General features: G+C 44.0%; 57 protein-coding genes and 1 pseudogene. 20 read left to right on the top strand and 38 right to left on the bottom strand.

Annotated features, from left to right (window positions below):
* The 6 genes and pseudogenes from PLL47_RS05440 to PLL47_RS05415 all read left to right on the top strand — a co-directional run.
* A pseudogene (locus tag PLL47_RS05440) lies at nt 1-645 on the top strand (oligosaccharyl transferase, archaeosortase A system-associated); the annotation flags it as partial.
* Between the two features lie 362 nt (nt 646-1007).
* Nucleotides 1008-3530: an oligosaccharyl transferase, archaeosortase A system-associated gene (locus PLL47_RS05435; RefSeq protein ID WP_324445187.1), complete on the top strand. Its 2523-nt coding sequence runs from the start codon at nt 1008-1010 to the stop codon at nt 3528-3530.
* 182 nt (nt 3531-3712) lie between these two features.
* Complete coding sequence (hacB, locus tag PLL47_RS05430; protein ID WP_324445186.1) at nt 3713-4210, top strand: homoaconitase small subunit; 498 nt, start codon at nt 3713-3715, stop codon at nt 4208-4210.
* A 112-nt stretch (nt 4211-4322) separates the two neighbouring features.
* Complete coding sequence (locus PLL47_RS05425) at nt 4323-5174, top strand: DUF7714 family protein (protein WP_324445185.1); 852 nt, start codon at nt 4323-4325, stop codon at nt 5172-5174.
* Nucleotides 5175-5277: 103 nt separating this feature from the next.
* Nucleotides 5278-5838, top strand: a complete 561-nt coding sequence (locus PLL47_RS05420; protein ID WP_324445184.1) for a manganese efflux pump MntP — start codon at nt 5278-5280, stop codon at nt 5836-5838.
* A gap of 65 nt (nt 5839-5903) precedes the next feature.
* A complete protein-coding gene (locus PLL47_RS05415) occupies nt 5904-6896 on the top strand; it encodes an isocitrate/isopropylmalate dehydrogenase family protein (protein WP_324445183.1) in 993 nt (330 codons plus the stop codon).
* A gap of 51 nt (nt 6897-6947) precedes the next feature.
* On the opposite strand, the gene PLL47_RS05410 is transcribed toward PLL47_RS05415, so the two are convergent.
* Nucleotides 6948-7130 carry a hypothetical protein gene (locus PLL47_RS05410; protein WP_324445182.1) on the bottom strand — a complete coding sequence of 61 codons (183 nt, stop codon included), beginning with the start codon at nt 7128-7130 and terminating at the stop codon, nt 6948-6950.
* A gap of 129 nt (nt 7131-7259) precedes the next feature.
* Between PLL47_RS05410 and budA the strand changes: the two genes are divergently transcribed.
* The gene (budA, locus tag PLL47_RS05405; RefSeq protein WP_324445181.1) at nt 7260-8108 is read left to right on the top strand and encodes an acetolactate decarboxylase; all 849 of its coding nucleotides are present in this window, start codon (nt 7260-7262) and stop codon (nt 8106-8108) included.
* A gap of 16 nt (nt 8109-8124) precedes the next feature.
* On the opposite strand, the gene PLL47_RS05400 is transcribed toward budA, so the two are convergent.
* The 17 genes from PLL47_RS05400 to cfbD form a co-directional block, all read right to left on the bottom strand.
* The gene (locus PLL47_RS05400) at nt 8125-8286 is read right to left on the bottom strand and encodes a hypothetical protein (RefSeq protein ID WP_324445180.1); all 162 of its coding nucleotides are present in this window, start codon (nt 8284-8286) and stop codon (nt 8125-8127) included.
* A 215-nt stretch (nt 8287-8501) separates the two neighbouring features.
* Nucleotides 8502-8645, bottom strand: a complete 144-nt coding sequence (locus PLL47_RS05395) for a hypothetical protein (protein ID WP_324445179.1) — start codon at nt 8643-8645, stop codon at nt 8502-8504.
* Between the two features lie 272 nt (nt 8646-8917).
* Entirely contained in the window at nt 8918-10126 is a 1209-nt protein-coding gene (locus tag PLL47_RS05390; RefSeq protein WP_324445178.1) for an FprA family A-type flavoprotein, read from the bottom strand.
* A 20-nt stretch (nt 10127-10146) separates the two neighbouring features.
* Nucleotides 10147-10653, bottom strand: coding sequence for a ferritin family protein (locus tag PLL47_RS05385; RefSeq protein ID WP_324445177.1), 507 nt, complete (start codon nt 10651-10653; stop codon nt 10147-10149).
* 50 nt (nt 10654-10703) lie between these two features.
* The gene (afpA, locus tag PLL47_RS05380) at nt 10704-11339 is read right to left on the bottom strand and encodes an archaeoflavoprotein AfpA (protein ID WP_324445176.1); all 636 of its coding nucleotides are present in this window, start codon (nt 11337-11339) and stop codon (nt 10704-10706) included.
* 150 nt (nt 11340-11489) lie between these two features.
* Entirely contained in the window at nt 11490-12179 is a 690-nt protein-coding gene (locus tag PLL47_RS05375) for a flavodoxin family protein (RefSeq protein ID WP_324445175.1), read from the bottom strand.
* A 429-nt stretch (nt 12180-12608) separates the two neighbouring features.
* Nucleotides 12609-12830 carry a DUF2180 family protein gene (locus PLL47_RS05370; RefSeq protein WP_324445174.1) on the bottom strand — a complete coding sequence of 74 codons (222 nt, stop codon included), beginning with the start codon at nt 12828-12830 and terminating at the stop codon, nt 12609-12611.
* An 11-nt stretch (nt 12831-12841) separates the two neighbouring features.
* A complete protein-coding gene (locus PLL47_RS05365) occupies nt 12842-13072 on the bottom strand; it encodes a DUF2180 family protein (protein WP_324445173.1) in 231 nt (76 codons plus the stop codon).
* 106 nt (nt 13073-13178) lie between these two features.
* Nucleotides 13179-13424, bottom strand: coding sequence for a desulfoferrodoxin FeS4 iron-binding domain-containing protein (locus PLL47_RS05360; protein WP_324445172.1), 246 nt, complete (start codon nt 13422-13424; stop codon nt 13179-13181).
* Between the two features lie 145 nt (nt 13425-13569).
* Nucleotides 13570-13935, bottom strand: a complete 366-nt coding sequence (locus tag PLL47_RS05355; RefSeq protein ID WP_324445171.1) for a cupin domain-containing protein — start codon at nt 13933-13935, stop codon at nt 13570-13572.
* A 79-nt stretch (nt 13936-14014) separates the two neighbouring features.
* Nucleotides 14015-14689: a PHP domain-containing protein gene (locus PLL47_RS05350; protein WP_324445170.1), complete on the bottom strand. Its 675-nt coding sequence runs from the start codon at nt 14687-14689 to the stop codon at nt 14015-14017.
* Between the two features lie 371 nt (nt 14690-15060).
* Nucleotides 15061-16341 (bottom strand): GTPase HflX, encoded by a 1281-nt coding sequence (gene hflX, locus PLL47_RS05345; RefSeq protein ID WP_324445191.1) that lies wholly within the window; start codon nt 16339-16341, stop codon nt 15061-15063.
* Nucleotides 16342-16343: 2 nt separating this feature from the next.
* Complete coding sequence (locus tag PLL47_RS05340) at nt 16344-16739, bottom strand: DUF2209 domain-containing protein (protein WP_324445169.1); 396 nt, start codon at nt 16737-16739, stop codon at nt 16344-16346.
* A gap of 230 nt (nt 16740-16969) precedes the next feature.
* The gene (gene endA / locus PLL47_RS05335) at nt 16970-18022 is read right to left on the bottom strand and encodes a tRNA-intron lyase (protein WP_324445168.1); all 1053 of its coding nucleotides are present in this window, start codon (nt 18020-18022) and stop codon (nt 16970-16972) included.
* A 240-nt stretch (nt 18023-18262) separates the two neighbouring features.
* Complete coding sequence (gene cfbB / locus PLL47_RS05330) at nt 18263-19759, bottom strand: Ni-sirohydrochlorin a,c-diamide synthase (RefSeq protein ID WP_324445167.1); 1497 nt, start codon at nt 19757-19759, stop codon at nt 18263-18265.
* 139 nt (nt 19760-19898) lie between these two features.
* Nucleotides 19899-20696 (bottom strand): Ni-sirohydrochlorin a,c-diamide reductive cyclase ATP-dependent reductase subunit, encoded by a 798-nt coding sequence (gene cfbC, locus PLL47_RS05325; RefSeq protein ID WP_324445166.1) that lies wholly within the window; start codon nt 20694-20696, stop codon nt 19899-19901.
* 107 nt (nt 20697-20803) lie between these two features.
* Nucleotides 20804-21916 (bottom strand): Ni-sirohydrochlorin a,c-diamide reductive cyclase catalytic subunit, encoded by a 1113-nt coding sequence (gene cfbD / locus PLL47_RS05320; protein ID WP_324445165.1) that lies wholly within the window; start codon nt 21914-21916, stop codon nt 20804-20806.
* Here cfbD and PLL47_RS05315 point away from each other — a divergent pair.
* On the top strand, nt 21915-22037 hold the full coding sequence (locus tag PLL47_RS05315; RefSeq protein ID WP_324445164.1) for a hypothetical protein: 123 nt from the start codon (nt 21915-21917) through the stop codon (nt 22035-22037). The genes cfbD and PLL47_RS05315 overlap by 2 nt on opposite strands.
* Before the next feature lie 181 nt (nt 22038-22218).
* Here the strand turns inward: PLL47_RS05315 and cfbE are convergent, their stop codons facing one another.
* From cfbE to PLL47_RS05290, 5 genes are all read right to left on the bottom strand, one after another.
* Nucleotides 22219-23679, bottom strand: coding sequence for a coenzyme F430 synthase (gene cfbE, locus PLL47_RS05310; RefSeq protein ID WP_324445163.1), 1461 nt, complete (start codon nt 23677-23679; stop codon nt 22219-22221).
* A 30-nt stretch (nt 23680-23709) separates the two neighbouring features.
* Nucleotides 23710-24141, bottom strand: a complete 432-nt coding sequence (gene cfbA / locus PLL47_RS05305) for a sirohydrochlorin nickelochelatase (protein ID WP_324445190.1) — start codon at nt 24139-24141, stop codon at nt 23710-23712.
* A 1486-nt stretch (nt 24142-25627) separates the two neighbouring features.
* Complete coding sequence (locus tag PLL47_RS14955) at nt 25628-25795, bottom strand: SDR family oxidoreductase (RefSeq protein ID WP_502883676.1); 168 nt, start codon at nt 25793-25795, stop codon at nt 25628-25630.
* A 281-nt stretch (nt 25796-26076) separates the two neighbouring features.
* Entirely contained in the window at nt 26077-28683 is a 2607-nt protein-coding gene (locus PLL47_RS05295) for an MA0829/MM1976 family S-layer protein (protein ID WP_502883675.1), read from the bottom strand.
* 353 nt (nt 28684-29036) lie between these two features.
* Nucleotides 29037-29756, bottom strand: a complete 720-nt coding sequence (locus tag PLL47_RS05290) for a queuosine precursor transporter (RefSeq protein ID WP_324445160.1) — start codon at nt 29754-29756, stop codon at nt 29037-29039.
* Nucleotides 29757-30213: 457 nt separating this feature from the next.
* On the opposite strand from PLL47_RS05290, the gene cca reads away from it, so the two are divergent.
* The gene (gene cca, locus PLL47_RS05285) at nt 30214-31578 is read left to right on the top strand and encodes a CCA tRNA nucleotidyltransferase (RefSeq protein ID WP_324445159.1); all 1365 of its coding nucleotides are present in this window, start codon (nt 30214-30216) and stop codon (nt 31576-31578) included.
* Between the two features lie 15 nt (nt 31579-31593).
* Here cca and PLL47_RS05280 read toward each other — a convergent pair whose 3' ends face one another.
* The 7 genes from PLL47_RS05280 to PLL47_RS05250 all read right to left on the bottom strand — a co-directional run bounded on the left by PLL47_RS05280 (nt 31594) and on the right by PLL47_RS05250 (nt 39093).
* The gene (locus PLL47_RS05280) at nt 31594-32442 is read right to left on the bottom strand and encodes a DNA-3-methyladenine glycosylase family protein (RefSeq protein WP_324445158.1); all 849 of its coding nucleotides are present in this window, start codon (nt 32440-32442) and stop codon (nt 31594-31596) included.
* Complete coding sequence (locus tag PLL47_RS05275; RefSeq protein WP_324445157.1) at nt 32429-33892, bottom strand: ADP-dependent glucokinase/phosphofructokinase; 1464 nt, start codon at nt 33890-33892, stop codon at nt 32429-32431. Before PLL47_RS05275 ends, PLL47_RS05280 begins: the two co-directional genes overlap by 14 nt.
* Nucleotides 33893-33940: 48 nt before the next feature.
* The gene (pfkC, locus tag PLL47_RS05270; protein WP_324445156.1) at nt 33941-35416 is read right to left on the bottom strand and encodes an ADP-specific phosphofructokinase; all 1476 of its coding nucleotides are present in this window, start codon (nt 35414-35416) and stop codon (nt 33941-33943) included.
* A gap of 323 nt (nt 35417-35739) precedes the next feature.
* On the bottom strand, nt 35740-36927 hold the full coding sequence (gene argJ / locus PLL47_RS05265; protein ID WP_324445155.1) for a bifunctional ornithine acetyltransferase/N-acetylglutamate synthase: 1188 nt from the start codon (nt 36925-36927) through the stop codon (nt 35740-35742).
* A 17-nt stretch (nt 36928-36944) separates the two neighbouring features.
* Nucleotides 36945-37409, bottom strand: a complete 465-nt coding sequence (locus PLL47_RS05260; protein WP_324445154.1) for a CBS domain-containing protein — start codon at nt 37407-37409, stop codon at nt 36945-36947.
* 69 nt (nt 37410-37478) lie between these two features.
* Entirely contained in the window at nt 37479-38492 is a 1014-nt protein-coding gene (gene argC, locus PLL47_RS05255) for an N-acetyl-gamma-glutamyl-phosphate reductase (RefSeq protein WP_324445189.1), read from the bottom strand.
* 112 nt (nt 38493-38604) lie between these two features.
* Complete coding sequence (locus PLL47_RS05250) at nt 38605-39093, bottom strand: archaellin/type IV pilin N-terminal domain-containing protein (protein ID WP_324445153.1); 489 nt, start codon at nt 39091-39093, stop codon at nt 38605-38607.
* Between the two features lie 232 nt (nt 39094-39325).
* On the opposite strand from PLL47_RS05250, the gene PLL47_RS05245 reads away from it, so the two are divergent.
* The 4 genes from PLL47_RS05245 to PLL47_RS05230 all read left to right on the top strand — a co-directional run bounded on the left by PLL47_RS05245 (nt 39326) and on the right by PLL47_RS05230 (nt 41407).
* Nucleotides 39326-39748, top strand: coding sequence for a nucleoside 2-deoxyribosyltransferase (locus PLL47_RS05245; RefSeq protein ID WP_324445152.1), 423 nt, complete (start codon nt 39326-39328; stop codon nt 39746-39748).
* A gap of 281 nt (nt 39749-40029) precedes the next feature.
* On the top strand, nt 40030-40200 hold the full coding sequence (locus PLL47_RS05240; protein ID WP_324445151.1) for a hypothetical protein: 171 nt from the start codon (nt 40030-40032) through the stop codon (nt 40198-40200).
* Nucleotides 40201-40490: 290 nt separating this feature from the next.
* Nucleotides 40491-41054 carry a GNAT family N-acetyltransferase gene (locus PLL47_RS05235; protein ID WP_324445150.1) on the top strand — a complete coding sequence of 188 codons (564 nt, stop codon included), beginning with the start codon at nt 40491-40493 and terminating at the stop codon, nt 41052-41054.
* A gap of 152 nt (nt 41055-41206) precedes the next feature.
* Nucleotides 41207-41407, top strand: a complete 201-nt coding sequence (locus tag PLL47_RS05230; protein WP_324445149.1) for a hypothetical protein — start codon at nt 41207-41209, stop codon at nt 41405-41407.
* Nucleotides 41408-41521: 114 nt separating this feature from the next.
* On the opposite strand, the gene PLL47_RS05225 is transcribed toward PLL47_RS05230, so the two are convergent.
* Together PLL47_RS05225 and PLL47_RS05220 are read right to left on the bottom strand one after the other, a co-directional pair.
* Nucleotides 41522-43183, bottom strand: coding sequence for a YVTN family beta-propeller repeat protein (locus PLL47_RS05225; protein ID WP_324445148.1), 1662 nt, complete (start codon nt 43181-43183; stop codon nt 41522-41524).
* Between the two features lie 927 nt (nt 43184-44110).
* Entirely contained in the window at nt 44111-44302 is a 192-nt protein-coding gene (locus PLL47_RS05220; protein WP_324445147.1) for a hypothetical protein, read from the bottom strand.
* 431 nt (nt 44303-44733) lie between these two features.
* On the opposite strand from PLL47_RS05220, the gene PLL47_RS14950 reads away from it, so the two are divergent.
* Both PLL47_RS14950 and PLL47_RS05215 read left to right on the top strand, forming a co-directional pair.
* A complete protein-coding gene (locus PLL47_RS14950) occupies nt 44734-44937 on the top strand; it encodes a type I restriction enzyme endonuclease domain-containing protein (protein WP_502883677.1) in 204 nt (67 codons plus the stop codon).
* Nucleotides 44938-45367: 430 nt separating this feature from the next.
* The gene (locus PLL47_RS05215; protein WP_324445146.1) at nt 45368-45826 is read left to right on the top strand and encodes an Hsp20/alpha crystallin family protein; all 459 of its coding nucleotides are present in this window, start codon (nt 45368-45370) and stop codon (nt 45824-45826) included.
* 222 nt (nt 45827-46048) lie between these two features.
* On the opposite strand, the gene PLL47_RS05210 is transcribed toward PLL47_RS05215, so the two are convergent.
* Together PLL47_RS05210 and PLL47_RS05205 are read right to left on the bottom strand one after the other, a co-directional pair.
* Nucleotides 46049-46648, bottom strand: coding sequence for a TIGR00296 family protein (locus PLL47_RS05210; protein ID WP_324445145.1), 600 nt, complete (start codon nt 46646-46648; stop codon nt 46049-46051).
* A 211-nt stretch (nt 46649-46859) separates the two neighbouring features.
* Entirely contained in the window at nt 46860-48110 is a 1251-nt protein-coding gene (locus PLL47_RS05205; protein ID WP_324445188.1) for a phosphoglycerate kinase, read from the bottom strand.
* Between the two features lie 386 nt (nt 48111-48496).
* Between PLL47_RS05205 and PLL47_RS05200 the strand changes: the two genes are divergently transcribed.
* On the top strand, nt 48497-49090 hold the full coding sequence (locus PLL47_RS05200) for a uracil-DNA glycosylase (protein ID WP_324445144.1): 594 nt from the start codon (nt 48497-48499) through the stop codon (nt 49088-49090).
* Between the two features lie 344 nt (nt 49091-49434).
* The gene (locus tag PLL47_RS05195) at nt 49435-49629 is read left to right on the top strand and encodes a 4Fe-4S dicluster domain-containing protein (RefSeq protein WP_324445143.1); all 195 of its coding nucleotides are present in this window, start codon (nt 49435-49437) and stop codon (nt 49627-49629) included.
* 147 nt (nt 49630-49776) lie between these two features.
* On the opposite strand, the gene PLL47_RS05190 is transcribed toward PLL47_RS05195, so the two are convergent.
* The 4 genes from PLL47_RS05190 to pta form a co-directional block, all read right to left on the bottom strand.
* The gene (locus PLL47_RS05190) at nt 49777-50109 is read right to left on the bottom strand and encodes a helix-turn-helix domain-containing protein (RefSeq protein ID WP_324445142.1); all 333 of its coding nucleotides are present in this window, start codon (nt 50107-50109) and stop codon (nt 49777-49779) included.
* A gap of 104 nt (nt 50110-50213) precedes the next feature.
* A complete protein-coding gene (locus PLL47_RS05185; protein ID WP_324445141.1) occupies nt 50214-50966 on the bottom strand; it encodes an acetate--CoA ligase family protein in 753 nt (250 codons plus the stop codon).
* 402 nt (nt 50967-51368) lie between these two features.
* Entirely contained in the window at nt 51369-52595 is a 1227-nt protein-coding gene (locus tag PLL47_RS05180; protein WP_324445140.1) for an acetate kinase, read from the bottom strand.
* Nucleotides 52596-52698: 103 nt separating this feature from the next.
* Entirely contained in the window at nt 52699-53700 is a 1002-nt protein-coding gene (gene pta, locus PLL47_RS05175) for a phosphate acetyltransferase (RefSeq protein ID WP_324445139.1), read from the bottom strand.
* 254 nt (nt 53701-53954) lie between these two features.
* Here pta and PLL47_RS05170 point away from each other — a divergent pair, with 254 nt between their 5' ends.
* The 3 genes from PLL47_RS05170 (at nt 53955) to PLL47_RS05160 (ending at nt 56970) form a co-directional block, all read left to right on the top strand.
* A complete protein-coding gene (locus tag PLL47_RS05170) occupies nt 53955-54521 on the top strand; it encodes a flavodoxin family protein (RefSeq protein ID WP_324445138.1) in 567 nt (188 codons plus the stop codon).
* Nucleotides 54522-54772: 251 nt separating this feature from the next.
* The gene (locus PLL47_RS05165) at nt 54773-56536 is read left to right on the top strand and encodes a chloride channel protein (RefSeq protein ID WP_324445137.1); all 1764 of its coding nucleotides are present in this window, start codon (nt 54773-54775) and stop codon (nt 56534-56536) included.
* Between the two features lie 182 nt (nt 56537-56718).
* The gene (locus PLL47_RS05160) at nt 56719-56970 is read left to right on the top strand and encodes a hypothetical protein (protein ID WP_324445136.1); all 252 of its coding nucleotides are present in this window, start codon (nt 56719-56721) and stop codon (nt 56968-56970) included.
* The last annotated feature ends 9 nt before the right edge of the window (nt 56971-56979 follow it).

Here is a 56979-nt window from a genome sequence, read left to right as displayed (position 1 = left end):
GAAGCTGTCGATCCGGACCCTGAAAAAGCCGGAGCCCGTTACATTGTATCCGATGTTGAAATGGCCACAGGCAAATTCTATGCAATGACAGCCTGGACTCTTGACACTGAAGGGTATTATCAGCCTTACTGGACAGGTAGCAGTTACCAGTACCTCCCTTCCACACGCTACTTCAATTCCATGGAATCGAGGCTACACATTCTGGACGGAAACGGGCTTAAGCAGTACCGTCTTGTTCATGAAACCTGGGCATACCAGACTCAGGGAGAAGTCCTGTACAAACAGGTCTATAATTACCTTTATGGAAGCAGTATTCCTGAAGTGGATACCGGATACGTAAAGATTTTTGAGTACGTCAAAGGCGCCAGAATTACAGGAACAGCATCTCCTGAAGAGACCGTCAACATCAACACTACAATTTTAACAGGTCAGGGAAGAACCTTTGAATATTCTCAGTCCACAACCTCGGACTCTGAAGGCAGGTATGAGTTTATTGTGCCTTATTCAACCGAAGGTCCAATCTCAGGAGAAACCCAGTTCGATACTGCTCCTGCAGGCCCGTATGTCGTAAGTTACGGAGATACGACTGAAGAAGTAAGGGTTAGTGAAGAAGCAGTACTGAAAGGAGAAGAAGTAAAGGTGTAAACGGCAGCAGAAGCCATAAATAGAGTCTACTAAGCGATATAAACCCTTGAGAGGCGCGGAAATATTTAAACTGCGCCTCTTTCCTGGGCTTCTTACTTTTTATGTGCTTTATCTGTCGTAAGTTTTTTTCCGAGAGTTTCCTATTGTGATGAATTACGGCTTTTTATGATTATCTTTGCTCTTTAGTCTCCCGTTTCAGCTTTCTATTCTGAAAGTCCGTTCTTATTATGGGATGAAGGCACTGTAGAATTAATAACCAAGATAAAATTATAAACCTCTGAATTGAATTAATACAATCTGTTTTACTTTCTTTTCACATAAATTATATATTTGATTGCAAAATTTACTTCTAGGGAAGCACTATGAATTCTGAAAGTCGTCCTGCAACAACGTTAAAGTCTAAAATCAAGTCCAGCTTGCCTTATACTCTGGCAGTTGCGATAATAGGTTTTGTATCCCTCTGGATAAGAATGCGTACTTATGATTCTGTTTTCTTATCCAATGGGTTTGTAAGGTTTTTAACCAATGACGCCTGGTACCATATGCGGACGTTAAATGTTCTTCTTGAAAACTATCCTCACAGGATGTTTTTCAACCCTATGACCAACTATCCCAATGGCAGTTACATCCATTTTGGCCCTCTTTATGACCAGATGATGGCCATAACATCCCTGATTTTAGGGATGGGAAACCCGGGTCAGCATCTGGTTGATACTGTTGGAGCTTGTTTCCCTGCAGTGCTGGGAGCTCTTACTGTCATTCCTGTTTACTATATAGGAAAGTATCTGGGAGGCCGTAAAACCGGTATACTGGCTGCAATCTTAATCGCTTTTGCTCCGGGGCAGTTTTTGCAGCGTTCGCTGCTTGGTTTTACTGATCACCATGTAGCAGAATCTTTGTTCAGCACTCTCTTCATAATGTTTTTCATGCTGGCAATAATTACTGCAAAGAAAAAAAATCTGCGTTTTGAAGATGTATTAAATAAAAATCTCTCTGTCATTAAAGAGCCGCTTATCTATTCCGTTATTGCCGGTGTCATGTATTCTGCGTATCAGCTTTCGTGGCCTGGAGCTTCTCTCTTCTTACTTGTTGCTATGGTTTATGCTGTGGTACAGTATGTCCTTGATAACTTCCATGGCGAGTCAGGTGATTACCTCGGGTTTACAGGTATAATCACATTCCTTGTAAGTGCAATTCTCATACTTCCTTTCATCCATCCTGACATGGGTTTTTCAATGTATTATTATACATGGTTCCATGTTGCCGCAGCTATCGGAGCAATGGCGGGATTTGCGGCTTTAAGTTTTGTTCAAAGGGAGTTTAAAAAAAGAAATTTAAAAACTTACTACTATCCAGTGGTAATACTCGGGCTTGGAATACTGGCACTGCTTGCAACAAAAATTGTGTCTCCATCTATTTTCTCCCTTATTATAAACGCTCCCAATTCTGTGTTTGGAGTTCTGAAGGGCGGAGCAGCCACAATTGGTGAAGCTTCCTCTATGTTCTATTATGGTGATACTTTTACTCTATCGAAAGCCTTTTCAAACTTCACAGCCTCTGGATTTTTTGCCTCAATTCTTGGTATGATTGTTCTTCTTGTGGGCATCTTCCGGAAAGCAAAACCCGAAGAAGTTCTGGTTCTGATATGGAGCCTTTTAATGTTTTTTGCAATTTACGGCCAGAACCGCTTTGCATACTATTATTCTATAAATGTTTCAGTTCTCAGTGCTTATCTTGGAGGCCTGCTTCTTGAGAAAGTAAAATGGAGCCAGCTTGATGAAAAGTTTAAAGAAACTGTAAAGTCTCCTGCAGACCTTCCTGGTTTCTTGAAATTTGTCAGAATAGAGCAGGTTCTTGCAGTCCTGGCTATAGCAGCTGTTCTTGTCTACCCTGCATTTGGAGCTGCACTGGAGCAGTCAACTGCTTCAGGTGACCCGAACGAGCCCTGGATAGAAGCCTGCCTGTGGCTCAAATCCTATACCCCTGACCCTGGCATGGATTACAATGCCATTTATGAAGCTCCTGAAGACGGAGAGTCTTTCGATTACCCCGATTCTGCATACGGCGTCATGTCCTGGTGGGATTACGGCCATTATATAGAAACTATCGGCCACCGTATGCCAAACGCCAATCCTTTCCAGGCTGGAATTGGAGGGCGCGGAAGTAGTATTAACGAAACAAACATGCCCGGTGCTGCACCCTTTTTCACAGCCCAATCCGAAGAAGAGGCAACATCAGTTCTTGAAGCTGTCGATCCGGACCCTGAAAAAGCCGGAGCCCGTTACATTGTATCCGATGAGAGAATGGCTACAGATATATTTCTGGCAATGCCCGAATGGACCCTTGATACTGAAGGATACATGGAGCCTTTCTGGACAGGGAGTGAGTACCAGTACCTTCCATCCAAACGTTACTTCGATTCAATGGAGTCGAGGCTGCATTTTCTTGACGGAAACGGTCTTAAGCAATACCGTCTTGTTCATGAGACCTGGGCATATCAGACCTCTGAAGTAGGATATAAACAGGTCTATAATTACCTTTATGGAAGCAGTATTCCTGAAGTGGATACCGGATACGTAAAGATTTTTGAGTACGTCAAAGGCGCCAGAATTACAGGAACAGCATCTCCTGAAGAGACCGTCAACATCAACACTACAATTTTAACAGGTCAGGGAAGAACCTTTGAATATTCTCAGTCCACAACCTCGGACTCTGAAGGCAGGTATGAGTTTATTGTGCCTTATTCAACCGAAGGTCCAATCTCAGGAGAAACCCAGTTCGATACTGCTCCTGCAGGCCCGTATGTCGTAAGTTACGGAGATACGACTGAAGAAGTAAGGGTTAGTGAAGAAGCAGTACTGAAAGGAGAAGAAGTAAAAGTCTGAAAATATATCTGCAGTTAGAAGCAAAAGCTACAGCAGTAAAGTAAAAACTACAGCAGTAAGATGTGTATCTCTTTTGTGCGCATCTTTTTTCTTCTGATTTTTAATTCTCCTTTATTTTTTCCTTTTTATATCCGCCATCTAGATATACTATTAAAAAAACCTAACTTCAAAGGTGATGTGTGATGGAAAACCCTATTAAAGGTCGGGTCTGGAAATTCGGAAGCGATATAGATACCGATGTAATTATCCCGGGGAAATACCTGCGGACAAAGGATATGCAGGTCTTTGCGGCCCACGCCATGGAAGGTATCGACCCCGAGTTCTCAAATAAAACAAAACCCGGAGATATTATTGTCGCAGGGGACAATTTCGGGTGCGGGTCCTCAAGAGAACAGGCGCCTCTAGCTTTGAAGCACGCTGGAATAGCCTGCATTGTGGCAAAGTCTTTTGCAAGGATCTTTTTCAGAAATGCGATTAACGTGGGTCTGCCCCTTATGGAAGCTGACATTGAATGCGAGGCAGGGGACGAAATCGAGGTTGACCTGCTCAAAGGTGAGGTCAAAGTTTCCGGAAAAGGCGTGTTTAAAGGTAATAAACTGCCTGACTTCCTTCTCGAGATGCTCACGGACGGCGGGCTTGTTGCCCATAGAAAAAAAGTACAGAGCCAGCAGAAAGAATAACAGGTTTAACACATTTGTTGAAGCAGTATAATTAATTAAACATGCTTCCTATGGAACCTGATCAATGGGTCGGTCAGATCAGTCAGATAAACAGCACAAACAGCCGATATTTATGATTTTTCCAGATGAGTACAAACAAGTGGGAGTAACAAAAGCACTTCCTGCAGGTAGTGAAGAGTTAATTTATTTCCTTACTGAGTACCTGATCGAAGAAAGGAAGAATACAGAAACAGGCATTTCTGAGTATGCAGTTTACCATGTTAAAAAAAGCGGAGACGGGCTTCTCAGAAAGGTTGAAGCCCTTGAGCTGATTGCTTCAGGAGAAGAGGTTATCAAATATGGAAGGGAATTAAATATAAAAGACCGTGCCCTCCTGATTGAAACAGCGTTAAAACTCTGCACTGGCAAAGTAAATACTGTTATTTTTACGGGGGTGGACAGACATGTTACTATTGTCCATGAGCCGGACCCTTCCGTTATTCTCGAAATAGAAATTCTTGATGTTGCTCCACCTGAGCCTGCATGGCTTTCTCAGGTTGTGAGGAGGCTTGAAGCCAGCGGGATTTTCGGAGATCTTCAGGTCAGGTTTACTGAAAAAATAATCGACCTCAGGCGCTTTGAAGGAGAAAAAACTGTTTTTCCATGCAGTGCATCAGGTCTTGAAGGAAAATGCCTGGACTCGGACACTCTGACTGAAAACGGGCATCTGCTTGTAGGGTGTGAAATCTCAAAAATCCTTTTTGAAATGCGTTTTCCTGAACTTGAATACTCCTTCGTAAATATCTGCCCATTTAAATCCGAAATAGTCGTGCCTTCAAAAGCCTTTATCACGCGCTGCTGCAGATCTGAAAAGTCAGGGCTTGTAAATATTTCAGGGTTTGAAGGGGCGGTTGTCCACTGGGGAGCATCGGAATACCAGGTTGCCGAAGCGATCAGAAATCTTGTAACAAGACTCAGGAGTTAAAACGGTTCACTGAAGGACCTGTAAATGCAGCCAGAAACCTTTAAGTGCCAGGTCATTTATTATCCGAAACTCATGTGTAAAACGAAGGCGGAGTAACTTTTCGATGTCTTTTCTAACAAATTTTCTTTTAGGACTCGGGCTTGCAATGGATGCTTTTGCAGTTTCCATGTCAAGCGGCACTACAGTTCGGCCTTTTCGGGTCAATGATGCCCTTAAGCTTGCTGTCTTTTTTGGAAGCTTTCAGGCTGTGATGCCGGTACTGGGCTGGCTTGGAGGAAGTGCAGTAAGCGGTTTTGTTTCGGACTACGCCCCCTGGATTGCATTCGGACTTCTGGCTTTTATCGGGGGCAAAATGATCTACGAGGCTCTTTACGGAGACCCGGATGGAAAGGTAAATTCCCTTAATTACTCAGTGCTTTTCCTTTTAGCAGTTGCAACAAGCATAGACGCCCTTGCAGTTGGGATAAGCTTTGCTTTTCTGGGTACGCCTATTCTTGAGCCGGTAATCATCATAGGCTGTGTGACCTTTGTCATGTCCTTTTTAGGGGCAGTTCTGGGATACAGAATAGGCCATTTCTTTGAACACGAGGTTGAGATCCTTGGAGGGCTGATCCTGATAGGTCTTGGCGTAAAAATACTTGCTGAACACATGCTCTGGATCTGAAAAATAACTTAGAATCTGAAAAAGTTACGCCAGATTCATATACCTCAAGCCATAGATGCAGTACCATGAAACTCGCAGTAATCGAAGGCGATGGAATCGGAAGGGAAGTAATTCCGGCAGCTGTTGAGGTTCTGGACGCTTTCGGGCTTGAACTAGAAAAAGTGCCTCTGGAACTCGGCTATGCAAGGTGGGAAAGAACAGGCACTGCAATGTCAGAAGAAGACCTCGATACCATAAAAAGCTGTGATGCGGTGCTTTTCGGGGCGGTTACAACAGTTCCTGACCCGAGTTATAAAAGCGTGCTCCTTACCATCCGGAAAGAACTTGACCTCTATGCCAATGTCCGTCCTGTAAAACCACTCCCGGGAGTATCAGGCGTTACCGGAAAAAGCGATTTCGATTTTATCATTGTGAGGGAAAATACCGAGGGTCTGTACTCAGGAATCGAGGAGATAGGTCCTGACATTTCCTGGACAAAGAGGGTGGTTACCCGTAAAGGCTCTGAGAGGATTGCAGAATACGCCTGCCAGCTTGCAAAAAAAAGGTCTAACAAATTAACCATTGTCCATAAATCCAACGTCCTGAAGTCAGACAAACTTTTCCTTGATGTTTGCAGGCAAACTGCAAATTCTTACGGAGTTGAGTATAATGACATGCTCGTTGACTCCATGGCTTACAGCCTTATGATGCGCCCCGAAAAGTACGATGTTGTGGTCACTACCAACCTTTTCGGAGATATCCTGAGCGATATGTGTGCAGCTCTTGTCGGAAGCCTTGGGCTTGTCCCGAGCGCCAATATAGGGGAAAAATACGCTTTCTTCGAACCTGTGCACGGGAGTGCTCCTGACATTGCAGGAAAAGGAATTTCAAACCCTCTTGCTGCAATTCTCTGCGTGAAAATGCTGCTCGAATGGACGGGCAGACCCGAAGCCAGGCTGATTGATGACGCGATAGCCGATATCCTTTCGAAACAGATTATTACTCCTGACCTCGGAGGCAGGGCAAGCACGGCAGAAGTCGGGCATTCGGTTGCAAAATATGTAATACAGAACCTGTAACATCGGGATCTGTATTTATTTCATTTTTGATCGTTTTTTGTGCTCAATAACTCACGGATAAGATCCGTTTTTTTCCTGGTTATGTCTCAGGATGAGCTCCACAATAATAACTTCTTTATGGTTTTGTTCACTGCTGTTTAAGCCAGCCCGAACCTTCTGGCAGTCTTCTCTAAAAAATTCAAAACGTTCAAAGTACTGTGCTCTCTCAACAAGATATCCAAAATATTCGTCCATAATTATCCCTTTCCCATACAGTACTTCAGCTTCATATCTTATAAATTTTGTGAGTTCCCTTCAAAAATACTAAAAATGTTTATACCGCCAATACTAATATTTTTTAGAAATATCATGTGAGGAACGTGCATGAACAAAAACAATCTTCTGATAGTCTTAACTCTTTTATCAGTTACTCTCTTTTCAGGCTGCTCCGGTTTTACTGAAAATTCTTCCAGACAATCTGGCAGTACTGAGAATATTGAGAACTCATACTCAGGTATTCGCGGAAACGGCTCTGACGTGCTATATCAGATATCAACAATCGATGCCCTGCTCCAGGGAGTTTACGATGGGGTTCTGCCTGTTGCGGAACTTGAAACTCATGGAGACTTTGGTATAGGGACTTTTGACGGGCTCGAAGGGGAAATGCTTGCCCTTGACGGCAATTACTATCAGATCAAAACAGATGGAATTGCCTATCCTGTATCCGGGGAAACAACAACTCCTTTTGCCACTGTCACCTATTTTGAAGCTGATGAAAATTTCCGGATTGAAGAACCTGCAAACCTTACCGAACTTGAAGCCTTTCTTGACCTTAACCTGCCTTCAGAAAACCTCTTTTACGCAGTCCGGGTTGACGGGAACTTCTCTTACGTAAAAGCGCGGAGTGTGCCCAGACAGGAAAAACCTTATCCTGAACTTGCGGATGCGGTATCTGCCCAGGCTGTCTTTGAATTTGAAAACATAAGCGGCACTCTGGCAGGATTCAGGACGCCTGAATACGCAAAAGGCGTAAATGTGCCGGGATATCACCTTCACTTCATTACATCGGACAGAAGTGCAGGAGGGCATGTGCTGGAACTTGAAATGGAAAACGGAGACGCTGCCTTCGACATCACCAGAGAATTTTTAATGGAACTTCCTGCCAGCGGAGATTTTTATAGCGTGGAGCTGGGTCAGGACCTTCAGGATGATCTCGAAAAGGTAGAAAAGTAATCCCGAGCCCGCCACTTTATATTATTTTCCTTCGCTCTTCGAAGGAAAGTTCCCCTTTCATTTTACTATTTTTAGCCTCAATATTCCCCAACAATCTTGTATTTCTTTTCCCCCACTCCCTCCTTATTTTTTCATTTAATCCTTTACTTCTTCTAAAATAAATTTTCCGTTTTGTCATGTCTGATCCTGTAAATTTTTCAGGTCTGTAAGTTCTGTTTCTATTATTCTATTTTTATTTTCTGTTCTTCTATTTCCTCTTCATTTTATTCTTTTATTTTTTTTGTTGAGATGTAAATCTCAACATTCCGCCTTTTTAGAGATTTTGCAGCTTTTACTATCCTGATACTGTTTAAATCTATTATTCCCTGCACAACTGTTAACTCAGGTCCAGCCTCACATGTTCAGCACTGAAACTTTCATCTTCAGGTTCATTCCAGATATATTCCCGAACTGTCCGGAAATATCCCTGTTTCTGAAGCTCTCAAACTGTTCATAGTACTGAGCGCGTTCAACCAATCCTTTGAATATCTCTTCCATTGTATTCACCTCTATTCCTGAAAACTACTTCTGTACTTATTAACCTCCGCCAAGCAGGGTGAAAGTATTTTTTGATTGAGCCCGGAGACTGAAGATTTCAAATATAGATGGCTGCAGGTCATGAAAATCTCTCAGAAAATATCTCTCAGGAAATAACATTGTGGAACTTCTGGAAAAGTTCTCATACAAAGAAAAGTATGGCTGGAAGCCTCAAACTTGATTAAAATGAGTTTAAACAGGTTACGAGTTTAAACGGATTACTGAAAATCGATTTAACGATTTTTCGCTATTGCTGCAAGCTGCTCCCCCAGTTTTCTGCACCTCTCCAGTTCCCTGCCATATGGTCTGTAGCGGACCTGCAGCCCGGGTTCAAGCACTTCTATTCCTGCCTCTTTTAATCCCTGTTCTATTGCTTTTACCGCTCCCCCTCCCCAGCCATATGAGCCGAATGCCACAGCTTTTTTCTTCTGGGGGCGCAGGCCTTTGAGATATATAAGAAAATCCCCCACTGCTGGAAAGAGCCCGTTATTAAGGGTTGGCGAGCCCACTGCAAAGGCAGCTGTATCGAGCATCTCTTTCATTATATAGCTCCTGCTGTTTTTCCGGAGATTAAGAAGCTTTACCTCAACCCCCTCGATGCGGACGGTTTCGGCAATCTCATTTGCCATTATCTCAGTGCTGCCCCACATTGTATCATATATAACAAGCACTTTTTCCTTTACTTCCCCGTTAGCCCACGTTTTGTATGCCTCAAGGATTTTTTTGAGATCCTGTTTCCATATGATTCCATGGGAAGGGGCAATTTGCAGAGGCTCCACTCCAAGTTTGTCAAGAACTCCCAGAAAGCGAAGAACTGGCATGTGAAAAGGCATCACTATGTTTGCATAATATTCAGCAGCATCAGGAAGGACATCTCCCACTTCAAAATCATACCTCTTTGAGCTAGCTACATGCTGCCCAAAGCCGTAGTTTGAGAAGAGGATTCTGTCCTCTTTCAGGAAAGTTTCCATGCTGTCAGGCCAGTGCAGCATTGTAGTTTCGAGGAACATGAGGGTCTTGCCCCCAAGGTCCAGCTCGTCACCTGTTTTGACAATCTCAAGATCCCAGTTCTCACTTCCGAAATCTCTGAAGTAGCCGTTAAGAAAATCGGCTCCCCTTCTTGTAATGAAGATCTTTGCGCTGGTTTGTTTTTTAATCTCTGCAAGAGAGCCTGCATAGTCAGGTTCCATATGGTTTACTACAATGTAGTCGAGCTTTGAAGGGTCGATTATCCTGGTAATGCGCCTCAGCATCTCTCCTGCAAAGGGAGCCTTTACGGTATCAATGAGGGCAGTCTTTTCTCCAGCAACAAGGTAGGAGTTGTAGCTTGTCCCACATGGAGTGGTAAACCCGTGAAAGTCCCGGCCGTTCCAGTCAATTGCCCCTGTCCAGTAAACCCCTCTGGAAAGTTCAACGGTTCCGCCTGGTTTTTCAGATCCCATATGCTTCCGACCTTAATCTTTCAGGTCTGCATGCGGAACTGAGTGATGTCTTCAAGGTAGCTGTCAATCATCTCGTAGTGGCTTCTTTCATACATTGACAGCATCTCAAAGAAATTTTTCTGATTATCATCTTCGGCTCTTTTTGCCAGTTCAGAATAGAAATCCTCACTTTTTCTCTCATGCCTCATGGCTGCGAGCAGAATACCTGCATCTCCAGGAGTTATCTCTCCAGCCTTTGTTCTGCCTGTATCGAACTCAGGGCTGAATGACTGCCCGCTCGGAACCCGAGTACTGATTGCAGGCAGTTCCTTCTTATCGCGGTATCCTTCGAGATAACCAATATGCTTTACTTCCTCACCTGCAAGCTGCTCATAAAGCTCCCTGAATTTTGGGTTTTCCATCCGGGCAGCCTGCTGCATGTAGAAGTCTCTTGCTTCTTTTTCTCTCTCAATTGCCAGAGCCAGAGCTTCTTCAATCCCCTTAAGGTTCTTTACTTCCTCTACTGTGTTCTGATATGCGCTTTTCATACCTTTTACCCCCTCTTATTTTTCAGATTTTCCCTTAATATTCAAAGTTTTTAACTCTCGGCTTCCTTCTTAGCTTTCTTTTTCTTCTGTTCTCTAATTTTCAGGGTTATATCTTCAGAAGGCCGCTCAAGCCCGAATATATCATAAATATCATATGGACTGGAAAGAACGTTTATGTTTTCCATCTGCGCAAGCTTTTCCGAGTTTGTAACATCTACTTCGCGCATAGTAAGCTCAAATGCCCTGCCGCTGGGTGCAGCAGTTTTTACAGTCCCCCTTTTCTGGTCTACAGGCAGGATGAAAATAGGTGTTTTTCCTTTTGCAGTCTGAGAAACAGCATTGGTAACAAGGGTATCTGCAATCCCGTACACGATCTTTGCCACTGTGTTGGCAGTTGCCGGGGCTATGAGCAGGAAATCATAGTATCCCATCTGCAGTGGGCCTGCTATGAATGGAGAGTTGGGGCCTGCATCCACTTTGAAGTTAGGGAAATCATTCTGAATTTTGTCCCACAGATGATACCATTTCATTACGGTTTCCCCTTCTTTGGACAGGAAAACCATCGTCTCAACACCTGTTTTGTTCTTGATATCGACCAGTATGCTGTAAGTTTCAATCATCTGGTCTCCAGAACCTGTAATTCCCCATGCTATGCGTTTAATCTGTTTGCCTAACGATTCCACCAAGACAACACCTTCCTTAGATTTTAATCCAAACTCTGATGACTTATTACCCTGATTATGTGATTTATTACCCTGATTATGTGATTTATTACCCTGATTATGTGATTTCCAACAGATTTTTGAATCTCCAGGCTTTTATCCAGCCTTGTTTATTTACTGCCTGTTTGCTTCTTCCTTCGGAGTTTCAGGCACAGGAGTTTGAGGCACCTCTGCGGAGGCAGCTCTTTTCACGAGCTGGGCTGTCTGAATAAGCTTCTTAAGGGTCCTTCTAAGGCTCCGCATACCTTCAGAATCCTCTGAAACTCCTTCTGCTCCTTTGTCCTTTGACCAGAACGTCCCTCCGAGGTTTGCCCCAAAGGAGCCTCCCCCAACAGGGATCATTTCATTAATCACATAAAAGTTAAGAATAGTCTGAATAGCAGGCTCCTGCCCTCCTATGCGGTCTCCTCCATCCGCAATCCCCATTCCAGCCTTGTTTAAAAATACCTTAGGATCTTTTGCAACGACGGCTCTGCAGCGGTCCATTATAGTTTTTGTCTGGGCGCTTACCGTTCCCTGGTAGACAGGAGTACCTATAATCCAGGCATCTGCCCAGATCATTTTATCATACAGTTCAACCGCAATATCGTCCTTATGGATACAGCCTTCCTTTTTTCGAATGCAGAAATCACAGTGGATGCAGAAGTTTAATTTTTTTCCTTTTGAAGAGAAATAATCCGTCTCTGCACCATACTTCTCCTTTGCAATTTTCAGGGCTTCCTGAACCAGATAATCAGTTGCCATATTCCTGGGACTTCCCGAGATTCCCAGAATCCTTATTGGTTTGGTTTCGGTTTCCTGCATGTCCCTTCTCCTTTATCTCTTAACTAAGAGTCTGTTGGATCCAGCACCGTCGAAATTATCTCTATTATAGAGGGTTTCAGGGCAATAATCTTATTCCTGGACGATTTTAGCCCTTATCTCTGGTTTTTATCTTCTTTTTGACTTTTTAGGGAGATTATGCACGTCTCCAATTTACATCGCCGGGTTAAAGGATAAAAGGGGCTTCTTCAGCTACATTTTAAAAAGAGTGGTAATGATCAGAATCAGAAGCCCCTGACTTTTCACTGCCTTTCCCCCATATTTTAACTACTTTTCAGGCTTTCCAGCCGCATTTCTTTCCTTCTTTCTCTTCCCCTGACATAATCTCGATCTGCCTGTATGCTTCCCCGTGATGTTTGTGCACTGAAAAAAAATGTGTATACAATTCTGAGCATAATTCAGGCAGTGAAATTATACGCAGAAGTCTTCTCCAAGAATACTATCGATACACTCGCGGCACATCATTCTGGGAAGGTCTTTCTTGAGTGTGACCTCAGGCAGAGGATAGCCTCCTTTCATGGGGAATTCTACCTGTTTGATATGTTCCATGCAGAGACCTTTTCCGCAGACTATGCATACACCTACTGCTTCACTATCCTTATTATTCTCAAGGCAATCGTAACATTTCAGCATACTTGACCACCTCAACATACCTGGTTAAACAGACAGTTCTCTTTCAAAGCTTCATGGCAGGGGACACAGACAATTCTCTTGATGTGTTCCTGGTCTGGCTTAAGTTGAATAGGATAGTTGCCTTCCCATACAGGGGTTTCCTCATGTATAAGGTGCTTTTTGCAAACCCCTCTCCCGCACACGATACAAATTCCCACAGCATCCGTATCTTTGCCCTCCAGGGCGCATTCATAACATTTCATCACTTTCCCTCCAGATCAGACAATCCTGTTTATATTCGATTTTATCCGAACTTTTTAAGGCTGGCCTCATGTATTCTCTTTACATGAGAGAACTCTGACTCTTTCGTTATTCTTCTATGAGGGTCATTTCCTCTCCACAGCAAACAAGTGTTCCACCGCCAACTTTTGTTACGGTGACCTCGTTGCCGCAGATTTCACAGCGGTATTTTTCTCCTTTTTTGGAGACTCCCACAGTTAACGCACCTCCTTTTTTAGCTCCAGTTTCCTCAAAATTCTTATATGGGCTTTCCCCTTGCCCATCTGTCCCCGGAGCAGGCTCCGGATTATTCCAGAATCCATAAACATTAACCATTCTTTGTATATAATTGTAAGGATTTTTTAAAAAGTAACAAAACATTTCCGAATCTTTTTAATTTTTCTGGTTTTGTTGATGAACTTGTCAGAGAGTACCGGGATATATGCCCTTTAAGGGAAATAACAAAGACAAAAACCACAAATCACTCCATCAATTCCGTATCCTCATGCGAATATGCCGGCGCACAGCAGCAGAGAATTTTCAGTTCCTTTTCTCCGGTGTTCCTTATCCTGTGCGGAGTCCCCGGCAGAATACAGACTGCATCCCCTGTACGGACTTCAAACTCCTGACCTCCCAGGGTCATTATCCCGCAGCCTGTTGTGATATGATAAATTTCTTCGGTCAGCCTGTGCCTGTGAAGCATTGTTTTTCCTCCGGCAGGCACGGTGGCTTCGGCAAGGCTCTGCTCTGAATTTCCGTGGACTGAGGGGTGCATGAATTCACGGATTATTGAACCGTCTTTTGTGATGTAGGGTTCTATCTTTTCATACTCAGTTTTTAGCTGCATTCAGAAATACTGGGGCTGACAACTATTTAATAATTTTTATTTCAACTAATTGGGTCGCAAATTTAATTCCAATAGCCCTTTAAGGCTTTCCGAATAACTTTTTCTTAATTTTCCGTTTTGCGCTTCCTGACATCTGTTTAAGGATAATAGGAGTGGGAGTGTTTTCCCCTTCAGGAGCAACATTTCCTTCCCTGATCGCTCTCAGCACGGCTTCCACCGTATTCTCAGAAGAGTCGATTTCAGTGTACGCCTGCCCTACCATTTCGGGGATATGGGAATCGCTTCCCGCAACCCCGGGTATTCCGAGCCTTTTTGCCTCTTCCATGGCTTTCCGGTTGGCTGAATTAAAGAGGCAGCGGGAATTGAAAACCTCTACGGCATCGGTATCAAGTCCTTCGAAACTTCCTATCCCGTGGGAGCTGCGCTTGAAAGGGTGAGGGATAATGACTGTTCCGCCAAGTTTTCTTGCCCGCCGGATCGTTTCTTCAGGGCTCAGCAGCGGCTCAATGTTTTCCCTGACCCCGAGAACCAGAATATGCCCTTTCGAAGAACTCACTTCCACTCCGGGAATAACTGTAATTTCAAGACCGAGTTCCACGGCTTTTTCCGCGCAGACAATGCCGCCCTCCACGGTGTCGTGATCGCAGATAGCAAACCCGTCAAGCCCCCTTTTGAGGGCAGTCTTAATGATGTCACTGTGACTTGAATTACTATCTTTTGAATACTCGGAATGTACGTGAAGATCGAATTTCATGATGGGATAAAAATGCGAGTCGAATTTATATAAATTTTGAAACGGAAGAGTACTGAGAGAAAAGAGAAATAAAAGAGAAGAGGAGGAATAACGAACGGGTTCACTCATAGAAAAAAATCTGGTGTAGGGGTAGTTTAGGATATTAGGAGGGTCTGATATCTTCAGTAGACACCCGTTCGCAAAGACACAAACAACCTTATGGTATAAATGCCTTTCGTAGGTATACGAACAATATTCAGATTATGCAAAAAACCTGCTGAAAAGAAAAATATTGGCAAAAATATGAGTAATATACCAATGATTTTTATAGAATTGGAAAGACTCATTATTATTCCGTAATACCTGAAAAGGCACTAAAAACCTTATTTGCCTCACTCACCAGAGTTAAGCTCCAGAGATTTTATCCTGTTAATTATATCTTCTCTGGCTTCATAATCCACTGAAATCCTCTCTCCGTAATCAACCCTGTGAACAATGCCTTCGTCGTACAGCCAGGAGAGGATCGACATTCCTTTTTCCGAATTAGGAAGGGAAAAAGAATAAAAAGACCATGCAGGGAGATGTTTGATTATTTCGGCTTTTAACTCCTGCATGCCGGTTTTTTCTTTTGCAGAAACAAATACGGGATTTGGAGCCATATAGCCTATTTCATTCATGACGGCTTCAAGTTCGGATTCTTCAAGCAGATCAGTTTTGTTGAGCACCGTGATTACGGGAACTCCCTGGATGCGGTCCCAGAGAGTATCATGGGATGTGGAAAGTTTCTGCAAAATTATCTCGGGTTTTTCGCTTACATCGACTACCAGCAGGATGAGGTCGGAAAGGAATATCTCATCAAGGGTGGACTTGAAAGCATCAACAAGCCAGTGCGGAAGTTCTTCTATGAACCCCACGGTATCCGTCAGAAGAGCCTTTCTTCCGCCAAGGTCAAGAGCCCTGGTAGTGGGCACAAGGGTCGTAAAAAGCATATTCTGGGCTTCAACGCTTTCATTAACGATGGCATTGAAAAGCGTGCTTTTTCCGGCATTGGTATAGCCTGCAAGGGCTATAAGAGAAAAGCCTTTCCTGTGCCGAAAACCCCGCAGGGACTCGTCGTCTTTCCCGGCAGACTCAAGTTCCTCTTCGATCCTTGCAATCCTTTTCTTCAAGTCCTGCTCATAGGCATCTTCATAGTCCCCAAGTCCCATGAAACCTGCCCTTTCCTCTTTTTTCACGAGGGAAACAATAGCTCTTGCCCTCGGGACCTCATACCTCAGCCTTGCAAGTTCAACCTGCAGTTTGGAGCGGCGGGTGGTAGCCCTTTTTGCAAAAATCTCAAGGATAAGCTGGAATTTGTCTATAACCTGGCACCCGCAGATTTCCGAGATATTAAAAAGCTGAATTGTGGAAAGCCTGTTGTAGAAAATTACCTTTCCTGCTCTCTTCTGCCTCACAAGTTCGGCAAGCTCCTCTATCTTTCCTTTCCCGAGCTGGTACCTTGAGTCAGGAAACCTTGTCTGGGTAAGCTCGCCGACAGGGACATAGCCTGCAGCTCTTGAAAGCTCCCTGAGTTCCTCAAAGAGATATTCACTGCGTTCAGGGTCAGCACGCGGATTAGTCCTTTTTACGAGAATTACCCGGCTTTCGTTTTCGGTTTTCTTTTCTGCTGGAATTTTTACGCCTCAATATTAAGTTCTTTAATGAGTAAATTTCGGGCACTCAGAGAAATATGGTGAGCAAGTTCGATAGCCCTTCTCTCAGCTATGGACTCCTGGTACTTAAATGCCCGGGAAAACATGCTTTCGGGCACCCAGAGGGGCTGGTTATACATATCTCCTTTCTCTGCAACAATCGTGCCCTCAAAGGAAAGCTGGTCAGCCGTATCCTCAATCAACTGGACAATATCAAGCAGACCCGGTGCTCTTTTTAGCCAGAAGGGCAGAATCTTCACCTGCTTTATCTTTTCAATATGGTCAGCAGAAACAGTGAGAGCTACCGCTGCACAGACCATATAGTAGCCTCCTTTTATCCTGTGCCTGCCTGAAATGTCCACTGCAATAATGTCCCACATTTATAATTCGCCTTCTTTCCTGAATGAAAACCAGAACCATTGGGAACGGTGAATACGTATATTCAGGTAAAGCTTAACAGCCAGTGATAAACCAGCAGTAAGATCAGTAATGTTCACTCTGTTTTCCGAAGAAACAATAAAGACTCAATGCAAAATATAGTACCAGTAATAACATATGTCTAATATAATATTTTTAATGTAATATCAATATAGAATTATCAAGAACATGATCACATCTTGACCCTGCCTATATCCAGATACTCAACTTCTTCCCCTTTCTCAACTGCAAAAAGCATTCTTTTGCGCACGCTGTTTGCAAGCCTGACAGCCCCGGACAGAACCGGCAGCCTGAAGTCATAATCTGCAGGGACGACGTTTACAAGGTACTCGGAATGAGGGATTTTTTCGATTGATTCTACTTTCCTGTAGACCCTGAAATGGGTGCCGAACTTAAAACCTGTCTTGACCACAAGCCCTGAGTCCCGCAGGGCTTTATACGCGCTGTATTTCCTGAGAAAAGAGCCTTCAATTTCCGAGGCTTTCTCAACAAACTCTTCGAATGAAAAGACCTTTCCTTTCCTGTCCCTGACGACTATGACCCCTCTGGAAAAAAGGTAGAGAGATTCAACAAGGGAAAGCTGCAGCCTTTCAGAGTCAAGCATTTTCCCGTAGAATCCTCTGGAATAAAGGGCTCCCGAAGCTTCAGCATCCCAGGCTATTACCCTGTCTTCAAGGAAAGTTGCATCGGTTTTGACTGCAGGGAAGGGGTAAGGCATCTCCCCTTTCGGGGCAGCGGATTTGATTTCATAAAAAGTAAGGTCACTTTCTTCGTCCACCACAGCCAGGATAAACTGCTTATGCACGTTTTCTGCCGAAGCAACCGACTCCTTCAGGAGCTTCACAGGAAGGAGCTGCCTTTCGGAAAGGACGTGGACAAAAATTTTTGCCGCACTTTTTCCGGGATGGCTGCCCCGCGGGTATACCCTGAAGTCCGTAGCTGAAGGCTGGACATAATACCCTCTCTCTTTGAGGTCCTTGTAAACGATATACTTCAGCTCGAAATTCTGCTGCCTCAAGGAAGCCTGTTCGAAAAATGCCCTGAAATCGAGCGGTTCTCCTTCAAGCTCGATATCGATTTTCCCTCTGGACTGAAGGTATGCAGCCTCCACAAGCGAGAGTTCAAGCCCGTCATCTCTGGGACGCCCGAAATAAGCTGTTTTGTAAAGTTCAGCCACCGCTTCCTTTCCTGCGAGGACCCGGTCCCCTTTAAGTTGTGTATTCAATAGATTCACCTGAGAAGAAAATAGAATGAAAATAAGTTTTGCAAAAATTTATTTTATAAGATTCTGACTTTTAACAATCTGATTTACACAGAGCTGGACTATCTTTCTGGCTTTTAACAATCAAACCCCTATTAATAACTGGAGTATAATAATTGAGCTTAATATAATATTGTTTTTTCTACCTTCAAAGGTTGCTGCCCGCAGCTTCCGATATTTGCGGCAGCTCTCAGCTCCATCAATTTACCTGAAAGCTTTTGAGTCCCTGAACATACGGGCAGCTTCGACAATCGAGCCTGCAAGTTCCCTGTAAGCAGCTCCGTGCAGATGGGCGTAAGAGCCAATGGTATTGTTAACGATGAGCCCGTCCCTGTCGCCCTTTATTCCGGTGCCCCTTGAGAGTGCTATTGCAAACTCAGCGTCATCGGGGATTTCCAGGATTTCGGAGTGGTGGAACTCATGCCCTTTGAAGCTGTTTCCCTTCTTTCCTATCGGGCAGTCCTTTTCAAGGGTCCCTATATTATAACTTACAACTCTTGTCTGCCCCATAATTGTGTGACCCGGAAGAGCTCCGACCATTGAATAGGTGGACTCGGGCATGGAAGCATCATGGTAAGTGCCCTTTCCCGGGACTCCGGTACTTATTTTTTCCGTAAGGTACATGAGCCCGCCGCACTCGGCATATATGGGCATGCCTGCAGCAGAAGCTTTTTTGATGGCTGTTCTCATGGACTCATTGGCTTCGAGTTCGGCTGCAAAAAGCTCGGGGTAGCCGCCTCCTATATAGAGACCGTCAACATCAGGAAGCTCTGTATCGTTTACAGGGCTGAAGTAAACAATTTCCGCACCAGAAAGTTCCAGCAGGTCAATATTATCGCGGTAATAAAAGTTGAAAGCCTCATCAAGGGCAACCCCTATCCTCGGCTCTGGAGAGCCTTCATTTACGGAAGGGGAGAAAATACTGTTTTCCGGACCTGCCAGGGGTTTTGCACTGCCAGCGATTTCCAGAAAACGGTCCACATCAATTCCTTTGTTGATAATCTCTTCAATGCCGTGAAGCCTGTCCTCAAACCCACCATCTCCAAGCCTCCGCCTGCCTTCGAGAGCCGGCATAAGCCCGAGATGCCGCATGGAAATCTGCATTGAAGGATCTCTGGGAATAATTCCTATAACCGGCACGCCGGTATAGTGTTCGATTGCCTCTTTTGCTTTCTGTGCGTGGCGACGGCCTCCTATATTATTGAGGATTACTCCTGCGATCTCAACATCAGGGTCGAAATTCTTGTAACCGCCAATAAGAGCAGCAGCGGAGCGGGTAATGCTGCGTGCATTGATTACGAAAATCACAGGGCATTTAAGGATTTTTGCAATCTGGGCTGTGCTCCCGAGGTCGCTCAGGCTTTCAAAGCCCTCGTAAAGCCCGCGGACGCCTTCGATAATTGCAATATCAGCCCCGCCTCCGGTTTCACAGGCATGGGTGTAGACATCAAGAATCCCGTGCTCATCCATGAGGTATCCGTCGAGGTTTCTGCAGAACCTGCCCGTGATCTCGGTGTGGTAACTGGGGTCGATGTAGTCAAGGGCGACCTTGAAGGGCTGGACTTTATACCCTCTTGAAACAAGGGCAGCCATGAGCCCCATGGAAATCGTGGTCTTGCCTGAAGAAGAGCGGTCTGCGGAAATCAGGACTCTGGGAATGCTCCCTGCCTCTTTTCCGCCTGGCTGGTTGCTGTGGGACATGATATTATACCCCGGATCTGGTTTTTCAGTTTACTGCGGCACAGGTAGTTTTTAAGGCTGCAGTTTTGCGGTTTACGCCGGGCCTGGGAATTTGTTTTAATTTACCAGTTCTTGCCGGCTCTTTTTTTCATTTTTCGATTTATTTTGTCATTTCCCTTAGCCGTTCATCACTAAGGTGGTCTGCCATGACCTTCTTTTCGTTTTCCAGGATTTTCTTTCCAAGCTGGCGGTAAACTTCAGCAATATCGGAATCAGGAGCTTTCTCCATAACAGAATAACCTTCCCTTTCCCAGTCCTGCACTGCCTGCCGCTTCGGGATGAAAGCCATTAACTGGCTGCCGATTTCCTCGGAGAACTTCCTGACAATCTCCTCTTCTCTGCTCGCATTTCTGGAATTGCAAATTACCCCGCTAAGAGGCATCCCTATTTTGGAAAGCCCTTTACAGATGTTGTTTGCTGCATAAAGGGGCATATACTCTCCCGATGTCAGGACGTACGCCTCATTCACAAAACCCTTCCTGACAGGGGCAACAAACCCGCCGCAGACGATATCTCCGGGAACATCATAGATGATGAGGTCCTGTTCTTTCAAGAGGTCTCCTGAAATGCTTTTCAGCTTCTGAATTGCGACTATAATCCCGCGCCCTGCACAGCCTATGCCCGGTTCCGGGCCTCCGGCTTCCACGCATTTGACGCCTGCATAGCCTTCAAAAACAACATCTTTTTCCTTCACATCCACACCTTCGCGGAGGAGGTCGAGGATTGTAGGAATTCTCCGCCCCCCGAGAAGAGTTATTGAAGAATCGCTTTTGGGGTCGCAACCTATGATCATGACTTTCTTGCCCGCTTCCGCACATGCAGCTGCAACGTTTGAAGCTGTGCTCGATTTGCCTATGCCGCCTTTTCCGTAAATTGCAATGATCTTTTGTTTTTTCAAAGAATCTCCCTCCCGTAATCTGATTTTTCCTGGCTTGAGCTCTGATTTTATTCTGGCAAGCCTGCTGAATCTGAATTCCCTTTGATTCTGGCTCTGTCCTTTCCTGCTCAGGCTTCCTTTGCAAGTTCCCTTAATGTGGCTCCAAACTCGGACTCCACTATCGTGCTGACTCCAAGGGTCTTGGGGTGGAGGTCGATCTCAACCATAACATGCTGATGCCCCATCTCTTTTAAGGGAAGAACCTGCCTCGGACCGTTCGTACTGGAGATCAGCTCCATGTGCCGTATGTTCTCCATAGGGACTGCATGCGGAACACCTGTGATAACCGCGAAATCGTAATCGCTGTATTTTTCCTTTATCAGCTCGCTGACCTTTTCCCCTGCAACAGGGTATTCGTCCATGCCGCCGATAATTTCGTGAATCTCAACCCCGTGGGCTTTGAAGTCCCGCATAATGTATTCGGCATGCTGCCTGACCCTCGGAAGCCCGAGCTCAGGGTCGATATTTGCCATGTTTACCAGGTTTTCCTTTTTCCCGAGTGCAGCTGCAACCTCATTGACTGCAAGGGTAATGTCTGCAAACATGTAGCCGGTCTCTTTTTTGGCGTTCATTATGACGAGCCCTTTTTTTCCTTCCTTAAGGAGCTCAATAAGCCGCTTTGCAACCTTATATTTGACGTCTCCTCTGGAGGGCGCGAGGTATTCCCTGCTTGCAGCCCCGAACCTCTTTTCGACCTCTGTGGCTTTCTGGAGGAGGTACTCCTGGCGCTCGAACTCTTTATGGTCAATTATCCCGGCATCGAGTGCGGACTCGAGAGCAAAGAGCACACCTTTTGTGTTGTTGTGGTAGCCTGCGTGAACTTCAACTTCAATTACAGGGATGTCCGGGTTAGCCTCGAGCACGGCTTCGTGCATTTCCTCTCCTATGATCATGCTGGCGCAGGTGCCGACAACACCCAGGATTTTCGGGTTGAAGAGTTCTATGGATTTGCTGATAACCTGCACAAGCTTATCGTGCCCACCGAAAACAAATCCGTTCTCATCAAGCCCTGTGGTAACTACGTGGATGCCGTCTTCTTCAAGTAGCCTCGCATGCTTGAAAGAACAGCCAGGGGGCCCGTGAAGGATTGCAACATCTACGTTTAAGTCCCTGAGGGTATAAAGAGCCGCAACGATTGAACTTGGGCGGGGGTGAATGATTGAAATCTCTTTTTGAGTCATGGTAAATCCTCTTTCTGATGATATGAATAACGATATGGGTTTCACCCGGGAGATTCTGGCATCCCGCAGACAATTTACCCCGGCTGAACGGGAAAAGATATTCGGGAGCAAGACAGGTTGAAATGAATATGAAGTTAAGTGGCAGTTAAACAAATGTCAGCAAATTGAATTAAGCGGTAGTTAAATAGTGAAGAAAGTTAAACAAGCGATGGAAACGAATACAGATTGGAAGACCCTGTATAAAATTGTATCATAAATAATCCGGCTAAAACCCCGCAGCCTGACCTGCGACTCCTGATTAATCAGCGGAAACATTTCACGGAGGAGAGAATTATATCTCCTGTCCCTGCAAGTTCCGAAGCTTTCGATAGCCCTTCCGGAAGGCTGCCTGCATAAGAAGCGTTTTTAGCAGTAACTGCCCGCATCCTCTCTCCGACAAGTATGATATGCCCGCATTTTGTTCCGAATTTCTCTATAAACCCCTGAACTGAAGCAGGAGGAAGACCTTCACAGACCTGAGAGGCTTCTTCTCCAAGTACAAGGATTATACTGCTCTTTTTTTCGTCTTTTTTCTTCAGGAGAGCGTATTCAAGGGCTTTTTCCGCAGAAAGGATATCCATTCCGGAATTTGAGTTATCGATCATAGAAACTCCGTTAAGCTCTTTTTCCTGCATTCTGCCTGAAAGCCCTCTGAACTCTTCAAGCACAGAAACCACATCTTTTGTCTCAACCCCAAGTTCGAGAGCTGCAGCAGAGGCTGCAATAAAAGCTGTCCTGTATGCAGAACTGCTGTATCCTGAACGCAGGGAAGCTGAAAAGATTTCTTTTCCTCTGCTGAGAAATCGCAGGGTAGAGCCTGAAACTTCAGGAGTATTTGACGGTTCCAGAACAGCGGAAGCTTTCACTTCACGGTTTTCAGTTTCCAGAACAAAGTCCGGGTCGCTGGAAACCAGTAAGCTGTTGTCTGCAAAAAACGGATCCTTAAAGGTGAGGACCTCTGCCTGAATTCCTTTTGCAGCTTCAAGGGCTTTTTCTGCTCCGGCATTGAGAAGAAGGGTGCTTCCGGGTTTTGCATTAAGGATAAGCTGGAGTTTTGCGTCGCTTGCAAGGGAAGTATTGTTTGCAATCCTGTAATCGGGCGAAAGAGTTGTGAGAATCCCCATGTCTGCGGTACCCGTGCCCCCTATAGAGATTTCAAAGATGAAGAATTCAGGTTTTATTCCTGCATCAAGGCTTTTTTCAACGGCTGTAAGGATACTTCCCGGAGTTATGCTCAGCCCCCTGTGAATAAGAGAAGGGGAGCCTTCTTCCCAGACCTCAAGCCCGCGCGAGGTATGGAGTAAGACTTTAAATTTGCGGGAGAGCATGTCAGAGAGCAGGGATGCAGTACTTGTTTTTGCTTTTACGCCAGTTACTTCAACTATTTTTATGCCGGAAAGCCTCTGGTCTTTTTTGAGGATTTCTCCTGCAATTTCGTGGTGGGAGACAATTTTTTTTCCTTCGGATGCGGCTTGCGCTAGCATGGAATAAGCGGGGTCAAGGTGTACGGGCGCTACCAGAAGATCAAATTCGGAAATTGGGAGGGGAGCTTTTGAACATCGAATGCCGTAATTTTCTTCAAGCTCCCCGAGCAGTGCCGGGTCCACGGTCCCGTAAACGTCTACCCCGGAAACATCATTTCCCAGAGATGCAAGCTTTTTCGCGATTGGAATGCCGCCGTGTGTAAGGTCGAGCACGGCGATCTTCTTCCGCAGCAAGCCCATAATGAAAACCGGACCCGAATATCTTCAGATCTACAGGGACTCCTGAACCCTCTTGAAAACGAGGTCAGCTATCAGTTCGTCGGCTCCGAGGGGCTTTGCATAGCAGAGGGGAACTTCCTTTCCATCGATCTCAAGGGTTCCGCAGCCGTCTTTGTCCAGGCTCAGGATTTCAGGGATGTCTTTTGTAATGTGGACGCCTGAAGCCAGGAAAACAGGTACTGCTGCAACCTTTGTTACCCCTGTGCCTGAGAAGCCTGCAATTGCCTCTTCAAGGGTGGGTTCGCTGTTTTCCATGAATCCTGCTCTGACAATGACATCAGTGTGCTTCTGTGCGATGTAATCTGCGATCTGGGTTACTACTTCCTTGTTGTAAGGAAGTTTGCTTCCGTGGCCGATGGCCAGAATTCCAAGTTTTTCAGTCATTCTCGAAACCTCTTCTAAATTTAGCTCAACCTTGTTCAGAACTTGTTTAACACAATTATTCTAATTTGTAACATCACAGAGATTAACATAGTTAGAATTTATCTGATATATTCTCTTCGTTTCTAAAAAATTATATATATTAATTAGTTTATGGAGTGCCCGAGACTGTTTCACTTCACAAAAAAGAGGGATTTTTAAAGATAGTTTGAACGGTGGCAGGAAAAACAAAAGTAATACTGAATCCTGAAAAACAAAACCATAAAGAAATCTCATATATTGCTCATTGTGAGCCTTATTTCCTTAATAAACCTGTTTTATTTGTTTTCTTCTCTAATTAGGCACATATAGAGGTCTTTTCGTCATATGTGGAAAAAATCATAAGACGCCGTTTAAAGAATGTAAAAATCAGTGAAGCATTCGATGTACACACGTATTGACATAGTATAAGACTGATTTGCAGGTATACTTTGCAAAAAAATGAACCGATTATATTACTCTCAGTAATTATACCGCCAGTGTTATATACAGGAACTTACATAGTATATATTGTTCACAAGGAACTAAGCTGTAAAGTGAAGCAAATTCAGGACAGAGTAAAACCTGATCCCGCAATGAACTTCATTGACATGTGAGCTTATAATGAAGCAAATTCAGGACAGCCTGAAAACTGATCCCGAAATCTACTTCATTGACGCGTAAGCTATAAGATGGAGCAAATTAAGGACAGTTTGAAAACCGATACCGAAATCTACTTCATTGATGCTTTTACTGCGAGGTGGAGCAAATTAAGGACAGAGTAAAATCTGATCCAGTAATATACTTCATTGACGCGTAAGCATAAGGTGGAGCAAATTAAGGACAGTTTGAAAACCGATCCCGAAATCTACTTCATTTATGGTTTAAACTGCGAGATGAAGCAAATTCAGGACAGTCTGAAAGCTATCCCGCAATGAACTTCATGACATGTAAGCATAAGGTGAAGCAAATTCGGACGGCTTGAAAACCGATCTCGAAATCTACTTCATTGGCATGTAAGCTTAAGATGAAGCAAATTCAGGAAAGTCTGAAAACTGATCCCATAATTTAATACTTCATTGGCGCGTAGCTATAAGGTGGAGCAAATTCAGGACGGCTTGAAAACCGATCCCGTAATATCCTTCATTTATGGCGTAAACTGCGAGATGAAGCAAATTCAGGACAGTCTAAAAGCTATCCCGCAATGAACTTCATTGACATGTAAGCTTAAAATGAAGCAAATTCAGGACAGAGTAAAACCTGATCCCGTAATAAACTTCATTGTTGCAGACCAAACCTTGTGAACCCATTATTCACTCTTTTGATCAAAATTCAGCGTATAGAATTGTTCTCTTCTTTTACTGTTTTCCTCCATTTCATTTAGATATTTTTCATGAAAGGCAGTATACCTAATTAGCTGTAAATTTGAAGTCAAGTTTTTGTGTAGTATGGAAAAATTGATCTCCCGATATGGAATTATCTACCAAATAACTTCCTGAGACTTGTGATTTTACAGAACCGATAAATGAATACCTTCTTCTGCAAATTCATACCGCATGCTCTCGCTCATCCCGACTACTGCGTACTTTGTGGTGCAATAAAGAGCCTGGAATGGGAACGGCACCAGTCCGGCAATGGAAGACGTATTAACTATGTGCCCTCCGCCCTGAAGGCGCATGACTGGCAGAGCAGCATTAATGCCATATATGACGCTCCAGAGATTGACATCAATCCTTCAGCAATGCTCTTTTATTCGGGAAGCCAGATCTTCTGTATCCCACAAACAAGATTACAGGGAATATAGGGGCTTCACTGACAAGTTACAAGGGGACTATGGCTACAATTAATGGAAACGGGGAAGAGAATTAAAATAAGAACAAAAAACAAAAAGAAGAAGAAGAAAAAGACCGGAATCAAAAATTAATTTCCGGCCCCTGCTGCGAAAAAGTAGAAATCTTTTTAGTTCCTTCTTTTCCTGAGCAGTACAAATGCTGTGGCAAGTATGCCGATAGTTGCAGCAATGCTGAAGAAAGGAGTTGACTTCGTTACTTCGTAACTTCCGCTCATGTCTCCTATCTCAACCGTATAATTTCCTGGCTCCTTCTCGGTATGGGAGAATGTGACTGCTTTACTCTCGCCGGCTTCCAGGCTTACGGTTTCGGAGTCCACGGATTCATTGTTGATCAGAAGTTCCACTTCGGTTTCTCCTGCAATGTTGCCTGTGTTTGTAACGTTTGCCTGGATTGAAACTGCGTCTCCCGCTTTAACAGAAGCAGGCTCAATTAAGAGGTTTGAATACTCGAATTCAGCTTTGTCTTCGATAACCTCAACAATAGTTTTTCCTTCTTCATAACCTGCTTTTGTAGCATTAACCGTGAATGTGCCTGGAGCAGTTACCCAGTAAGATACAGTACCGTCCGTGCCAGTCTGCCCATCAACTTTCTGGCCGCCGAAATAGACATCTGCACCGGAGACCGGCTTGTTTTGTACAGAATCGGTAACCCCTATTTTTATCTGGTCTCCTTTTTTAACGGTTTCCGGGGAGACTGAAAGCAGCAGTTTTATGACTCCAGCTCCGACAATGTCCACGTCCTTACTTCCAGAGATATAACCTTGCTTGTTTGCAGATAATTTGAAGCTACCCTCCTGAGTTGGGGTGTATGTGAGAGCCCCGTCGTCTCCCGTGGTCCCGATGCTCTTGTTCCCGAGAAGGATTTCAACATCACTGACTGCAGCATTTCTTGCTGTGACCGAAATATTTGCTGCCTGTCCAACCACAAAGACTTCCGGTACTTTAATCTCAAGCTGGTCCTGTGGAGCAGTCTCAACTTCAACAAAGGGATAGAAACGCAGGACAGAGGAATCAGCTACCTTGAAACTGACATTGCCCATCAGGTCAATGGTATTGCCTCTTGAGAGGGAAATCGAGTCCTCGTTCTTCATTGTAATACCTGAGCTGGAAATAGTGCTGATTTCCATCTTTCCGAAAGAGTCACCCTGGGAAAGCTCAAGATAGTCATCTGAGACCTGGAATATCCCTTCTATAAAGACGGCGTCCGTTTCACGTGAGCGGAAAACTGTGCTTATATGGGCTGCAATCATAGGAACATCTTCAGCTCCACCTATATCTGCTTCGTAGATATAGGTCCCGTTACTGGAAACGATTCCAGAATCCAGAAGCTTTCCGTCCTTGTACAGCTCGAGGAGTACTCTGTTCCCGTTTACATCAACTTCTGAGGCTTTGAGAGAATAACCATTCTCAAGAGCTATGGAGGAGCCTGTGAACATAGATCTTTTGTTATCGTCATCTATCAGGACTTTTGAAAGGATATTATCAGAAAGGACACTCACACTTTTTGAATTTTCAAAGGTATTCGCAGGGTAGCCCGCAAAATACTTCTCTGCCATGAACCCTATGACCTGATATGAACCCCAGCTTTCCTGCTTGAATTTTACAAGTGCAGGGCTGGTTGAATAAACAAGAGTCTCGTCATCAATCGACCTTCCGCTGATTCCTTCTGTGAGGGTCAGGCTTTCGGTGGAGACATTTTCATCTATGCTGTAATAGAACCCTTCAAAGTTGTAAGGTGTCCAGAGAGTTGTGTTAAATGTTTCATCGTGGACAGTACCCCTCAATTCATAGCTTCCGGGTTCAGTAGTCTCGACTATGGGTCCAAAACGGAGATCATCGGAATCAGCTACAAGGAAGCTGAGTTTTCCCATGATATCGACTGTATCTCCCTTGCTGAGGGTAATAGAGTCCTCATTTTTCATTATAATTCCGGAACTTGAAGTGGAACTTATCTCCATTTTTCCGAATCTGTCTCCATTCTCGATCTGGACATATTCGTCTGATATCTGGAAAATCCCTTCTATAAAGACTGCATTTGTTTCTGTGCCCCGGAATATCTGAGCTAAATGGACAGCTATCAGAGGTACATCATCAGCTTCTCCAAGATCGGTTTTATAAACATAGTCGCTGTTAGAAGAGAGGAAACCGTCGTCTATCACATCTCCATCCTTTTCGAGCTGTACCCATACAGTGTCTCCATTGACATCAACTTCTACAACGTTAAGGGAATAACCTTCTTCGAGTATGAGGGAAGAGCCTGTGTACAGAGACTTCCTGTCATCGCTATCAATAAGTATTTTTGAAAGCTGCCCATCAGAAATTACACTGATATCGTCATTTACAAAGCTGGAGTTTTCCGTATATCCTGCAAAATACCTTTCTGCCATAAACCCTATGACCTGATATTTACCCCATTTTTCATTTTCGAATTTCGTTTCTATGGGCCTTGTCTCATACTGCAATCCGTTTCTCTCGACACTTCGGCTTCCTTGTGTGAGCTGAATCGTCATGCTTTCTGAACCTTCCCCGGTATCCAGGTCATAATAAAAACCCGAATATGTCTGGGGTGTCCAGGTATAGGTAAGATTTTGATCTGTGTTTTCGTCCCAGATGCGGCTGCCTGCTGAACCTGAGAACTGTGCAGCTGCGGTTTCACATAGTAACCCGAGCATTAGAAATAGACATAATAATTTTAGATAAATTTTAATCCCCAAATTAGACCTCCTTTAGATGGATTGGAGCAGGGGTTCAGCCGCCGGAAGTCCAGGAGAAAAATAGAAACAAAAGAAAGTTCCTGAACACTCCCTGGATGTTTTCCTGTGTCCCGATACCCCCATTTACTTTGATCATACTGAAATGTTAAACTATAGACATTTCTAGATATTGAAGTAATTAGATAAAAGTTTTTGGTCAGTTGGGGTGTGCCAAATAAAAAACAGAAGAACATTGGGGTGCAGGAAAGTCTAAAAATCGAAATAAAGGATTTAAACCCCTTAAAAAAATAAAACAGGAATGGATATAAATATCTCTTATATTTTTACCTGTTAAAGATAATCAAAGGTAATATTTACTGTTTAAGCAGTTTTTTGTAAAATACAAACCAGGGGTTGTCAAGAAAACCTATAACGTTCTTGCTGATAAGCTGCCCTATAACCAGAGGGAGAACAGGCATAACCCCATAATAGGCGATGAAGACAAAGATAAAAGAGTCCAGTGCCAGGTTGACAAGGTCGCTTGCACTCGACCGGAGCCAGATGTAAGGGTTTATCAGAGTGTCATGCTTGAAATTCTCTTCTTTTTCGGAAAAACGCTTTTTAAGGGATGCAAATATCCAGGCATCAAGGTTCGAGCAGACCAGAAAAGAAACCCAGCTTGCAATGGTAATCCTGATGCTCAGCCCAAAGAGGCTCTTCCAGGCATCTTCCAGTTCAAAGAAAGGGGCAGGACTGAGACCTGTGACCATACCTATGAAGAGTACAAACAATACCTGGGTCGCAAAAGCGATAAGGATAGATATATGCGTTCTTCTCTCCCCATAGACCTCATTGATCATGTCCACGACCTGGGCAATAAAGGGATAGATAAAAACTGCTGCCGGAGCAAAGAAAGAGTAAAAACCGAGGTCAAATACAATAATGCGTGTGGCAAGAACCTGCGAAGCTGCCAGGTAAACTACATAAAAAGCAGTGAGCACTGCAAATCCGTTTTCAGGCATTTTTTTTATGATATATACTGATGCACAGGTAGCAATTGTTAGAGTGATAATCCAGTACAGCCAGACTAACATTTTTTCACAACCGGGTTATAGAGCTTGGGATAGAATTTATGAGACCTGAGGTAAATCGATATAAAGTAAACCAATATAGTGTAAACCGATCAGGAGTAAACTGATAAGGGATAAACTGCCAGATTTAAAGCGAGCTATTAAGCGAGCTGAAATTGAAGAGAAACAAACCGGCAAAAATGCCAGATTCGGGAAATAAAGTGCTGTTCATTTATTTAAAGTATACATATAGCCCTACCTCAGGAGTCCTGGAAGAGTACCCATAGGCATAAGAATGATTCCGAGTAAAATTCCAGGAAAAAGAGACACTTTCAGCCTTCCAATCCGGAAAACAACAGGTTTTCAAAATTCGATCCAAGACCCACAAAATATAAGTTAAAGGAGAAGGTTTCTGACCTTTAAAACCATAAATTAACAATTTACCTTTATAACCAAGAATAACGTATGGAGCCGTCCCGGCATGGAAACAGATACCATCATTCCAGAAGACCTGAAACTTGCCGTCCTTGAAAAAATTAAACCCACGGAAGCCGAAAGGAAAGAACTCATGGCTGTTCAGGAAGAGCTTGCCGTGGAAGTAAAAACGGCAGCAGAAAAACTTTGTGTACCAGATATTTTTGTAAAAATGGTAGGCTCTGCTGCAAGAGGAACATGGCTCTCAGGCACCCATGATATTGATGTTTTCATCAGTTTTCCCGAGGAAACGTCCAGAAAGGACCTGGAAATAAGCGGCATGGGAATTGCCAGAGAAGTTGCAAAACACGCAGAACACGCCGAGGACCGCCACGCTGAACACCCTTACCTGAATATTATCTACAAAGGCTTTGACGTTGACCTTGTCCCCTGTTTTCGGGTCGCTTCGGCGTGCCAGCTCAAATCTGCTGTGGACAGGACTCCCTTCCACAATGAATTCATAAAAACCCACATAAAAGGCCGGGAAGACGATGTCCTGCTCATGAAGCAGTTCATGCGCGGGGGCGGAGTCTACGGCTCGGAACTGAAAACACAGGGCTTTTCAGGCTACCTGACCGAACTCCTTATCATTTACTACGGTTCTTTCGAAAAAGCCGTGAAATCAGCTTCTTCGTGGAAGCCCGGGCAGAAAATAGATATTATGCAGCACTCGGAAATGGAGCACAGCGAGCCACTGGTAATGGTCGACCCGACTGACCCGAAGCGGAATGTTGCAGCAGCCCTTTCCCTTGATAAATTCTGCATGTTTATAGACCACTGCAGGGAGTTTCTGAAAGGCCCGGAAATCAAGTTCTTTTTCCCTGAATCTCCCCAGCCCATTGAGGATAATGAGTTTCTTGAAAAAATGGAGAGCCGGAAAAGTTCACAGATTGCAATTGTCTTTGAGACGCCTGATGTTGTGGACGATGTGCTCTATCCGCAGCTCTATAAGATGGAACAGGCTGCAGCATCCCTCGTGACCGACTACGATTTTTCAGTTATCAAAACCGGCGTCTGGTCAGGGAAACCCGAAACCGTGATCATGCTCGAATTAATCTCTGGCACCCTTCCCAACGTTAAAAAACGAATTGGTCCTCCGGTATGGGTGAGGGAGCATGCCGAGAAGTTCAAAGCCAAATACGAAGGAGCTGAAAATGTTTTCGGAGGCTATATCGAAGGCGGGAAGTACGTCTTTGAAGTCCAGAGAAAATATCCGACGGCAAAAGGGCTTCTTGAAGAACAGCTTGTAAATTCCTCTCTCGGAAAACAGGTACACCAGAGCGTGAGTAAAGGTTTTGAGGTTCTTGAGGATGCGGAAATTTGCAGGTTAAAGGATCAGGATTTCAGGGTTTTTTTGAGGAAATGGGTGTAAAGATATCAAAATAAGTTAATACAGAGGAACAAACCCCTCAACCCTTTTCTGATAATAAAGATACTCCTGGGCATACCCGCAGTAGTGCCCGAAATATTCCCGTCCCCAATCTCCCATACAGCTCAGGTTTGTGCAGGTTTCAAAGTAGCTGTCATCGATGTGGTAATGCTGGATGATCTGCCTGACGTGGGTATCTACCGGGAAAGACTCCATTTTATCAAAAGCGAAAAGTAGAACGCAGTCAGCAACTTTTTCCCCTATGCCGCGGAGCCTCATAAGGCGTTCCCTGGCGTATTTATATTCAAGGCGGAAAAGAGCATTAAAATCCAGTTCTCCGGAACATACCTCCTCTGCCGCCATTTTTATTCGGTCTGCCCTGAAGCCGAGCTTACAGCGGTCAAGCATGAACATATCCGCATTTGCAAGAGTTTCAGGGTCCGGGAAGCTGAAATATCCGTCTTCAAGCTCCTGCCCGAAAAGCTGGCTCAAAAGGCAGATCCTCTTCTGAATAGTCGGGATGCTCGAAGCCGTAGCAAGCATATAAGAAATTAAGCATTCCCAGGGGTCCTGCCGGATCAGCCGAAGACCCTTATATTTGTTGATTGCTCTGTCTATCAGGAGGTCCCTGTTTATGCTCTCATAAATTGAATGAAGGTCGTCGTCAAAGCGAAAATAATAAGAGATGAATTCAGGGCGGATGCTGGAATCGACAAGCAATTCTCCGCTGTTTTCTTCCTGGGAAAGCCGGATGACATTTTCTCCCACAACTCCTGTCCACCAGTCTCCTTCCTTTTTCCAGCGGAAGACCTGACCGCAGTCAAGGGTGTAATCGAGGTTAAAAAGTGCAGGTTCAAGCCTGTACATCCAGTTCAAGCCCCCTCAAAAATGTTCCCGCAGTTAAGGTATCTCCAAGCCCCACAGTAGTTATCGGGGATTTGCAGAGCAGTGTGGGGAGGATGCAGAGCATATAACCTTCCATTAAAGCAAAAGCTCCCTGTCCGCAGACAGTTCCTCCGAAGGCTTTCAGGAAAAGCTGTAATTGCTCTCTTCCGAACCTGCTCTCCTGAAGTTTTAAAGCCTCTTTTTCCATGAATTCCCTCCCTTCAAGCCTGCCTGAAGCTGCATATGCTCCTGCACACCTCAGCCCAAAACCCATAGCCTCGAGTTTTTTTCCGGCTGCTTTCAACAGTTCCGGGCTTTCTTTTTGATCCCATTTTCCTTCAGCCCATTTTTCTGAAATTACTGATCTACCAGAGTTTCCGGCATCCGGCTTAAAGACAGCCAGAACGAATTCCCTTGTGTGGATGAAAAGGTTTCCAAGCCCGTACAGGGAAGCAAGTTTACAGGCTGCTTTCCCTACGGCTTCGGCTTCCATATGTAAAAGCCCTTCGGCAGGAATTCCATGAAGGCTGTTAAACATTGAAAGTTCATCTTCGTTCATTCCTATGCTGTCCGAGATCCCGGCAAATTTTGAAAACACCGAATTTCCAATCTCTCTGCTTGCAAAATGCCCCAATTCCACGTGAATCCTGAGCCTTTCGTTCTTTGCTTTCCAGGCTTTAAGCTGGGAAAAAGAATTTTCCAGGACATCTTTATAGGTGCTGCCGTCAGGATAGGTTTCAAGAAGAAGATGGAACCCTGATATAAGTGCACCGTCCATTTCTCCTGCGTGATTCAGGGCATAATTCTCAAAGGCGGGACTGGTAAAGAGCCTGAAATTTAAGTGGTCGCAGGTCGCTATAAAGCGGTTTTCTCTGGGAACCCTGATTTCTGTACCGTAAAGGGAAAAAGTTTCGCCCTTGGAAAAATCAAAAACGAAATGGATTGGATCCTGACTGCTGGAAGAAGTATGTATGTTTCTTTCATGCCAAGCATCCTGATTCTGCTCTGCCTCTGTCTCAGCCTTCAGAGGGGAATCAGGGAAATATACTGCTTTTTTAGAAAATAAAGAAAGCTGGGTTTTTGACGGAAATGCAACGTTAGGGACTACTCTCAAAGCCCCCATTTCGGAAAGAACGTTTGCCATAATCCCGGCATTCCCGCCCATTCTCACAAGGGATTTTGTAAAATAACGGTTCTTCAGAAACTCAAAGACCGCATTCTCAAAAACAAGCCATTCGGCTCCACAGCCGTTTTTCATACAATAAGTTAGCCCTGCAACAAAATCGGATTCAGAACTAATTTTTCCGGGGGGATTTTCTATTTTCTCAAGAATTTCAGTCTTTTCAAACGATCCCAGCAGTTCCTGAATTTCGGCTCCGTTTATCCTGTATACGGAGTCTATGTTTACGTTATAGCCGCAAAGTATGTTCATTTGACCGGTTCCTGTGTTCAGAAAACTCATTTTCAGGTTCCAGATAGTTTATTTCCCTGATTTTATCTGTTTCATCCTTGCAAGCATGGCAGCAAAAGCTCCTGCAGAAATTGTATCCCCTATCCCTACTGTAGCTTTTGGCTTCTCTACCACTTTGGAGGGAATAAGGATCGCGTCATGGTCCGCCCCATATATGTACCCGTATTCAAACTCATCCGAACTGCAGAGCCTTCTTCCGGTACAGTAAAGCTTGAAGTTTTCCAGATCTTCCAGCCCCTGGGCTGAGACAGGTACTTCCAATCCTGATTCAGCGTCATCAAGGTTCTCTATTTTTCCGTTAAGGGCCTGAGCAGCTGCCAGAACCGAGGAAAAGAGCAGGGCATCCCTTTGTTCTTTCAGGGTAAGAGGGTGGCCTTTAGCCAGGATACAGATATAAAAGCCAAGAGAATGGACATGTACCCTTTCAAGTTTAAGGTCTTTCATTAGCTGGACAGCCCCCTGGTAAAGGGACATGATCCCGTTTTCTCCTTTTTTGATCACGGAATAAGAAAGCTCTTCATACCCGAGCACGTTCAGGGCGTTTGCCACTTCAACGGTGTCAAGTCCCAGGGAATGGACGTGCCTTGCGACAATATCTGTCAGTATAGTCTTTCTTATAAGCCGGTTCTGGATGGAGGTAAGTTCCACATGGATGCGGAGGTCAGGATTCAATGACTTCAGTTTTTCAATAACCTTTACGGAATGTTCAACATAATCCCTGTAGGTAGACCCGTCCTCATATTCTTCTTTTATCATCTGATAACCGGAAAGCATTGCCCCGTCAATCGGGAAGAGGGACTCAAGCTGCTCGTAGATCTCTTTATCCATATCAATGCGGATCCATTTCGGACGGGAAGAGATAATCAGGCGGTTATCCCTGGGTACTTTGAAAGTGCTGCCTGCGCATGTCACTTTCATGTCTTTGGAATATTCGAATATCCAGTTGACCTTTGACCCGGTTCCGGGCTTAAAAGCTTCCGCAGGCGGTTTAAGGACGACTTTTCCGTCTTCCACTTTCGGGTGAAGTATATTGCCGTTATTTACAAAATACTCTGCCTGCTCTTCGGAAAGCCAGGGGATATAAGCTACCACCTTTTTAATATCCAGCCTGGCAAGAAGGTTTGAAATAATTCCTGCCTGGCCGCCCATGCGTGCATAGTCAAAACCCAGGTGTTCCTTAAGCCACTTATGGGTATCTTCGGTATATGCAGGAACTTCTGCGGCTTTTCCTTCCCGCATGGAGATAAGCAGGCGGGCAATGAAATCCACAGGGTCGGCAATTTCTCTTGGGTATACCGCAACCCTGTCCTGAATTACAGCCTCATCGAAAAGCCCGAGAAGCCTCGACAGGTCTTCTTCAGTAAGGTGCCTGATGGCATCGATATTGCTGTTATAAGCTACAAACATCCCGTCCAGATAAGGAAGGGCTTCTTTTGCATTGTAAAACGCTTCTTTATGGCGCTGTTCCCATTCTTCCATGTCCACGCGAGTAAACCCCCTGGAATAAAATAAAGTGTCCAGAACTAAAAAACTAATTAATCTGGAATAAGGAAAAAATAAAACAGGATAAATCCAGGCTTTTGAGCATCGGAGATATCGTGCCTATATTTCCTCTATTTCCCATTCTACGTTATTTTATTTAACTTTGTGCAGAATGGAAATATGAGGGCGGACAGGTCCGATCTGATGCCAGCTGTTTGAACCCTGCCGCAGGCACCAGAGACCAGTTTCGGTGATATAAGAAATTAAGCCTGTTGGGCTGAAAGATATTTCCAATACCTTAATCCATGCCTGGAAGAATATTCGGTTTATGTTGTATATTCTGCATTGATCCTGACATAGTCATAAGTCAGATCGCATCCCCAGGCAGTTGCGGATTCTTTTCCCATTGCAAGGTCAAGGGTGATGATAATTTCTTCATTTGCCATTATTTTCTTCAGGAGTGCCAGATCAGAAGCCTTGGAGATTTCTCCGGATTTCACAAGCTCGACCTCTTCTCCCCCGCCTGAGAAAGATAGGGACAGCCTTTCCTGCTCAAGCTCTGCACCCGAGTAACCTGCAGCAGCTACAACCCTGCCCCAGTTAGGGTCTTTCCCGAAGATGGCAGACTTTACCAGGGGAGAACGGACAATGGCTTTTGCAGCAAGCCTGGCATCATTATGTGTTTTTGCACCTGTGACCCTGGCTTCTATAAGTTTGGTGGCTCCTTCCCCGTCCCTGGCTATTTTCTTTGCAAGGTCGGTAAGCACGTAAATCAGCCCCTCCTCAAAATCGTCAAGGCACTCCATACAGGGCTTGATGCCGGACTTGCAGGTGGAAGTGAAAAGCACCATATCATTCGTGCTCGTATCCCCGTCAACTACAACCATGTTGAAGGTTTTTTCAACGGCTATCCTCAGAGCAGCATCCAGGACATCGGCAGGCACATTTGCATCGGTATATGCAAAGCAGAGCATGGTTCCCATATTAGGTTCTATCATGCCTGAGCCTTTTGCGATTGCTCCTATCCTTACCCCGCAGTCGAGTTCCACGGCACATTCTTTCAGGGCTTTATCAGTTGTCATAATAGCCTTTGCGGCTGCACGGCTGCATTCAGGAGTACTGCCAAGCCCTTCAAGGACTTCAGGAAGGTGCTCCCTTATAAAGGAGACATTGAGCCTTCTCCCTATTACCCCTGTTGAGGCGACGGCAACAGTATCAGGGTCAAGGTTAAGCTTTTCAGCGACCATAGAAGCCATTTCCATAGCATCCAGGAACCCGTCATCGCCTGTATAAGCATTGGCATTTCCGCTGTTTGCAATTACAGCCGACAGCCTGTGCTCGGTTTCTATTACTTCTTTGCTCAGAATAACAGGAGCTGCAACTACCTTATTCTTTGTGAAAACACCTGCCGCAGGGCCCTCTGCATGAATAACAGCTATTCCCATTTTTCCGGGTTTTATCCCGTATGCAGTTACGCCCCTTACTGCACAAATTCCGCCCTCGATTTGCTTCATGAAAACTCTCCTTTGACTCAAAGTTTTGCAAGACCTTTTATGATGTCTCCGCGCGTGACAATCCCAACCACACGGCCGTTTTCCATTACAGGGAGCCTGTTGATCCTGCGCCTGACCATAAGTTCGGATGCGTCTTCAACGGATGCTTCACAAGATATTGTGTAAACATCCTTTGTCATGATCTCTTCTACCTTTGTAGAACCAACATCAGAAAGCATCTTTTTTGTTTCTTCCCAGCTAAGCAGTTCCCTTATGGGCACCTCTATGACTTCAAATGGGCTGGGAAGCCAGAGATTTCCTTTTTCTGGAATTACCAGCAGCTCAAGGAGATCACCCTCACTTACTATCCCTACAAGCCGTCCATCTTCAAGGACAGGAGCTCCACTGATGTCGTTTTCTTTAAGAATCTTTGCAGCTTCCCGGACTGTGTCGTCAGGCTTGCAGAATACAACATCAGGGTTCATGACGTCTTTTACTTTCATCGGACTACCCCAAAATAAATTCCATTCTTTATATTAATCCGTCACCAGTTATATGTTCTCGCCCTATGTTTATGGTGCTGCGGCAGGCAGCCAGAGCCCGCGGGTCTCAGCAAGCCCGAACATGATGTTCATATTCTGGATAGCCTGACCTGATGCGCCTTTGACAAGGTTATCGATTGCTGAGAGCACCACCACCCTGTCAGTCTCTTTGTCTACTTCAAAACCGATATCGCAGAAGTTAGAACCCCTGACAGCAGTAAGTGAAGGTACTCCTCCCGGAAGCCTGACGAATGGTTTGTCCCTGTAAAACTCCTCGTAGATTCCCTGGACATCTTCAGTTGAAAGAGGCTCTTTAGTAAAGAGGTGAGCAGTTGTAAAGATACCCCTTATTGAAGGGATTACATGGGGTGTGAAGTTGATGTTCCTGAGTTTTCCGTCTAGCCTTGTTAGTTCCTGGACTACCTCAGCTCTGTGCCTGTGGGCTGTAAGCTTATATGGGATAATGTTTTCTGCGAGGTTAGGGTAATGTGAGGAGTCCGTTGGCGAAATACCTGCCCCTGAAATCCCTGTTTTGGAGTCAAAGACTGCAATATCTATTAACCCGGCTGCCGCAAGAGGGGCTGCGGCAAGGCTTGCTCCTGTAGGGAAACAGCCAGGGTTTGCCACAAAATCTTCCTTTGCAGCTTCAGGGTGAAGTTCCACCAGTCCGTAAACTGCTTTCCTCGGGTCGCTGTGCTTCATTCCATAAATTTTTTCAAATACCGGAGTATCAAGTCTGTAGTCTGCGCTGAGGTCTATTACTTTCGTGCTGCCGTCGAGCAGTTCTGGGACATAGTTCATACCAGTACCGTGAGGCACCGCCAAAAAAACTACATCACAGCGCTCCTTTATTTCTTCAAGTCCCGGGTTTTCGTACTTTAAGTCCAGAAAGCCTTCGAGGTGCCTGTGAGTGCTTGCTACGGGTTTTCCTGCAAGACTCCGGGAGGTTGCCAGTTCAAGACTGACATCTGGGTGACTTACAAGTAAGCGCAGGAGTTCTCCTCCTGTGTATCCGGAAGCTCCTATAATTCCTGCCTTGATCATGGTATTCACTGCCAGTGTAATGTCAATACAAGATAATTAAGCTTGTTATCGAAAAAAACCAGAGAGAGGGATCTCACAGCTGCTGGCAGAGAGAAGAATGCAGCTGGAAACATCACTCAGGCACTATAACCAGCTGCCTTTTGACCTCAAGTTCTCTCTTAGCAATAAGACCGCCGCTTTCGATATCGACCACTTTTACAGTAACTGGATCTCCCGGCACCAGTTCCATTTTAGTCAGTACGCTCCTGTTAAGAGCAAGCGCTTTGTTTCCCCCGGCTTTGAGGGTGCCCAGTGATGTGTCGTTGAGTGGATATGAGGTTCCGTTGACATCCATAATAACAGACAGAGAAGGGCTGTCAAAAAAGAGCGGATCTCCTCCGGAATGTTCGAACTCAAGTGAACCTCCGTCCTCGGTAAAGAAGACATGAAGTTTTGCTACGGGTGCTCCTTTATGGGAAGAATCCGTATAGTCCTCAAAAACGACTGCAGAAATAAGGCCTGTAAGAATAAAAACAATGGCTATTGTGACTGCCGTTCCGATAACAGGAGCTATTCCTTTTTCATCTGAGCCCGTCACTGCTGAAAAGTTCCTGACCGTCATATTACCCCGAGAATAGAGAAGACATATAATTAATATTTAGACAGTACAGTTTAAATTTCTAAATATATAAGAGTATTCCAGAACATTCTGATCAGATCCATATAAGCTTCAATCAAGCAAATGCCTCTGAAAAGATTGAGATATAAGGTAAAGTATTTTACCTTAAGCATCCTTTTTTCATGCAATAAAATTCTTATGAGTGCTGACTTCTGGAGGAACAGGAGGAAAGAATTTGAGTAAAAAAAAGACAGTTTACCTTGCAGGCCCCCTCTTCACACATGCCGAACTCGAATACAACCGGAAATTGAGAGATATGCTGCTCAATAAAGGCTTTTCCGTTTTCTTGCCCCAGGAAGATGCAGAGGATGCAGCACAGGAGCGCGAAAAACATAACCAGGAATGGGTATTCCTGAAGTGCCTTGAAGGTGTGGATGCCTCAGACCTTGTGGTCGCAGTCCTTGACGGTTCGGATGTGGATTCCGGGACGGCATGGGAGGCAGGTTATGCCTATGCAAAAGGAAAGCCTGTTATAGGGCTCAGGACTGATTTCAGGGAGCTTTCAGACGGAATCGTAAATCTGATGGTGGAGATGGCTATAGTTGCCCTTGCCAGAGATGAAAACGAATTGCTAAAAATAATTGAAAGATATCAGTGAATTCCAATCATTTCTGGATCTTTTTTGCCTGCATGCAGATTATTCTTGCAATGGGATTACAGTTTAATTTTGGATGGTACAGTCCGTGAGCCGAGTTATAACAATGACCTTTATATTTATAGAGATTTAAAAATCTTTTTTTAGAGGAATGTATTATTATATCTCAACTGAGATAAGTCTGAGAACATATTCAATCACAGAAGCCATAATTCTTCATGATTATTAAGTAAAAAAATATTAATATGGAATGCCAGACATAATAACATGTGGAGGTTAAATCGATGACCTTTCCGAAAGGATATACTTTTACAAAAGTAAAAACTTCACATGGGCCTGACATGTACGTATCCAGGTATGGGAAGCTGGTAAGAGTCATTCCATGCAGTCCACATGTGGAGTTATCCGAAAGGTATGCCAATGACTTGATCCGCCAGATCGAAGCCATGGAATAAATTATAAAAACTTTTTCCGATTTTTTATTTTTAATTCGGACCCATTTTCATGAAAGCCCCTTTTCAGACCGAAGCCAATTCGGCCTGACATTTTTTAAACTTTTTTCTTTCTATATATACTTACCTTTTTTCCGAATTTTTTATCTACAGTCGTATACCGCCTTCGTTGCCCCTTATCTTCAGGTTCAGAATGCCGTAAAATTCGATTTACGGGGATATACTTTTAACTTAAAACCAGTAAACCTTTACAGAAACGGGAGAGCCTTGAAAAAAAGGAGCTTGATGATACATTGATCAGAACCTGCAGGGAAACAGACCTTGATGAGATGGTAAGGATCTGGTATGATGCCTCAGTTATTGCCCATTTCTTTATGCCAGCCCCCTTCTGGGCTTCATATAAACCCGCAATGAAAGAAAAGTACCTGCCCCTTGCCGAAAATTATGTTTTTGAACAGGATGGAAATGTCGCAGGCTTTATTTCACTTGCAGGAGAGATAGTATGCGCCCTTTTTGTAGCTCCCGAAGCACAGGGTAAGGGGGCAGGAAAAGCGCTTCTCGAGCATGCGAAAGCTCTGAAAGGAAGGCTTTCCCTTAAGGTTTATAAAGATAATAGAAAAGCTGTTCTCTTTTACGAAAAGAGCGGGTTCAGGGCAGCCGGAGAAGAAATTGACGAGCATACGGGTTGTGTACAGATCTTAATGGAATGGGATATTTTGAGGATAAAAGGCAGGGAGTGGAGGAGGGAAAGTATGAACCGCAAAACCGTAGATATATCTGCTAAAGAGGGGGATGACTCGCTATTCTGGCATCTTGAGCCCGATACGCCGGAAGTAAAGAAAATAAAAAGCCTGTAGAGAAGAGAGTACGAATACGCTGTAATATCATAAAAGAAGAAGTAACAGAACTAAACGCCAGCATTCCAAAACCGAAGTGAAAAAATTCACCCTGAATAATAAGTTGGATTCTAAACCCAAAAAGTAATAAAAAATTATGTGGAGAAGAGCAATTGGCCTCTGAAACAAAATTCAAAGAAACAGAGATTGGGATGATTACTAAAACCCTCTTCAAACGCTGGTTCATCGATTTCGAGTTCCCGGATGAAAATGGAAACCCTTACAAATCAAGCGGCTGCAGGATGATAGCGCCGGAGAGAAAAATAGGCACTGGTCAACCTATTTTAAAAAACTTAAGGTACCCAACAACTTAGATTGAGCACCTTATTGGAAAACTTAAACTTTATACGTAAAATGTCGCCACTGACTTTGGGGCTTGCTTGCCCGCTGGCATCGATATCCAGATACGTCAGCTAACCTGGATACCATTACGGTTCTGGTGCTGGCCCTATAAACTGCCCCCAGGACATAGGGCGGAACCCTGTGTTCACTGTGGCTGTAACGTTGTTTGTGGCTGTATCAATTACGTAGACTTTGTCGCTGCCGTCGCTTGTCACATATGCCTTTTTTCCATCCGGCGTGAATGCAACTCCGTGAGGAAACTTTCCTACATTCACCGTAGCTGTAACACTATTTGTGGCGGTGTCAATTATAGAGACAGTGTAGGGATAGTGGTAGCTCACCACATACACCTTTTCACCATCCGGACTGACTGCAACTCCAACTGGCCCCCATCCTACGGGCACAGTGGCTGCAACGCTGTTTGTGGCTGTGTCAATTACTGAGGTAGTATTGCTGCCATAGTTCGCCACATATAATTTAGTTCCATCCGGACTGACTGCAACTCCCCATGGCCTATTTCCTACAGATACATTGGATATAACAGTATTTGTGGCTGTGTCAATTGCAAAAACTGTATCAATTGCAGAGATATTGTTCCACCAGTCGGAGTTTGTCAGATATACAGTTTTTCCATCAGGAGTAACTACGATTCCTCTTGGATCGACTCCTACAGGCACAGTGGCTGTGACAGTGTTATTGGATGTGTTAATTACAGAGACAGTATCGCTGCCATCGTTCGTTACATATACCGTATTTCCATCCGGGGAAACTGCAATTCCCCAGGGCCACTGTCCTACCTCTATCATGTCTGTAAAAGTATTTGTGGCTGTATCAATCACAGAGACTGTATCAATTGCAGAAATATTGTCCCAGTCGGAGTTTGCCACATACACCTTTTTACCATCCGGACTGACTGCAACTCCATCGGGATTGCTTCCTACATAACTTAATGTGGCTGTCACATTGTCTGTGGCTGTGTCAATTACAGTAACGGTGCCGCTGCCTGCGTTCGTAATATACGCATACGTTGATGACAAATTTTGATACGGATACGGATAGCCCCATACCTGGGCAAATTCATATGGCGGATTATAAGGTGACAGTGGATTTCTCAGGGTTGAAGCATAGAGCTTTCCGTTTGCTACTGCAAGAGAAGATATTCCTCCATTGGTCACTGCAAATGGATGACCAAAGAAACCCTGGCCAGCAGAAACAGCTATCTCCCAGTTTGCTCCATCGTATTTACCAATATTTCCAGTTGGAAAGCCTTCACCCAGATAGAGAGAATCATTATATACTACCATACTCACTGCACGGCTAGGACCATTCCATATCATGGTATCCGGGGTAACATCTTTCCATCCATTTAGCCCTGTGCCGTTATAGCTCCATACCTGGCCGCCGTAATGGGATAAAGTTCCTATGTATAAAGTTTCATTATATACAGCTCCGGAACCAAAGTCCTGGTTAGTACGAATTATTTTTTCCTTACCATACCAATCAAATATTGTTGTTTCTGTACCAAAACCATCTTTATTAACCTGATACCAGCTTCCATTATCTCCAGACGGACTTTCCCACACCTGGATCCCGGGACCATAGTAACTGCCATCTCCAAAAGAAGCATTAGGATCTGTTCTGGTATTGGTAGTGACAACTAACAGCTTACTGTTATACTCAATCATCAAACCCAGTTCATGGTTCAGCGGGTTTCCGAATCCGTTTGATACGACTTTATTCCATGTCATTGAAGTCTGATTCTTACCAAAATCCGGAGAACGCCATATTTCGAACGTTGTTGAACCCTGCGGAGAAACAACTGCATACAGTTGTCCATTGAATACTAAAAGAGGTTTTACATAAGTTTCATTAGGAAACTGAGAAAAATCTGCAGATTTAAAAGGGCTCAGATCGTCCAGGGAAATTGTTTGTTTTTCCCAATCAAAAGACGAATTATTAAATTTATATAACCCATCTTCAGCCTGTGCGTATAAATCTGATCCGAATACGCTTAATTTAAGAGGTGCTTGAATATAAGTTTGTTGAAACAGCCCCTCGTGATCTACACGAGTCCAGTTTTCCGGTATATCTGCTCCAGAAATTCCTGAACTCAATGTCAACAGTGACATAGATAGCAAAACTAAAATCAGATTTTTGTTCATATCTCTTCCCCCTACAAAAAACTCCCATGTGCATTACAGAAGTGCACAATTATGCTTATCTCTGAATAAAATTAGTTTTGGTAGTGTTTTATCCTGAGTTTGTTTCTAATAGGACTACCACATTAAAATCAAAAAAGCTCAACAGTCCTGTGGTTTTTATATATAATAATAAATCATTACTATTTTCTTATATAATATTTATCTAATAAATAATCGGTTTTTTAGATATTAAGAAGTGTTTATATAAAAATTCATTATAAAAGACACGTTAAAGAAAGCTAATAAGGTTTTCCGGGTTTTTGATAAAACGTTTCTTCAAAGCTGCCTGCCGAATTTAATTCAAATCTATCCTTTTTGCTGGCTCTGTTGATTTAACAGGTTTTTCGAAACGCTAAGCTGCGCCCTGGGCAGAAAATATACTAAAAAAGACATGGCTGGTTTGTTTCCAGCTTTTTCTAAATCATTGCCAAGAATAGGGTTTATCGGAGTCCTTTATACTTTCCAGAAATGATATTAAAATCCACCTGTAATCTTCTTTGCTTCCAGGAAAGGCTTTGATAGATCTTTCTCCTCCATCAGCTCTATCTCTGGAGGCACCTTTTCTGCGATACCGGTGAGTGCTGCTTCCACGGCACATCCGTACATGGGTATTCCAGCAGCTTTTGCTCCTATCAGCAGGAACACGGGGTCTGCCGGTACTCCCATCTTTCTCGCTTTTTCTTCGATTGTAGAAGCGTACTTTGCTACTGATGATGAATAATCAAATTTCTGCTCTATAAATGCAACCAGAACTCACCATTCAAAAAATACGGTCACATCTGTTCCTCGCTCTTGAGCTTCAAAGCCATGTTCAAACTGGGTATGATAGTATCCACGTATCCCGAGCTTACCTGAATAAGTATGTCCATAATCTTTTGCCTCTGTTCATTCTTTTCTGATATAAAAACAGGGAAAAGAATCATGTTTTTAACCAACCTGAAAAAGCCGATCAACCCCCTTTTCCTGTAAAATAATATCATTACTGTATCGGTGATAAGACTTTCTTCGGTTGATTGGCATCAGGTAGATCAGCATTCAAGAACGTAATTATGAGCAGTACAGGCCAGATTATTACTAATCAAGATTAGTTTTTTTGAATTAATCATCTACAGTCGCGCAGAAACCTTATTCAGGGCAAATCTTTTGCCGAAATGCTTGAGCGGGCAATTAATAAATATAAAAATAGAGGTATTGATACAGTTCAGGTCATCGAAGAGCTCCTTGAGTTCGCAAAAAAGAATAGTGAAGCCGGGTTGCTCCGCCTGAAAATTCTATTCTTTTCCTGTATTATCCTGTTTTGAGTAAATCAAAGGGCACGCGATACAAAACTTTAAATATAATGAATACTAACTAAATGTTAGTAACTGGACAATAATACGACCTTACAGTAACCCCAAATTAGTAACTGTAGGGCAAGACCATCAGTTACCCCAGAACCCGTAAACAAGATCTGCGAACAGACAGAAAGGTGGACCTGTACACCTTTAAAAGCGGATTTCCTCCCTCCATGAGAAAAACGGATGAGGGCTCTGAAGCTTTCATCTATTCTGCCTGTAAGCATGGACAGAGAAAAAAAACCTCCATCTCTGAAGATTTTCCATGCCTTTCAGGCAACTTCCTGCAGGAAGGAAATGAACTGTTCCACACCTCCAGAAAGATAGATCAGATTAAAAATCACCAACCAACCTCAATAAAACACCAACAAAAAATCCGATAAGGAGGAATTTGTACATGAAACTGCCAATAAAGAGACCATCCCGTGACGTGTACAGCTGGGACCCGTTTGATGAAATAAGAAGGATGCAGGAATATATGGAACATATGATGAGGGCGTTCCCTGCACTGGAAAACAGGTACGTAAGCGAAACCTTATCCCCTCTGACCGATGTTGTGGAAGAAGACAACAAAGTAATTGTTACAACAGACCTGCCCGGCATTGACAGAGAAAATGTCGAGCTGAGCCTGAAAGACAACTTACTTGTTATCAGTGCAGAGAAAGGAAAAGAAGAGGAGACGGAAAAAGAAGGCTATCTCAGAAAAGAGAGGTCTTTCATGCGCTACTACCGTGAGATTCCTCTCCCTGAAAATGTAACCGAAGAGGGGGCAACTGCCCAGCTCAAAAACGGCGTCTTAACAGTCACTCTGCCAAAAACGAAATCCGTAACTGGAAGCAGAATTCAGATTGAATAAATAATCAGATTGAATAATCCAATAAAGCGGCTCATATCAGGTTTGCCATTTCCTGAAATAAGCCCAAAAAACGAAAGGTTACCTCCACCTATCGAAAATATCCTCGAAAAGAACCTGAAAACAGACTGGTACAGCAGTCCGGGCTCATATGAGCCTTCAGGTTCTTTTAAAGGGATTATCCCAAAAATCAGAATTTATCCGAACTTAAAATTTGCCCAATAGTCAGAATTTCTCTTCTATAACTTCTCCTTCAGGCTCCTTTTCCTTGAAGATCTGCCCCTCGAAACAGTAGACTTCTGCTCCTTTAACCCAGGCATCCGGAGAAAGACCCGCTTTCATGCAGGTATGGCTCAGAAAATCTATGGAATCCATATTATTCTCAGGAGCGACCTGCGGGAGCAGCAGTCCCTGGTAGTATCCCTGTTTTACGATGAGCCCGTGTTTGCCAATCACCACCTTATCCGGAAGATCCTCTGGAGCAGCATTGATTTTTTCAGGTTGAGTCAGTATTGTAACCTCGACAACTATATTTTTCAGCTCCTCTTCTTCAACAGGTGGAAAACGCGGGTCGCTGGTTGCCGCAGAAATCGCGGAGTCCATAATTGCTTCTTTAAGAGTTGAGTCCGGGTAAGGGTGTCCTATACAGCCCCTCAGGAGCCCTTCTTCAGTTAATGTAACAAAAACGCCTCTATTTTCCCCAAAAACAGGAGAAAGATCTATTCCCAGATCCTGAGATTTGGGAAACTCTCCTCCGGACAAAAAAGATTCAATAGTTTTCCTTGCAAGCTTGACTGCAGCCCTGCCTTCCGTTTCTGTAAGCATGCTTGAACCAACACCTGTAAACTACATTGTAAACTGTTATGCATTTTACCTGTTAATTGTATCTATAAACTGTAAGCTCCCACATACTGTAAGCTCTCACATTGTCAGCCGCTATCACCTGAGGAATACCTGAGTGTCGGCATAACAGTATGTTTATTGAAACGGGTTAAAGTATGTTTCTGGCACTGCCGAAACTTGCAGGAAAGTGCCTTTAAAGCTTTTTAGCTTCCTGGTATTTTTTGCAGGCAGCTTTAAGAGCCTCTACTCCGGGAAGCTTTTCCCCTGCGAGGTAATCGATACAGGCTCCTCCGCCTGTGCTGATGTGTGAAAAGCGGTGTTCCAGCCCGAGGTGTGCAACTTCGACAGAGATATGCCCGCCGCCAATAATAGAGAAATCGGATTTGATAGCAGCTTTTATGATTTCATGGGTTCCGAGAGCAAAATCATCCATTTCGGAAACCCCTGCCGGACCGTTCAGGACAACGGTTTTTGCGTTCTCGATTTCATTGGTGTAGTCCACAATAGTTTCAAGCCCTATGTCGTTAATGGGCAGAGAATTGGAATTTAGCTCAGAAATAGGGACTTCGACGCGCTTTTTGTTGTCATTTAAGGCTACATCCTTCGGCAGACCAATTTTGTCTTTAAACTTCGCAAGTAAACCTCTTGCCTTTTCTATCTGGCCTTCATAGCCCTGGGATTTAATGAAATCAAGATTGGCTTTTCCGATATCCACTCCGGCGGCAGCAAGAGCAACATTTGCAACCACTCCTGTAAGAAGCACTCTGTCAGCCCCGCCGTTTGCAAGGACATTTTCGGTTACTCTGAGGGAATCATCAACCTTTGCCCCTCCCAGCACAAAAATGCACGGTCTCTCCCCTCCCTTGACTCCCCTGTCCAGGGAAATAAGCTCTTTTTCCATTACCCTGCCAGCTCCTGAAGGAAGGACTTCGGTAAAACCTACGACAGAAAGGTGGGACCTGTGGGATACTGCAAAAGCGTCATTGAGGAAAATATCGACAAAAGGCGCCAGCTTTTTAACCATATAGGTATTTGCCTGTTCGGCTGGAGTCCTTTCAAGGCTTTCTTCGGAATAGAACCTGACATTTTCGAGCATAATGACATCCCCGTCTTCCATAGAAGCAATCTGGGTTTTTGCATAAGTCCCGAAAATGTCATCCACATAGGTAACTTGCCTGCCCAGGTACCTGGACAGCAGGTGGGCATGAGGTTTCATTGTGGTGAAATCTTTTTTCCCTGGCCTGCTCTGGTGCGCAAGCACAACGACTTTTGCGCTTTCAAGGTCCTTAAGAGTCGCAACATGACTCCTGATCCTCATATCGTCCAGAATGTGACCCTGGGTGTCCATAGGAGAGTTCATGTCTACTCTTAAAAGAATTGTCTTTCCGCGTATGTCAAAATCATCAATCGTAAGAAAGTTTCTGGAAGTCATTACCCTCAGCACACCTTTGTACACGAAGTTTTGGATATATCAGAGAATAAAGGTAGATAGATAATATTTTAGAGAAATTTTAGAGAATATTATTCTTTCAGTATTGGTTATCTTGTCATGGAATTTTTTCCTTAAATAAGTTTGTTCCGTACAGATCTCAAGAAATAGATTACTATTTTTATATGAAAAATAAGAAAAAAAACTATGAATGAAGAAAAAAATCAGTAATTCAGAGAAAAAGGCAGACAGCACTGCAAATAAACTGGTACAGAACGAACTTTCAATTATTAAAAAACGCACATGATATTCTTTGAATAACATGCCCAAAGAATGGAATTACTTGAGAGCACTTTCATGCAAAATAAAGAAAATCAGAATAAACCAGAGAGGTAAAAGTTATGGCAGCAGAGGAAGAGAATTGCGGAAACCGTGAAGAAAGAGTTCAAAAACTGGTGGAGGCCGGGTATGAGACTGTGGAAAGGGAGGCAACCGCCTGCATACGCTGCCCTCTCCATAAAAGTGCAACTAAAAGAGTGATAGGAAAAGGGTCCCATAACCCAAAAGTAATGTTCATAGGCGAAGCTCCGGGAAAGAACGAAGATGAAACAGGTATCCCCTTCAATGGGAGGGCAGGAAAACTCCTGGACAAAATGGTTGAGTATATGGGGCTTGCAGAAGAGGACTGGTTCGTAGCAAACACTGTCAAATGCCGCCCGCCGGAAAACAGAAGGCCAAAAGCAGATGAAATAGAATGCTGCAAACCCTTCCTCATCGCCCAGATAACCCTTCTCAATCCAGAAATCATAATTCTCCTCGGCAACACAGCTGAAAAATCATACTGCCCGGAAAGAAAACTGGAATGGGGAGTCCCGGCAGAACAGGACGGAAGGACAGTCCTGAAACTCTACCATCCTGCAGCCCTGATTTATACCCGTTCAAAGATAGAAATCCAGAACTCTTTTATTGATAAAAACAGAAAACTCTGGCAGTAAAAGAAAAGTGAGAAATTTATGAAATAAGAAATCCTGTAAAATCAGGCTCGACAAAACAGCGAGGAAGAGGACCCATAGAGAAAAAGAAGCAGGAAAATATAAAGGCAGCCCTGTGAACAAAATATAAATAAAGCGGTCCCGCTATTATTATATGCATTTGCGTTATAATTTTGTGACTTCAATACATAATTGTTTTACTAAATAGTTGGGGGGTACAGGCATGTCAATGGTGAAAATGTTACAAAATATACTGATGGGAAACTCTATGTGAGAGTACCCTGCAGAGAATCTGCAGAGACATTCGATGTTAAAATTCAGTAAAAACCTGATAAAAAGGAGAAGATATGCATCCTGTAATCGATTATCACAAATGTAACGGAGCTCTTGCCTGCTATGAAGTCTGCCCTGCAGAAGTTTTTGATATTGAAAAAATAGATGAGGTAAAAAAGGCAGTTGTAGCCCGCCCGGAAAACTGCATAGAATGTGAGCAGTGTGTGGAAGCCTGTCCGGTAGATGCTATTGAACTTGTTGAGGAATGAACAGACCTGATTGCCATGACCCTGATGCACTTTCAATCTGAGCTTCCTTAACAGGGATGTTCACAGCATAAAGTGCAAGCTGGGAGAACCTCCTAATTATTAGCATCTTTATCGGAGGATATCTTCTTATCATTTTTGTCTGATCTCTCAGGAAGGAAATTTTTCCCATCCAGGAGAATTCTTCCAGCAATGTTCCAGTGTTTTTTCCAGAGTATCCAGGACTAAAGGGACCCCATCTTTATTTGCCCGGGGCACCAGCAAAACCGGCTGCCCCAAAGGAGCATAGATTTTCACTTCGCGTCCTTTACAGCTCCATTTTACCTGTATAACCTTTATCAGGCTGGCTTTTTCCAGCAAACTAAGATTATATAAAAGTGTATTCAGGCGAAGCACAAGCTCTGATGCAAGTTCGCCTGCAGACATCTGTTTTTTCTGAAGCGTGAGCAGAAGAACAAATAAATAGAGTAGATAAACAGGCATACTATTGATATGTTAAGAAGAAAATATATAGAAAAAAGACATGTCATAAAAAAGTGATCAATCTAATTAATTCTTTTTTAAAATATTAACTTTTATTTAAATAGTCAATTTTTCTTCAAAGTAAGCCTCATGTCAACTGCAAAAGCTCCCTTCCCCTCTTCCAGAACCATCACAGGATTAATCTCAAACTCCTCTATTTCCGAAAAATCGCATACAAGCTTTGAGACTTTTAATATGATCTCCGCCAGAGAACCAGTATCCGAAGGCTTTGCACCCCGGACTCCGGCAAGAAGAGGATAGGTTTTGATCCCCGTAATCATCTCCCTGGCTTCCTTTTCATTCACAGGAGCAATGGCAAACCTCACGTCCCTGAGGATTTCCACATAAACCCCGCCAAGCCCAAACATCAACATGGGCCCAAAAGTTGGGTCCCGGATCATTCCTATAATCACTTCTTTTCCGCCTGAGAGCATTTGCTGCAACTGGAAGCCTTCAAGAACTGCATCTGGTCTCTTCTTCGGGATGTTTTCCATCATTTCCCGGTAAGCAGCTCTCACCTCATCTGTATTTTGCAGAGAAAGCATTATCCCCCCAACATCTGATTTATGGGATATCTGAGGAGAAATAACCTTCATAACAAGAGGACAACCAATATCATCTGCGGCTTTCACGGCTTCCTCTTCAGTTTTTGCAAACGCCGTTTTCACCACTGGAATACCATATGCTGTCAGGATGCCGAAAGATTCCAGACCCAGAGTATGCCGCCTGGATCTTCGCGCAGCGTCAAGAATTTCAGCTGCAAGAGCCGTATCTAAACCGGATTCAGTAAGGGAGAGGTCTACCTGCTTCATACTCATATGACACTCTCAGAACAGTTATTCTTTAAGATAATAAATATCATGGATAAGTTAAAAATTGTGAGTACTTAACTTCAAGTATTTAACTTCAGGCTGAAAAAAGTTTACTTTAGTTCTCCTGAGCGAGTTTTACTTCAAAAATTCAGAATATAGCCTCTTGAGCAAAGTTTACTGCTAAAAAAACTATAAATTAGTCTGCTTGAGCGAGCAAAGCGAGTGAAACAGACCTCGTGCTCCTAAGCGAAACTCGGGTGCCGAAACAAAAATCGGGAAAAACACCGCCCTCCCGAGGCGGAACTCGGGTGCCGAAACAAAAATCGGGAAAAACACCGCCCTCCCGAGGCGGAACTCGGGAAGCGCAACCCTGGTGGAAAAAAAGGCAAAGGAAAAATTCCTTTACCATCAGATAGGTACTGAGCTTCGCAGCTTTGCTTCAACTTCACAGATTTGTTTTGTGTCCCTTGCAATTGTCAGTTCTTCATTGGTTGGGATAACAAGAACTCTAACTTTTGCATCCGGAGTGCTGATGTCGATTTCCTGGCCTCTGATCTTGTTCTTTTCTTCATCGATCTTGATGCCAAGACCGTCAAGGTCGGCAAGGATTCTCTTTCTTATACTTGCACTGTTTTCTCCAATACCTGCAGTAAAGACTATCGCATCTGCACCATTGAGCACTGCTGAATATTCACCAATGACCTTCTTAATCTTATATGCAAAGATTTCAAGGGCAAGTTCAGCTCTCTGGTTTCCTTTGGAAGCTGCTTCATCAAGGTCTCTGAAGTCGTTGCTTAGCCCGGAAACTCCAAGAACACCCGATTTCTTGTTCATAAGGGTGTCGACTTCTCTGGTTGTCAGACCTTCCTTTTCCATTATGAAGGGGACAACTGCGGGGTCAATGGAACCGCATCTGGTACCCATTGCAACTCCTTCCAGCGGAGTAAAGCCCATGGTGGTCTCAATGGATTTTCCGCCTTTAACAGCCGTAATGCTTGAACCGTTACCAAGGTGGCAGGTGATGACCTTGACATCCTGTTCTGGTTTTCCAAGCATAGCTGCAGCCCTTTTCGCAACGTAGAAGTGGGAGGTGCCGTGGAAACCATATTTCCTTATCCCGTATTTTTCGTACAGTGCGTATGGAAGAGCATACATGTAGGCATATGCCGGGAGTGTCATGTGGAATGCTGTATCAAAGACAGCAACCATCGGAACACCTGGCATGATTTCCTGACAGGCAGAAATTCCCATCATGTTTGGAGGATTGTGTAGAGGAGCCAGTTCAAAGCAGTCCTTGATTGATTTTTCTACATCCTCGGTGATCAAAGCTGAAGAAGTGAACTTTTCGCCACCATGCACAACTCTGTGTCCGACGGCATTGATTTCGTCCATGCTCTTTATGACACCGAACTCCAAATCTGTGAGAGCCTTGACAACTTCCTCAAGGGCGACCTTGTGGTTGGGAAGGTCGGTCTGCTTTTCCAGCTTCTTGCCGTCAAACCTCTTCTGGGTGATAATAGAGTTGTCGATGCCTATCCTCTCGCAAAGCCCGACTGCAAGAGCGGACTCATTTGTCATATCAATTAATTGATATTTGAGAGAGGAACTCCCTGCGTTTATAACCAGTACTTTCATTTGTAAACCCCATTTAAATTTTACTTTTCAATTACATTTAGAGTTTCCGGATAAAGGATTAATATATATGAAAGTTAATAAAACGCTTCCAAAACGTTTTCTATTATTTGTCCTGCGCTGCAGCCTGTACACAGGTAATTGCAACGGCACCGACGATGTCTTCGTCACTGCAACCTCTGGACAGGTCGTTAATTGGCTTTGCCAGTCCCTGGGTAATAGGTCCATAGGCTTCGGCTTTGGCAAGTCTCTGGGCAATCTTGTATGCAATGTTTCCAGCATTCAGGTCTGGGAAAATAAAGACATTGGCTCTGCCTGCAACAGGGCTCCCGGGAGCTTTTGAAGCTGCAACCTTGGGGACAATTGCTGCATCTACCTGAAGTTCACCGTCGATTGCAACATCAGGGGCAAGTTCCTGTGCACGCTTTGTAGCAGCGATTGTAGCCTGTGTTAGCGGGCTGTTGGCACTTCCCTTTGTGGAGTAGGAAAGCATTGCAACATATGGTGTGTCCTGAACCAGAAGTTCGAAGGTCTTTGCAGAGCTTACAGCGATGTTTGCAAGGTCTTCGACGCTTGGCATTTCGACCATGCCCGAGTCAGCAAAGAGGAACGTTCCATTGGACCCATATTCACAGTCAGGTACAGCAATAATGAAGAAAGCGGATGCAAGAGCTGCGCCTGGAGCAGTCTTTACGATCTGGACAGCAGGTCTCAGGGTGTCTGAAGAAGAGTGTGCAGCACCGGATACTACTCCGTCTACTTCTCCGAGTTTTGCCATCATAACAGCGAAGTAAACGTAGTCACTCATAATTTCAGCTGCACTTTCAGGTGTTACACCTTTGTGCTTTCTCAACTCGTAGAAAGCATTAACGTATTCATCTTTTCTCTCATAGGTCTTGGGATTTACAATTCTTGCCTTTGAGAGATCCAGATCTCCTGCGAGCGCCTTTATATCGGCTTCATCACCGACAAGGACAACGTTTGCAATACCTCTTTCAAGGATCTTGGCAGCTGCCTGGAGGGTTCTAATATCTTCAGTCTCAGGTAAAGCGATTGTTTTGTTAAGCTTCTTTGCTCTCTCACTGATTTTCTCTAAGAATGTTACCAATCAACCAACCTCCTATATAATTAGAGTAATTTAACTAGCTGGGTCTTGATATATAAATTTACGTAAAAAGCATAGAGGAATATATAAAAATAAAAAATATATATGCGGCCCATCTAGATATATATTTATTTTCAAATATTTTCCCAAAATATATGAATATCTAATGCAGTTTCTGCTGAGACTTAATACAGTTTGAAAGATTTGTTATGAATATAAGTGATAAATAAATATAAAAGAATTCCGGAATGAATCGAATGAAAATATTGGGAATTTCAGGCAGCCCGCGAAAGGGCCAGAACTGTGAGAAACTGATTGCAGCCGTTCTCGAAGTTGCAAAAGAAAGGGGATTTGAAACAGACACTGTCTTTATATCTGTCTCGGAGATTGCCCCGTGCAAAGCCTGCGGAGCTTGCAGAGAAAAAGACTTCTGTGTGATTGATGACAGTATGGAAGAAATTTATGAGAAAATGAGAGTAGCAGACGGCATAATCGTTGCATCTCCCGTATATATGGGGAATTACCCTGCCCAGCTCAAAGCCCTTTTCGACAGAACTGTCCTGCTCCGCCGCAAAGACTTTGCACTCAAAAATAAAGTCGGAGCGGCTCTCTCAGTTGGAGGTTCAAGAAATGGAGGGCAGGAAAAAACAATTCAGGCGATCCATGACTGGATGCATATACACGGAATGATTGTAGTTGGAGACAATGCGCACTTTGGCGGAATTACATGGAACCCCTCAGAAGAAGATACAGTTGGGATGCAAACAGTTATTGAAACTGCAAAAAAACTCTGTGATGTCCTGGAGTTTATTCAGAAAAAATAAACAAACAATAGGCTGTATAAACAGATAATCGAAATTAAAAGACTTGAATAGAAATATAAAAGAATACGGGGCTGAGTGAAGTAAACCACCCTCTCGACATAAACATATATTTTTAAAAGATACATTTAAATAAATGCTATAATTTTTCTGGGCAGAAAAAGATATTCAGGCAGAATAAGTTCGGACCCTGAATATTTATTTTTTGAAAAATGGGTTGAAGCGTGAAAAATGCCCCGGAGAGGCGCTAACGTTTGGAAGTTAAACCAGAGTCCAGGTTCAGGATCCGTTATCTTAAGGAATACCCCCGGCTAAGCGAATACGTCAGCCGGTTTGATACCGAAGTTACCAGGGTCAACTCAATTGCTATTTTAATAGGGCTCCTGACAGGACTCGTAATAGGAGTTTATGACCGTGCTCTCGAGTATAGTAATACTCTTTTTGAAATGCAGCAGAGATTCTCTTTACATGAATTCCCTTATGTAATATTCATTCCTGCTCTCGGAGGGCTGGTAGTAGGAATAATCTCTCACTATTTCATAAAAAAGAGCTACGGTGTAGGAGGGCTTATAGAAACCGTAACCCTCCGGGGTGCAAAGATTAGACTTAAAGACGCTTTTCTGGAGGTTTTTACTTCAATAATCACTATAAGCTCGGGAGGTGCCCTCGGGAAAGAAGCTCCAGGAGTTGTTGCCGGAGCAGGAACAGGAGCTCTTGTAGGGAGAATCCTGAAGAGCCCGGAAAGACAGCTTCAGACACTTCTCGGCTGCGGGGCTGCCGGTGGGATTGCAGCAGCTTTCAGCACCCCACTTGCAGGTGTGGTTTTTGTAGTAGAGGTGATTTACGGGGAACTTGAAACCAGGACTTTCATCCCTATAGTTATTTCCTCAGTCTTTGCAACCCTTGTCTCAAACACGCTTTTCGGAGTAAAAATTCTCCAGATCTCTTCCTTTCATCTGGTCAGTCCCTATAAAGAACTTGGGCTCTGTCTTGTTCTTGGGCTCCTTGCAGGGATCGTTTCTACAGTCCTGATCCAGACACTTTATTACATACAGGATCTTTTTTCGAAAATTTCTCTTCATCCGGTTTTCAAGCCTGCACTCGGAGGGCTTGCAGTGGGCGCAATGGGTCTCTATTACCCCCAGGTTTTAGGGATGGGATATGAAGTAATTACGGATGCTCTTAACGGAAGTCTTGCCTTTAACCTCCTGTTGATCCTGTTCTTCATGAAGATCCTTGCCTTTTCCTTTACTCTAGGTTCGGGAGGTTCGGGAGGAGTGATTGCACCCTCTCTTTTTACAGGTGCAATGTTAGGAGGAGCTTTCGGGACAGCCGCGAATCTTTTCTTTCCTGGAACGATAGCAGAGTCAGGAGCCTATGCTATGGTCGGAATGGGGGCGGTTTTTGCAGGAACTGCGCGAGCTCCCCTTACTGCGATCCTGATTTTGTTTGAGATGACCAGAGACTACAGCCTCGTTCTCCCTCTCATGTTTTCCTGCGTGCTGAGCAATGTAATGTCCAATGCCCTGCATTCGGAGTCAATTTTTACGGAAGGGCTGCGCAGAAAAGGGTTCAAAATACGGAAAGGCAGGGAAATAGACATCATGGAATCCATGTTTGTAAAAGATGCCATGGTTCAACATGTCCAGACCGTTTCAGAAGACAAGAATGTGGGAACACTTATCGCTCTGATGCAGGCAAGCCGCCACGCCGGTTTTCCAGTTCTTGATTCAAAAGGTAAACTTTCAGGAATAGTGACCCTTTCGGACCTCCGGAGCAAAGTAAAATATGGAGAAGTTGACAAGAAAATAGGTGATATCTCTACCCGTAATGTAGAAGTTGCCTATCCAGACGAAACTCTTGAAACCGTTCTCAAACGCCTTGGCTCAAAGCAAATAGGCAGGATCCCTGTTGTGGACCGCGAGGACAGGACAAAACTGCTCGGCCTCATTACCCGGAGTGATGTCGTAAATTCGTACACTAAGAAAGTGATCGAGAAGGTTCGGGACACAGACTGATCCGGGATAATGCACGGTCTTGTTTCAGGTTTTGTTTTAGCCACTCAATTCAGACTTCTTTATTGAATCACCTTTATTCATTCTCCTTTTTATCCAGCCCCTAGAGGTTCGAAAATGGCACCAAAACTGAAAGAGAAATTCATATCCGCTTTAAAGAGCAGACCACATTGAAGAACTCACGTTTGCTCCGTGACCCATACCGGAACCGTAGAGCTTATGAACATGACCGGGACAGCCTGGCGGAAGCCCACTCCAATCCTGAAAAGATGGAAAAACTGGCAATTGCAGTCCATGAGATTGCAGACCTCGAAGCTGCACGCTATCCCTATTGCGCGGCCGATTTCAAGGACTTCGATTTCGTGCTCGATGCTTGCTGGGGAGAGGATATGACACAATTTCATAATTTAGTGATTTCTCATTTTTTCCTTCCTTAAATCTTCACT

This window comes from Methanosarcina sp. (assembly GCF_035390745.1).
GTDB lineage: Archaea > Halobacteriota > Methanosarcinia > Methanosarcinales > Methanosarcinaceae > Methanosarcina.
This window is presented reverse-complemented; position numbering and strand designations above follow the sequence as displayed.

Bases quoted from the DNA above. Each gene is read 5' to 3' on its own strand.
- PLL47_RS05435 (WP_324445187.1), top strand. From the start codon at position 1,008: ATGAATTCTGAAAGTCGTCCTGCAACAACGTTAAAGTCTAAAATCAAG.
- hacB (WP_324445186.1), top strand. From the start codon at position 3,713: ATGGAAAACCCTATTAAAGGTCGGGTCTGGAAATTCGGAAGCGATATA.
- PLL47_RS05425 (WP_324445185.1), top strand. From the start codon at position 4,323: ATGATTTTTCCAGATGAGTACAAACAAGTGGGAGTAACAAAAGCACTT.
- PLL47_RS05420 (WP_324445184.1), top strand. From the start codon at position 5,278: ATGTCTTTTCTAACAAATTTTCTTTTAGGACTCGGGCTTGCAATGGAT.
- PLL47_RS05415 (WP_324445183.1), top strand. From the start codon at position 5,904: ATGAAACTCGCAGTAATCGAAGGCGATGGAATCGGAAGGGAAGTAATT.
- PLL47_RS05410 (WP_324445182.1), bottom strand. From the start codon at position 7,130: ATGGACGAATATTTTGGATATCTTGTTGAGAGAGCACAGTACTTTGAA.
- budA (WP_324445181.1), top strand. From the start codon at position 7,260: ATGAACAAAAACAATCTTCTGATAGTCTTAACTCTTTTATCAGTTACT.
- PLL47_RS05400 (WP_324445180.1), bottom strand. From the start codon at position 8,286: ATGACAAAACGGAAAATTTATTTTAGAAGAAGTAAAGGATTAAATGAA.
- PLL47_RS05395 (WP_324445179.1), bottom strand. From the start codon at position 8,645: ATGGAAGAGATATTCAAAGGATTGGTTGAACGCGCTCAGTACTATGAA.
- PLL47_RS05390 (WP_324445178.1), bottom strand. From the start codon at position 10,126: ATGGGATCTGAAAAACCAGGCGGAACCGTTGAACTTTCCAGAGGGGTT.
- PLL47_RS05385 (WP_324445177.1), bottom strand. From the start codon at position 10,653: ATGAAAAGCGCATATCAGAACACAGTAGAGGAAGTAAAGAACCTTAAG.
- PLL47_RS05375 (WP_324445175.1), bottom strand. From the start codon at position 12,179: ATGCAGGAAACCGAAACCAAACCAATAAGGATTCTGGGAATCTCGGGA.
- PLL47_RS05370 (WP_324445174.1), bottom strand. From the start codon at position 12,830: ATGCTGAAATGTTACGATTGCCTTGAGAATAATAAGGATAGTGAAGCA.
- PLL47_RS05365 (WP_324445173.1), bottom strand. From the start codon at position 13,072: ATGAAATGTTATGAATGCGCCCTGGAGGGCAAAGATACGGATGCTGTG.
- PLL47_RS05360 (WP_324445172.1), bottom strand. From the start codon at position 13,424: ATGGTTAATGTTTATGGATTCTGGAATAATCCGGAGCCTGCTCCGGGG.
- PLL47_RS05355 (WP_324445171.1), bottom strand. From the start codon at position 13,935: ATGCAGCTAAAAACTGAGTATGAAAAGATAGAACCCTACATCACAAAA.
- PLL47_RS05350 (WP_324445170.1), bottom strand. From the start codon at position 14,689: ATGAAATTCGATCTTCACGTACATTCCGAGTATTCAAAAGATAGTAAT.
- PLL47_RS05340 (WP_324445169.1), bottom strand. From the start codon at position 16,739: ATGTGGGACATTATTGCAGTGGACATTTCAGGCAGGCACAGGATAAAA.
- cfbB (WP_324445167.1), bottom strand. From the start codon at position 19,759: ATGTCCCACAGCAACCAGCCAGGCGGAAAAGAGGCAGGGAGCATTCCC.
- PLL47_RS05315 (WP_324445164.1), top strand. From the start codon at position 21,915: ATGGTAAATCCTCTTTCTGATGATATGAATAACGATATGGGTTTCACC.
- cfbD (WP_324445165.1), bottom strand. From the start codon at position 21,916: ATGACTCAAAAAGAGATTTCAATCATTCACCCCCGCCCAAGTTCAATC.
- cfbE (WP_324445163.1), bottom strand. From the start codon at position 23,679: ATGGGCTTGCTGCGGAAGAAGATCGCCGTGCTCGACCTTACACACGGC.
- PLL47_RS14955 (WP_502883676.1), bottom strand. From the start codon at position 25,795: ATGCGCCTTCAGGGCGGAGGGCACATAGTTAATACGTCTTCCATTGCC.
- PLL47_RS05290 (WP_324445160.1), bottom strand. From the start codon at position 29,756: ATGTTAGTCTGGCTGTACTGGATTATCACTCTAACAATTGCTACCTGT.
- cca (WP_324445159.1), top strand. From the start codon at position 30,214: ATGGAAACAGATACCATCATTCCAGAAGACCTGAAACTTGCCGTCCTT.
- PLL47_RS05280 (WP_324445158.1), bottom strand. From the start codon at position 32,442: ATGTACAGGCTTGAACCTGCACTTTTTAACCTCGATTACACCCTTGAC.
- PLL47_RS05275 (WP_324445157.1), bottom strand. From the start codon at position 33,892: ATGAACATACTTTGCGGCTATAACGTAAACATAGACTCCGTATACAGG.
- argJ (WP_324445155.1), bottom strand. From the start codon at position 36,927: ATGAAGCAAATCGAGGGCGGAATTTGTGCAGTAAGGGGCGTAACTGCA.
- PLL47_RS05260 (WP_324445154.1), bottom strand. From the start codon at position 37,409: ATGAAAGTAAAAGACGTCATGAACCCTGATGTTGTATTCTGCAAGCCT.
- argC (WP_324445189.1), bottom strand. From the start codon at position 38,492: ATGATCAAGGCAGGAATTATAGGAGCTTCCGGATACACAGGAGGAGAA.
- PLL47_RS05250 (WP_324445153.1), bottom strand. From the start codon at position 39,093: ATGACGGTCAGGAACTTTTCAGCAGTGACGGGCTCAGATGAAAAAGGA.
- PLL47_RS05240 (WP_324445151.1), top strand. From the start codon at position 40,030: ATGACCTTTCCGAAAGGATATACTTTTACAAAAGTAAAAACTTCACAT.
- PLL47_RS05225 (WP_324445148.1), bottom strand. From the start codon at position 43,183: ATGACATGGAATAAAGTCGTATCAAACGGATTCGGAAACCCGCTGAAC.
- PLL47_RS05220 (WP_324445147.1), bottom strand. From the start codon at position 44,302: ATGGGAGTACCGGCAGACCCCGTGTTCCTGCTGATAGGAGCAAAAGCT.
- PLL47_RS05215 (WP_324445146.1), top strand. From the start codon at position 45,368: ATGAAACTGCCAATAAAGAGACCATCCCGTGACGTGTACAGCTGGGAC.
- PLL47_RS05210 (WP_324445145.1), bottom strand. From the start codon at position 46,648: ATGCTTACAGAAACGGAAGGCAGGGCTGCAGTCAAGCTTGCAAGGAAA.
- PLL47_RS05200 (WP_324445144.1), top strand. From the start codon at position 48,497: ATGGCAGCAGAGGAAGAGAATTGCGGAAACCGTGAAGAAAGAGTTCAA.
- PLL47_RS05195 (WP_324445143.1), top strand. From the start codon at position 49,435: ATGCATCCTGTAATCGATTATCACAAATGTAACGGAGCTCTTGCCTGC.
- PLL47_RS05190 (WP_324445142.1), bottom strand. From the start codon at position 50,109: ATGCCTGTTTATCTACTCTATTTATTTGTTCTTCTGCTCACGCTTCAG.
- PLL47_RS05185 (WP_324445141.1), bottom strand. From the start codon at position 50,966: ATGAGTATGAAGCAGGTAGACCTCTCCCTTACTGAATCCGGTTTAGAT.
- PLL47_RS05180 (WP_324445140.1), bottom strand. From the start codon at position 52,595: ATGAAAGTACTGGTTATAAACGCAGGGAGTTCCTCTCTCAAATATCAA.
- PLL47_RS05170 (WP_324445138.1), top strand. From the start codon at position 53,955: ATGAAAATATTGGGAATTTCAGGCAGCCCGCGAAAGGGCCAGAACTGT.